The sequence below is a fragment of the Marinobacter xiaoshiensis genome (genome assembly GCF_031631795.1).
GTDB classification, from domain to species: domain Bacteria; phylum Pseudomonadota; class Gammaproteobacteria; order Pseudomonadales; family Oleiphilaceae; genus Marinobacter; species Marinobacter xiaoshiensis.
Window position 1 is genome coordinate 57,672 of the sequence record NZ_JAVMBO010000013.1, and the last position, 50,734, is coordinate 108,405.

47 protein-coding genes (1 of these 47 running past the window's edge) are annotated in these 50,734 nt (G+C 52.9%); 18 read left to right on the forward strand and 29 right to left on the reverse strand.

Annotation, left to right across the window (positions count from 1 at the left end; translation table 11 throughout):
* The 13 genes from RKA07_RS09660 to pedF all read right to left on the reverse strand — a co-directional run.
* Window positions 1–512 carry the 5' portion of a hypothetical protein gene (locus RKA07_RS09660; RefSeq protein WP_200371376.1) on the reverse strand. Its footprint begins 118 nt before the window's first position, so 512 of the gene's 630 nt are visible here — the first part of the coding sequence; the start codon lies at window positions 510–512; its stop codon lies beyond the left edge, outside the window.
* 333 nt (window positions 513–845) lie between these two features.
* The gene (locus RKA07_RS09665; protein WP_310966205.1) at window positions 846–2,603 is read right to left on the reverse strand and encodes a PAS domain-containing hybrid sensor histidine kinase/response regulator; all 1,758 of its coding nucleotides are present in this window, start codon (window positions 2,601–2,603) and stop codon (window positions 846–848) included.
* Window positions 2,587–3,750: an alcohol dehydrogenase-like regulatory protein ErcA gene (gene ercA / locus RKA07_RS09670; RefSeq protein ID WP_310966206.1), complete on the reverse strand. Its 1,164-nt coding sequence runs from the start codon at window positions 3,748–3,750 to the stop codon at window positions 2,587–2,589. Before ercA ends, RKA07_RS09665 begins: the two co-directional genes overlap by 17 nt.
* Window positions 3,751–3,808: 58 nt before the next feature.
* Entirely contained in the window at window positions 3,809–5,683 is a 1,875-nt protein-coding gene (locus RKA07_RS09675; RefSeq protein ID WP_310966207.1) for an alpha/beta hydrolase family protein, read from the reverse strand.
* A 6-nt stretch (window positions 5,684–5,689) separates the two neighbouring features.
* Window positions 5,690–6,844, reverse strand: coding sequence for a pyrroloquinoline quinone biosynthesis protein PqqE (pqqE, locus tag RKA07_RS09680; RefSeq protein WP_310966233.1), 1,155 nt, complete (start codon window positions 6,842–6,844; stop codon window positions 5,690–5,692).
* Window positions 6,844–7,119, reverse strand: a complete 276-nt coding sequence (gene pqqD / locus RKA07_RS09685; RefSeq protein WP_310966208.1) for a pyrroloquinoline quinone biosynthesis peptide chaperone PqqD — start codon at window positions 7,117–7,119, stop codon at window positions 6,844–6,846. The genes pqqE and pqqD overlap by 1 nt, the downstream gene beginning before the upstream one ends.
* Window positions 7,119–7,850, reverse strand: coding sequence for a pyrroloquinoline-quinone synthase PqqC (gene pqqC / locus RKA07_RS09690; RefSeq protein WP_435404616.1), 732 nt, complete (start codon window positions 7,848–7,850; stop codon window positions 7,119–7,121). The genes pqqD and pqqC overlap by 1 nt, the downstream gene beginning before the upstream one ends.
* Window positions 7,847–8,776 carry a pyrroloquinoline quinone biosynthesis protein PqqB gene (pqqB, locus tag RKA07_RS09695; RefSeq protein WP_310966210.1) on the reverse strand — a complete coding sequence of 310 codons (930 nt, stop codon included), beginning with the start codon at window positions 8,774–8,776 and terminating at the stop codon, window positions 7,847–7,849. Before pqqB ends, pqqC begins: the two co-directional genes overlap by 4 nt.
* Before the next feature lie 56 nt (window positions 8,777–8,832).
* Window positions 8,833–8,904 carry a pyrroloquinoline quinone precursor peptide PqqA gene (gene pqqA, locus RKA07_RS09700; RefSeq protein ID WP_007153157.1) on the reverse strand — a complete coding sequence of 24 codons (72 nt, stop codon included), beginning with the start codon at window positions 8,902–8,904 and terminating at the stop codon, window positions 8,833–8,835.
* Between the two features lie 323 nt (window positions 8,905–9,227).
* Entirely contained in the window at window positions 9,228–10,748 is a 1,521-nt protein-coding gene (gene exaC, locus RKA07_RS09705) for an acetaldehyde dehydrogenase ExaC (RefSeq protein WP_310966211.1), read from the reverse strand.
* A gap of 122 nt (window positions 10,749–10,870) precedes the next feature.
* A complete protein-coding gene (locus RKA07_RS09710) occupies window positions 10,871–11,803 on the reverse strand; it encodes a quinoprotein relay system zinc metallohydrolase 1 (RefSeq protein ID WP_435404617.1) in 933 nt (310 codons plus the stop codon).
* Between the two features lie 26 nt (window positions 11,804–11,829).
* Entirely contained in the window at window positions 11,830–12,600 is a 771-nt protein-coding gene (locus RKA07_RS09715) for a quinoprotein dehydrogenase-associated SoxYZ-like carrier (protein ID WP_310966213.1), read from the reverse strand.
* A 44-nt stretch (window positions 12,601–12,644) separates the two neighbouring features.
* A complete protein-coding gene (gene pedF / locus RKA07_RS09720) occupies window positions 12,645–13,070 on the reverse strand; it encodes a cytochrome c-550 PedF (protein ID WP_310966214.1) in 426 nt (141 codons plus the stop codon).
* Window positions 13,071–13,439: 369 nt separating this feature from the next.
* Between pedF and RKA07_RS09725 the strand changes: the two genes are divergently transcribed.
* Window positions 13,440–15,290 carry a methanol/ethanol family PQQ-dependent dehydrogenase gene (locus RKA07_RS09725; protein ID WP_310966215.1) on the forward strand — a complete coding sequence of 617 codons (1,851 nt, stop codon included), beginning with the start codon at window positions 13,440–13,442 and terminating at the stop codon, window positions 15,288–15,290.
* A gap of 72 nt (window positions 15,291–15,362) precedes the next feature.
* Window positions 15,363–16,013 (forward strand): pentapeptide repeat-containing protein, encoded by a 651-nt coding sequence (locus RKA07_RS09730; RefSeq protein ID WP_200364340.1) that lies wholly within the window; start codon window positions 15,363–15,365, stop codon window positions 16,011–16,013.
* 45 nt (window positions 16,014–16,058) lie between these two features.
* Here the strand turns inward: RKA07_RS09730 and RKA07_RS09735 are convergent, their stop codons facing one another.
* A complete protein-coding gene (locus RKA07_RS09735; protein ID WP_310966216.1) occupies window positions 16,059–16,742 on the reverse strand; it encodes a response regulator in 684 nt (227 codons plus the stop codon).
* A 204-nt stretch (window positions 16,743–16,946) separates the two neighbouring features.
* Here RKA07_RS09735 and RKA07_RS09740 point away from each other — a divergent pair, with 204 nt between their 5' ends.
* Complete coding sequence (locus tag RKA07_RS09740; RefSeq protein ID WP_310966217.1) at window positions 16,947–17,477, forward strand: rhodanese-like domain-containing protein; 531 nt, start codon at window positions 16,947–16,949, stop codon at window positions 17,475–17,477.
* Window positions 17,478–17,700: 223 nt separating this feature from the next.
* Entirely contained in the window at window positions 17,701–18,381 is a 681-nt protein-coding gene (locus RKA07_RS09745) for a response regulator (RefSeq protein WP_310966234.1), read from the forward strand.
* A 16-nt stretch (window positions 18,382–18,397) separates the two neighbouring features.
* On the opposite strand, the gene RKA07_RS09750 is transcribed toward RKA07_RS09745, so the two are convergent.
* The 3 genes from RKA07_RS09750 to RKA07_RS09760 form a co-directional block, all read right to left on the reverse strand.
* Window positions 18,398–20,593, reverse strand: a complete 2,196-nt coding sequence (locus RKA07_RS09750; RefSeq protein ID WP_310966235.1) for a PAS domain-containing hybrid sensor histidine kinase/response regulator — start codon at window positions 20,591–20,593, stop codon at window positions 18,398–18,400.
* 43 nt (window positions 20,594–20,636) lie between these two features.
* Window positions 20,637–21,791 (reverse strand): nitric oxide-sensing protein NosP, encoded by a 1,155-nt coding sequence (nosP, locus tag RKA07_RS09755; protein WP_310966218.1) that lies wholly within the window; start codon window positions 21,789–21,791, stop codon window positions 20,637–20,639.
* Window positions 21,792–22,045: 254 nt separating this feature from the next.
* Window positions 22,046–23,146, reverse strand: coding sequence for a porin (locus tag RKA07_RS09760; protein ID WP_310966219.1), 1,101 nt, complete (start codon window positions 23,144–23,146; stop codon window positions 22,046–22,048).
* Window positions 23,147–23,447: 301 nt separating this feature from the next.
* Here RKA07_RS09760 and RKA07_RS09765 point away from each other — a divergent pair, with 301 nt between their 5' ends.
* Window positions 23,448–25,490, forward strand: a complete 2,043-nt coding sequence (locus RKA07_RS09765; protein ID WP_310966220.1) for a TonB-dependent receptor family protein — start codon at window positions 23,448–23,450, stop codon at window positions 25,488–25,490.
* Window positions 25,491–25,518: 28 nt separating this feature from the next.
* On the opposite strand, the gene RKA07_RS09770 is transcribed toward RKA07_RS09765, so the two are convergent.
* Together RKA07_RS09770 and sstT are read right to left on the reverse strand one after the other, a co-directional pair.
* Entirely contained in the window at window positions 25,519–26,451 is a 933-nt protein-coding gene (locus RKA07_RS09770) for an ROK family protein (RefSeq protein WP_310966221.1), read from the reverse strand.
* Window positions 26,452–26,505: 54 nt separating this feature from the next.
* Window positions 26,506–27,729, reverse strand: a complete 1,224-nt coding sequence (gene sstT / locus RKA07_RS09775) for a serine/threonine transporter SstT (RefSeq protein WP_200204685.1) — start codon at window positions 27,727–27,729, stop codon at window positions 26,506–26,508.
* A 193-nt stretch (window positions 27,730–27,922) separates the two neighbouring features.
* Between sstT and RKA07_RS09780 the strand changes: the two genes are divergently transcribed.
* The 8 genes from RKA07_RS09780 to RKA07_RS09815 all read left to right on the forward strand — a co-directional run bounded on the left by RKA07_RS09780 (window position 27,923) and on the right by RKA07_RS09815 (window position 35,244).
* A complete protein-coding gene (locus RKA07_RS09780) occupies window positions 27,923–28,810 on the forward strand; it encodes a LysR family transcriptional regulator (RefSeq protein WP_310966222.1) in 888 nt (295 codons plus the stop codon).
* Between the two features lie 121 nt (window positions 28,811–28,931).
* A complete protein-coding gene (locus RKA07_RS09785) occupies window positions 28,932–30,161 on the forward strand; it encodes a CaiB/BaiF CoA transferase family protein (protein WP_310966223.1) in 1,230 nt (409 codons plus the stop codon).
* A gap of 11 nt (window positions 30,162–30,172) precedes the next feature.
* Window positions 30,173–31,120, forward strand: a complete 948-nt coding sequence (locus RKA07_RS09790) for a hydroxymethylglutaryl-CoA lyase (RefSeq protein ID WP_310966236.1) — start codon at window positions 30,173–30,175, stop codon at window positions 31,118–31,120.
* A gap of 47 nt (window positions 31,121–31,167) precedes the next feature.
* Window positions 31,168–32,157, forward strand: coding sequence for a TRAP transporter substrate-binding protein (locus tag RKA07_RS09795; RefSeq protein WP_200204689.1), 990 nt, complete (start codon window positions 31,168–31,170; stop codon window positions 32,155–32,157).
* Between the two features lie 80 nt (window positions 32,158–32,237).
* On the forward strand, window positions 32,238–32,801 hold the full coding sequence (locus RKA07_RS09800) for a TRAP transporter small permease (protein WP_200204690.1): 564 nt from the start codon (window positions 32,238–32,240) through the stop codon (window positions 32,799–32,801).
* Window positions 32,801–34,072, forward strand: coding sequence for a TRAP transporter large permease (locus RKA07_RS09805; protein ID WP_200204691.1), 1,272 nt, complete (start codon window positions 32,801–32,803; stop codon window positions 34,070–34,072). Before RKA07_RS09800 ends, RKA07_RS09805 begins: the two co-directional genes overlap by 1 nt.
* A 99-nt stretch (window positions 34,073–34,171) precedes the next feature.
* Complete coding sequence (locus tag RKA07_RS09810; protein WP_310966224.1) at window positions 34,172–34,624, forward strand: DUF302 domain-containing protein; 453 nt, start codon at window positions 34,172–34,174, stop codon at window positions 34,622–34,624.
* 371 nt (window positions 34,625–34,995) lie between these two features.
* Window positions 34,996–35,244 carry a PcfJ domain-containing protein gene (locus RKA07_RS09815; protein ID WP_310966237.1) on the forward strand — a complete coding sequence of 83 codons (249 nt, stop codon included), beginning with the start codon at window positions 34,996–34,998 and terminating at the stop codon, window positions 35,242–35,244.
* Window positions 35,245–35,336: 92 nt separating this feature from the next.
* Here RKA07_RS09815 and RKA07_RS09820 read toward each other — a convergent pair whose 3' ends face one another.
* The 5 genes from RKA07_RS09820 to RKA07_RS09840 all read right to left on the reverse strand — a co-directional run bounded on the left by RKA07_RS09820 (window position 35,337) and on the right by RKA07_RS09840 (window position 42,767).
* Complete coding sequence (locus tag RKA07_RS09820) at window positions 35,337–36,134, reverse strand: alpha/beta hydrolase (RefSeq protein ID WP_200204694.1); 798 nt, start codon at window positions 36,132–36,134, stop codon at window positions 35,337–35,339.
* A 30-nt stretch (window positions 36,135–36,164) separates the two neighbouring features.
* On the reverse strand, window positions 36,165–37,670 hold the full coding sequence (locus RKA07_RS09825) for a flavin-containing monooxygenase (protein WP_200204695.1): 1,506 nt from the start codon (window positions 37,668–37,670) through the stop codon (window positions 36,165–36,167).
* Between the two features lie 149 nt (window positions 37,671–37,819).
* Window positions 37,820–39,517: a GMC family oxidoreductase gene (locus tag RKA07_RS09830; protein ID WP_200204696.1), complete on the reverse strand. Its 1,698-nt coding sequence runs from the start codon at window positions 39,515–39,517 to the stop codon at window positions 37,820–37,822.
* Window positions 39,445–41,100 (reverse strand): acetolactate synthase large subunit, encoded by a 1,656-nt coding sequence (locus RKA07_RS09835; RefSeq protein WP_200204697.1) that lies wholly within the window; start codon window positions 41,098–41,100, stop codon window positions 39,445–39,447. Before RKA07_RS09835 ends, RKA07_RS09830 begins: the two co-directional genes overlap by 73 nt.
* Window positions 41,101–41,153: 53 nt before the next feature.
* Window positions 41,154–42,767 carry an FAD-dependent oxidoreductase gene (locus RKA07_RS09840; RefSeq protein ID WP_200204698.1) on the reverse strand — a complete coding sequence of 538 codons (1,614 nt, stop codon included), beginning with the start codon at window positions 42,765–42,767 and terminating at the stop codon, window positions 41,154–41,156.
* A 146-nt stretch (window positions 42,768–42,913) separates the two neighbouring features.
* Between RKA07_RS09840 and RKA07_RS09845 the strand changes: the two genes are divergently transcribed.
* Window positions 42,914–43,963, forward strand: a complete 1,050-nt coding sequence (locus tag RKA07_RS09845) for a helix-turn-helix domain-containing protein (RefSeq protein ID WP_200204699.1) — start codon at window positions 42,914–42,916, stop codon at window positions 43,961–43,963.
* Here the strand turns inward: RKA07_RS09845 and RKA07_RS09850 are convergent.
* The gene (locus RKA07_RS09850) at window positions 43,947–45,686 is read right to left on the reverse strand and encodes an N-acyl-D-amino-acid deacylase family protein (protein WP_310966225.1); all 1,740 of its coding nucleotides are present in this window, start codon (window positions 45,684–45,686) and stop codon (window positions 43,947–43,949) included. The genes RKA07_RS09845 and RKA07_RS09850 overlap by 17 nt on opposite strands.
* Window positions 45,687–45,771: 85 nt before the next feature.
* The gene (locus RKA07_RS09855) at window positions 45,772–46,536 is read right to left on the reverse strand and encodes a helix-turn-helix domain-containing protein (protein WP_310966226.1); all 765 of its coding nucleotides are present in this window, start codon (window positions 46,534–46,536) and stop codon (window positions 45,772–45,774) included.
* 154 nt (window positions 46,537–46,690) lie between these two features.
* Here RKA07_RS09855 and RKA07_RS09860 point away from each other — a divergent pair, with 154 nt between their 5' ends.
* Both RKA07_RS09860 and RKA07_RS09865 read left to right on the forward strand, forming a co-directional pair.
* Window positions 46,691–46,960: a YiaA/YiaB family inner membrane protein gene (locus RKA07_RS09860; RefSeq protein WP_200204705.1), complete on the forward strand. Its 270-nt coding sequence runs from the start codon at window positions 46,691–46,693 to the stop codon at window positions 46,958–46,960.
* Between the two features lie 4 nt (window positions 46,961–46,964).
* Window positions 46,965–47,690: a PspA/IM30 family protein gene (locus RKA07_RS09865; RefSeq protein ID WP_310966227.1), complete on the forward strand. Its 726-nt coding sequence runs from the start codon at window positions 46,965–46,967 to the stop codon at window positions 47,688–47,690.
* A 58-nt stretch (window positions 47,691–47,748) separates the two neighbouring features.
* On the opposite strand, the gene RKA07_RS09870 is transcribed toward RKA07_RS09865, so the two are convergent.
* From RKA07_RS09870 to RKA07_RS09880, 3 genes are read right to left on the reverse strand one after another with little or no spacing between them, the layout of a single operon-like run.
* Window positions 47,749–48,714: a type II toxin-antitoxin system HipA family toxin gene (locus tag RKA07_RS09870; protein ID WP_310966228.1), complete on the reverse strand. Its 966-nt coding sequence runs from the start codon at window positions 48,712–48,714 to the stop codon at window positions 47,749–47,751.
* Entirely contained in the window at window positions 48,692–48,991 is a 300-nt protein-coding gene (locus tag RKA07_RS09875; protein WP_310966229.1) for a HipA N-terminal domain-containing protein, read from the reverse strand. Before RKA07_RS09875 ends, RKA07_RS09870 begins: the two co-directional genes overlap by 23 nt.
* 14 nt (window positions 48,992–49,005) lie before the next feature.
* The gene (locus RKA07_RS09880; protein ID WP_310966230.1) at window positions 49,006–49,305 is read right to left on the reverse strand and encodes a helix-turn-helix transcriptional regulator; all 300 of its coding nucleotides are present in this window, start codon (window positions 49,303–49,305) and stop codon (window positions 49,006–49,008) included.
* Window positions 49,306–49,570: 265 nt separating this feature from the next.
* On the opposite strand from RKA07_RS09880, the gene RKA07_RS09885 reads away from it, so the two are divergent.
* On the forward strand, window positions 49,571–50,371 hold the full coding sequence (locus RKA07_RS09885; RefSeq protein ID WP_310966231.1) for a hypothetical protein: 801 nt from the start codon (window positions 49,571–49,573) through the stop codon (window positions 50,369–50,371).
* The coding region (locus RKA07_RS09890; RefSeq protein WP_310966232.1) for an S-type pyocin domain-containing protein at window positions 50,329–50,734 on the forward strand (406 nt) is incomplete at its 3' end. The genes RKA07_RS09885 and RKA07_RS09890, both read left to right, overlap by 43 nt.

A 50,734-nucleotide genomic window follows, 5' to 3' on the forward strand; every position in this document is an offset into this window, starting at 1 on the left:
ATAACCACCGAATTAAATATCTGCGCACACAGCGGCTTAACCCGTGCGAACCTACCTTCGACTAATTCATGGTCACTCTCAAGTGCGCCGACCGAGCACTGAACAGAAACTGCCCTGTCCTTAGTCGGGCTATAGATATCACCCCTTGCCCTGTTGCGCACTTCTTCCAGAAAGTTCTCGGCGAGAATCCGTCTAGTCTCCTCACCCTGGGCCATATCCATTAGCTGGTTTTCGAGTTTGGCCCTGAATGCTTTAAACACTTCCTCGCCTAAAAACTCGACCAGTTTCGGCTCCAGATTTGCGTGGATGTCACCAAATGTTCTCTGAAACTCAAGTTTGGCCAGCAAAGCCTCGCGTGCAAGGTCGGGATAGTCATCTGCAATTCGTTGCAATGTGAGATTTTGTCCGAGCACAAACCCATACGCCTCGCCAAGGCCCGAGGCATTCCTTGGGCTTGGCTCAATAGCCTTGATTGGGGACACACAAATCATCAGCCCAATCAGCAGGAACAAACCTCTCAAAGGAAAACCCTCTACAAATGCACGGAAACTCACACATTGGAGAATTGTGTGCAGCAACGCCGCTGACTTTCCCTAAAGCGCCAAACCAACAAACTGATAAGCTCTAACGGGATCCCTAAAACCTTTAGTGGTGGAGCGCTCCAGCCCCGTTATTAATGTAGCTTTAATTGACGCCCTCAACCATCGGACCTCCGCGAAATCACGATGAATGGCCTATGTTGCCAACCAACCGCACAAAGACCGGGTGACAGTGTCAACCAGACAAGCGTTCGGGTTTCCGGAAATCAATCCAAGGGGGGCAGACTGCCACCTGCCTAATAAGACTCAAACCGATGCTATTAAGCTCGTGAGCAATGCTCGTAATCGATTAGGCTTCACAGGCTTATTCAGAATAGGCAGGTTTTGGGATCGCATTTGCTGGCGTGTTTCAACGCTGTGATCGGCTGTTATCAAAGCTGCAGGAATGTCTTGCCCTAGCATCTTGCGGATGGCATGGATTGCCTCTGAACCTACCTGGTCATAGTCCAGATGATAATCAGCCAGAATAGCGACGGGGTGTTCATCTGTCTGCTCAAGATAAGCAATTGCGGCCTCACCGCCAGGTGCAGTGATAACGGAACAACCCCAGCGCTCCAGCAGAAGCTTCATGCTTTCCAGCACCGAAAGGTCGTTATCGATTACCAGAATTTTTGCTCCCGCAAACCCTTTGGCAAAAATTTGCGCGGTATTGATACTCGGTTTCGACAATTGCGGCTCGTACATCTTTTCCATCGGAAGCGTCAACGCAAATCGAGAACCTCGCCCTGGGCGGGAAACAACATCCATTTTGCATTCGAGTACTCGAACCATTCGATCCACTATGGCCAGCCCAAGCCCTGCTCCCTGTCGGCCACCGGTGCCCTGTGGCAAAAGCTGATGAAATTCAGTAAAAATTTCTTCCAGCTTACTTTCTTCAATGCCCACTCCGGTATCCCACACCTCAATCCGAAGGGCGTTAGGCCTTGATCTCAGCGCAAGCAAAATCCGACCTTTCGGAGTATATCGAAAGGCGTTGCTGAGCAGATTTCTTAATACTCTGGTCAGCATTCTCTGATCAGTTTTAACCATGGCTGGTATTTTACGAATGCGAAAATCTAACCCGGCATTGGATGCAATCGCTTCGAATTCCTCCCCTAATCCTTCAACCAGAGCCGCAACATCGGTCACAACCCAATCTGGCACCATGGCTTGCTGATCAAGCTTCGATATATCCAGCAGGTCTGCCAGCAAATCCTCTGCGCCTTCGAGGGCCCGGTGTACCTGCTGGACCATTCGGCTTTCTTCAGATGGCAACTGGCTTTCCTGTAGCGCTGAGATCATAAGGCGGGCAGCATTCAGCGGTTGCAGTAAATCATGGCTTGCTGCAGCCAGATACTTGTCTTTGCTGCGGTTCGCATCCTGGGCAGCCTTTACCGCAACCACCAATCCGCGCTCTGCTTTCTCTCGCTCTTCAATTTGATAGTGCAAGCCCGCGTTGGCCTGTTGCAGGGCTGCTGTGCGCTCATCCACTCTGCGCTCAAGGTCTGCATTCAACTGCACCAGTTTTTCGCGGGACTGTACTCGCTCACTGATATCGGCAACAAAGGCTTCAACCACTTCCGGCCCCAAGTCAGGCCGCCGAAGTAAGGTAATTGCCACATGCACCGGGGTTGAATCTGCTCGCCGTAACCGGGTTTCCCGCGCACTCAGGCTGCCGTGGTCGAGCAACTCCTGCCGGAGGGTGTCGAACTCACTGGCGCTGCAGAAAAGCTGTTCCCTGAGGCGTATTACTCGCTGCTGCAGATCCTCCGGGTTTTCGTAACCACAAATCTTTGCCATCGCCGGATTACAGGCCAGGAAGCCTGCCCGCAAGTTGCCTTGAAACACACCGTGCAAGGCGTTTTCAAATAACCACTTATACCGGTTTCGCTCCTGTTCAAGTTCTTCAATGCGATCCTGAAGCGCGGGGTAATAGTTCTTTCTGACGGATTGGCTGCCAAACCCCAGCAACTCCCCAATACCGTATCCGCCAGCTTGCGGTTGCTCGTCAGAGGGCTTCTTCATAAACAACCTGAACATCTCTCAACGATGACTTGCGGGGGTTGGTTAGTATGCAAGGGTCCTGTAGAGCAAATCCGGAAAGCTGTGGTATGTCAGATACGCTGACACCGAAATCAGCCAGGCTTTCATGCAGGCCAACTTTGCGTTTGAGCTGGATAATGCGATTCATCAGCTGTTTCTGGATTTCCGGTTTGCCCATTCCTCGGGTATCAATATCCATGGCCTCGGCGACACGTTTGAATCTGTCTTCCGCAGATCGATAGTTGTAGGCCACCACGTGTTCAAGCAGCAACGCATTGCAAAGGCCGTGGGGCAAATCGAGAAAGCCGCCCAGGCTGTGAGACATCGCATGAACGGCGCCGAGTATCGCGTTGGAAAAAGCTAACCCTGCCTGCATGGATGCCAGCATAATCTGCTCCCGGAGGAACGGATCTGCTGTGTTCTCAACCAAGGGCTCAAGGTTGCGGTTAATCAACCGGATAGCTTCCAGTGCATGGGAGTCTGTAAGAGGGCCGCTACCCGTTGAGACAAATGCTTCAATCGCATGAACCAGTGCATCCACACCTGTACAGGCTGTCAGGTAGCCGTTCATGGTCTCAGTGACTTCCGGGTCAATCAATGACACGTCCGGCACCACGGCTTTGCTGATTATCGAAAATTTGAAGCGGCGGTCAGGGTCAGAAATGATGGCAAACTGAGATACATCAGCAGATGTGCCGGCAGTCGTCGGAATAAGGATTAGCGGCGGAGGCGGGTTAGAAATGGTGTCTACGCCCTCAAAATCGAGAATATGCCCACCGTTGCTGGCAATAATCCCGATTCCCTTGGCGCAATCCATAGGACTGCCGCCGCCGATGGCAACGATGACATCACAGTCTGAAGATTTATAAAGCTCGGCACCGGCCATCACCTCGTCTACTCGAGGGTTGGCAGACACTCCGGTAAACACCGTTGTTCGCAAGCCGGCATCGGTTAGTAAAGTGACGATTTCACCCACCCAGCCTGCACCAGCAACACCGGGATCTGAAACAAGAAATACGTGTTTTGCCCCAAGATTGCTCGCAAAGTTCGCAACAGACTTGCGTGCCCCTGCGCCGAACACAATTTCAGGCGAAACGAATTTTCTCAGAACAGATATGTCGTGACTCATAGGGTTCGCTCAACATTATGTTTTTTCTTATTGAAGTGAACGAGAGTCTAACTCAAGTTTACCAAGGGTTCACCGGATCCTGGCTATGCTTGAGGTAAAACGTATGCAGAGCCTCAAGCATTCTTACCTGGCTCTTTTCCTGAATAAATCCGTGGTCTTCTGTCTCAAACCAGTGCAACTCTGGTGGCTGCCCATTTCGTCTCATGGCTTCAACCATGTCTCTGGTCTGCTCGGGGACAACCACTTTGTCCAAGCCTCCCTGAAAAAAGATAACCGGTGTGTTTATTGCTGTCGCCCGTAATCTTGGCGTTCGGTCTTTCCAGCGCTGCCCATGCCGGTCAGGATCGCCCAATAACCAATCCAGGTAGCCCGACTCGAATCGATGGGTCGCTTGCCGAAGCTGTAGCGGGTCGGTAACGCCATAAAGGCTAGCCCCTGCGGCGTAATGGTCGCTTTCTGAAAGGGCCATGAGCGCCGTATAGCCTCCTGAACTGCGCCCCTGGATAAACACTTTGTCTTTGTCGGCCATGCCAGCGGCAACGAGACTGTCAGCCGCGCGGGACATATCATCGACATCGGCTTCTCCCCAGCAACCCGCCAACGAAAGCCTGAAATGTCGACCGAACCCCGTGCTACCCCGATAATTCACTTCCGCAACTGCAAAGCCGCGATGGCACCAAAACTGAATCTGCGGGTTAAAAACCGGGTAAGCCGCCGATGTTGGGCCCCCATGGGCTATCAGAATAAGAGGCGGCGCTTTGGCTGTATCACTTACTGGAGAGTAATAGAAACCCTGACGACACTGAGCGTTCCCATCAAGACCTGAAACCCCGAAATTGCGTGGCAGGGAAATCTCATAGCCAGGAAGCGCCTTCTCGCCTCCGGCCAGAACCGAAACACACCCGGTAACCGGATCTATTCTCAGTACTGCATCAAGATGCGAGGCAGATTTTGCAATGGCATACAAATAACCTTGTGCGGTGCACAATGAGCGGAAATCGCTGTAGGCCTCCGCTACCCTGATACACCCATGGTTACTACCTGAGAGCCAGAGCTCGCCTGTACCATTTCGATAGCACACACGAGCCCAGTGTGCGCCCGGCAGTACGCAGTGGTGAGACTCACCCAACTGCCATGGCGCGTTTGCATGATCCAGTTGCGGTGTTTCGCCCGCGGATGACCAACCTCCCCCACCCTGAGAGTAATCAACCTGCCAGGGTTGCCACCAGCCCTCGTGGTCAGATATCACCCAAAGGGACTGCCCCATAAAAACAGGCTGCTGGATAGAAGCCTCATGGGGGGCATAGTGGACCTGGCAATTGTTCAGGCGCCCGTCGCTTCCGATATCCGCAGTCCACAGTCTGGTTCTTACCCAAGGCATATCAGGTAACTGCCAACTGACCCAGGCAATGTTGCGGCCATCATCCGAGAGCGCTGGCGCACTGTAAAAATCTTCGCCACAGTGCAGAATCTCAAGCTCACCGGTTAGTGTTACTGCAACCAGCGCTTGTTGGCTGGTGCTCACCCCAGAGTCAATATCTTTCCATTCCCGGACAGCAAGAACCCGGTTTCCTTTCCGATCAACGGTAAGCCCTCCATAAGCCGCCCTATCATCGGTCAGTGTGTAACACTGTCCGTCGCTGGTACGGATAAAATGGAGGGTCTGGTCTTCACTCACCACAAAAACGCCTGCAGATGACGCCGCAATGGCACCTCCACCATAGCCGTTCACCCGGCTGCGGATGCCGAGGTCTCCATTATAAAGTTGAGCCGTGGCATTGCTCTGATGGCTCATATGCCATAACCGGTTAATGCCTGTGTGAGCCTCATTCTGCAGCCAGAAGATCCCGATTTCACAAGCCACCAGATTGGTGCGGTGCGTGAGGCTTCTGCATACCTCACTGGCGGCTGGAGGGAGCACATTGTTAGCCACTTTTTGTCAGCTCTTGAAAAACAGTCTGGAGTTGTCTGAGTTGCGGTAAACCAAATCCGCTATACCAACCGTTGAATGGTCGGCGGCTTTGCGCGCTGCCAGAATACGGTCATGGTAAGAAGACTTACTGCAAACCGGGTCGGCGTTATCTGCGTTACCCGTTAGCAGGTAGGCCTGACAGCGACATCCGCCAAAATCTTTTTCCTTTTCATCGCAGGATCGGCAAGGCTCCGGCATCCATGCATCACCACGGTAGTGATTGAAACCGGGGCTGTCATACCAGACGGATTTCAGGGCTGTGTCCTTTACGTTCGGAAAATCAATCGGTAATAGCCGCGCACTGTGGCAGGGTAACGCCGTGCCATCCGGGGCCACTGTCAGAAAAAGGCTTCCCCAGCCATTCATGCAGGCCTTCGGGCGTTCCTCGTAGTAATCCGGCGTTACGAAAATCAACTTCATGGCAGAACCCGATGCTTCAAGCTCTGCACGGTAATCGTTTACTTCATGCTCGGCTTTTACCAGCTGGGCTTTGGACGGCATTAGCCCTTCACGGTTTTCAAGCGCCCAACCGTAATACTGACATGTCGCCAACTCTACAAAATCTGCATCCAGGCTCTGGCACAGCGCCATGATGTCTTTCATTTGATGAATGTTGTGGCGATGAATGACAAAGTTCAGCACCATGGGGTATCCCGCCTGCTTGATCGCAGTCGCCATTTTCAACTTCTGGTCAAAGGCTTTGCGTGAGCCCGCTATGGCGTTGTTCAGTTCCGGGTCTGATGCCTGAAAGCTCACCTGTATATGATCCAGACCTGCCTGGGCAAACGCGTTCACTTTAGCTTCTGTGAGGCCAAGGCCAGAGGTGATGAGGTTGGTGTAATAGCCCAACGATCGAGCCTCTCCAATCAACTCTTCCAGATCTGTGCGCACCAAAGGTTCACCACCAGAAAAGCCCAACTGCGCTGCGCCCATTTCACGCCCCTGCCGCAATACCTGAACCCATTCCTCAGTGGTAAGTTCCTTTTCTGTCTGTGCGAAATCAAGTGGGTTCGAGCAGTATGGGCATTGCAGGGGGCAGCGATACGTCAGTTCAGCCAGCAACCACAGGGGCGGGCCAACATTCAAATTAGAGTTGCTCGCCTGAGCAGGATTCGACGGCATCATGAGACCTCCAACCAATGCTGATTACAGGCATGCTCCAGAAACTGGCAGACATCGTTTGCCAGCGCACCAGCTTCCGGGAACGTTTGTTCCAGTGCCGCAACGATATCTGTCACGCTGCGCTTACCGTCTACCTCTCCAAGGATGGCACCGGCGCTTTCGTTCAGTTTTACCATGCCTTCAGGATAAAGAAGTACGTGGCACTGTTGCGCAGGCTCCCACTGGAACCTGAATCCGCGCCGAAGGCGAAGTACGTTATTTGTGGAAATATCCATTACAGCCCCCTGTGCCAGATTTGCTTATCAGTTACGGTATGAAATGGTGGCGTGTTATGGCTATAGGCCATGGTGAGAGCGTCGAGCATGCTCCAGAGGATATCCAGTTTGAACTGAAGAATATCCAGTGCCCTTGCCTGCTGGTCTGGCGATGTGAAGTGGTCCAGGGTAATGCACAGCCCGTGTTCAACATCACGCCGCGCCTCAGACAGGCGCTTGCGGAAGTAGCTGTAGCCACCCTCATCTATCCAGGGGTAGTGCTGCGGCCAGCTATCAAGCCGGGACTGGTGGATTTCCGGCGCAAACAGTTCGGTCAGGGAGGAGCACGCCGCCTCCTGCCAAGTCGCCCGCCTGGCAAAGTTAAGATAGGCATCTACTGAAAACCTGACTCCCGGTAACACGTGCCGCTGGTCAATCACCTCTTTCCGGCTCAGTCCTACGGCCTCCGCCAGGCACAACCAGGCTTCAATACCACCACAATCTCCGTCGTGGCCATCGTGATCGAGAATCCGCTGCATCCATTGCTGGCGAACGCCGGCATCCGGGCAGTTGGCCATAATGGCCGCATCTTTTCGCGGAATCATTATCTGGTAGTAGTATCGGTTGGCGACCCAACCCCGAATCTGTTCAGGTGTGCACTGCCCGCTATACATGGCCTTATGATAGGGGTGGTGAATATGATAAAACTGGCCTTTATCCCGCAGCGACAGTTCGAAATCTGATCTGTTCATGGCGCACCCTTCCACTCAATCTCCATACCATCCCACGCCACTTCGATGCCGTGACTTGTTAGCTCTGCACGCTCTGTGGAATCTTCATCGAGGATAGGATTGGTATTATTTATGTGGATCAGAATCTTGCGTTTGGCTGGCATGGTATCCAGGACCTCTATCATGCCACCGGGGCCACTCTGTGCCAGGTGCCCCATATCCTGACCTGTTTTAGTGCCCACTGCCTGGCGAATCATTTCATCGTCATGCCACACAGTTCCGTCAACCATCAGCAAATCAGCTTTTCGCATCCACGACAGAATGCGGGAATCCATACGCCCCAAACCCGGCGCGTACAACATGCGCTGACCGGTGCGAGTGTCCTCAATAAAAATACCGAGATTGTCACCGGGATGAGGGTTACCCCGGCGCGGGGAATAGGGTGGTGCGTTGCTTAACAAAGGAATGGCGGTCAGGTTTAATGAAGGCGCACAGGGGATGGTAAACACAGAAGATTCGTTAGCGGGCACTTCACGCCAGTTCATTCCACCGTTCCAGTGTTCCAGCATCGGGAACAACGGGAACCCGGTGCTCAAATCCCCTCTAACCTGAGCCGTGCACCATACGTCTAACGGAAGACCTTCTCTCAAGGTCAACAGCCCCGTAGTGTGATCAACCTGGCTATCAATCAGCACAATGGCGTTGATGCCGGTATCCCGGAGTGTTCGAGCCGGCTGTGAGGCATCCCAAGAGCCCAATTGCGCACGAATATCAGGTGATGCATTGAACAGAATCCATCGTTCACCGTCTTCGCTGACTGCAATGGATGACTGGGTTCTTGCAGTGGCATTAAGGGTGCCTTTGCGGAACCCGTGGCAGTTAGCGCAGTTGCAATTCCACTGCGGGAATCCCCCACCAGCGGCTGATCCAAGAACGTGAATATACATAAGCAGACGCTCCGTACGTAAAACGGCCAGAGGTAATGCTCTGGCCGTTTTATACCTCAGCGGTTGGCGAAGTACATGGTCACTTCGAAACCGATACGCAGATCTTCATAGGCAGGTTTGGTCCACATAATGCTCACCTCTTTTGTCATGATTGTTTGTGCATTAAGGGTGGATCAGCAGTATTGCCAACACCCTGAGACCAATCCTAAAGAGAGATTCAGAGCGCCTATATGGTACTTTCGAACTGTTTTGGTAAGGCCATAAGTTGTATGAAAGGTATGTCTGAAATCAGGTTTCCGGAAACGGTGGACTACTTTGGGAAATGGCGCAAAAAAAGGGCCCTATAAAGGGCCAAAAGAGCAGGACACAACAGTGAGTATCTTCAGCGAAAACATTGGAGCAACTACTGCCGCCCCTCGCAGCAGCAAGGGACGACTCATTCACTTACATGTTAAAAAAAGCCCAACGGGTTAGCGTCGTAGCTGGTCAGCATGCACTTGGTTTGCTGGTAGTGATCCAGAGCCAACTTGTGGGTTTCACGGCCAATACCGGATTTCTTGTAGCCACCAAAAGCAGCATGGGCAGGGTAAGCGTGGTAGCAGTTCATCCACACCCGACCGGCTTGAATCCTGCGGCCCATGCGGTAGGCCCGGTTAGTATCCCGTGTCCAAACGCCGGCACCCAGGCCAAACTCTGTATCGTTGGCAATCGCCAGGGCTTCTTCTTCGGTTTTGAAGGTTGTAACACCCACAACCGGGCCAAAGATTTCTTCCTGGAACACCCGCATGCTGTTATCACCCTTGAAAAGAGTGGGCTGAATATAGAATCCGTTATTGAACTCGCCTTCCATGTTTTCACGATCACCGCCTGTGAGAACAACAGCGCCTTCCTGCCTACCTATCTCAAGATAAGACATGATTTTGTCGAACTGCTCCTTACTGGCTTGCGCACCTACCTGAACGTCGGTGTCCAATGGATTGCCGCGCTTGATCGCCTTGGTGCGCTCCACAACTTTTTGCATGAACTCTTCATACATATCTTCCTGAACCAAAGCACGCGATGGACAGGTGCAGATTTCACCCTGGTTGAAGAAAGCCAGAACCAGACCTTCAACACACTTGTCGACAAACTCAGGCTCCGCATTCATTACATCCGAGAAGTAGATGTTGGGAGACTTACCGCCAAGCTCAACCGTTGAGGGAATGATGTTCTCGGCAGCACACTTCAGAATGTGGGAGCCAACCGGAGTTGATCCGGTAAAGGCTATCTTGGCAATGCGCGTGCTGGTAGCCAGAGCCTGCCCGGCCTCAATACCGTAGCCATTAACGATGTTCAGCACACCCGGTGGCAACAGATCGCCGATAATTTCCATCAGCACCAGGATGCTCGCTGGCGTTTGCTCTGCTGGCTTGAGCACGGTGCAGTTGCCTGCCGCAAGACAAGGCCCTAACTTCCAGGCTGCCATCAAAATCGGGAAGTTCCAGGGAATGATCTGGCCCACAACACCCAGAGGCTCATGAAAATGATAGGCCACGGTATTCTGGTCGATTTCGCCCATGTGTCCTTCTTGAGCCCGGATGCAGCCGGCAAAATAACGGAAGTGGTCAGCCGCCAGCGGAATATCTGCATTCAGGGTTTCGCGAACGGCTTTGCCGTTATCCCAGGTTTCTGCAACTGCCAGTTTTTCGAGATTGGCTTCAATGCGATCTGCAATTTTCAAAAGAATATTAGAGCGCTCTGCTGCAGAGGTTTTACCCCAAGCCGGTGCAGCCTTATGGGCTGCATCAAGCGCCAGATCAATATCTTCGGCAGTTGAGCGCGGAACTTCGCAAATCACATCGCCAGTAACCGGCGTAGTGTTCTCAAAATACTGCCCTTTAACCGGGGCAACCCACTCACCGCCAATATAATTTCCGTAGCGTGATTTAAAAGAAACAACGGAGCCTTCTTGTCCTGGTTGTGCGTAGATCATGGTTTGAACCTCTTGTTGTGTTTTTGCTGAACAGCGCTGTTTTTGCGCTTACGTATCTAATCTAAGTTCCCAGAAGGGCTAACAAAATGAGTCGTTCGGGGCGAATAACTACTCCCTTAGTACTAATGCCTGTTCAGAGCACGCTTTTCGTAATCTGCATACAGGTGGCTTACGGTACGAACCAGCTCGTATCTCGCTCCTTCCACCTCTGAAAAGCGCTCAGGAATCGCGGTATCAATCACCTCTGAAGCGCTTAAACCCCGCGCAGCAGATCCAGCCAGAACATCATCCAGCCAGGTCAAATAATCAATCATTTGGAGAAACGCCCGGTCATCTCGAATCACCGCCCCGTGACCTGGCACCACAAGGGAGAACGGCAGCTGCGCAAGCTCGCGTATTTCCGAACGCCAAACGGCTAGTCCCGGTGTTTGAGGTGTGGTTAATGCCCTGTTAAAAAACACCATATCTGAAGCAAACAGCACCCCGGAGGTTTCATCCAGCACAACCAGATCTGCTCCGGTATGCCCCTGCATCGCAATCAAACGTAGCTGCCGATTCCCCAGACTGAGCAAGCCTGGTTGCACTCTGTTCATAGGCACAGTTACCTCGGTGCCACGCATCCAGTCGCCGATCATGCGATACATGTTGTCTGAAAAAGCTTCACCGTCCTGCTCAAGCAGGCTGGCCGATTCATCAAGCATGTAAAGTGTGTTCGGCTCAAAGGCCTGGCTGCCAAAGGCGTGATCCGGGTGATGATGGGTGATCAGCACTTTCACGATTGGCTCACTGGTGTGACTCTCAATCAATGCACGGAACTCTTCCCCATACCTGCGGGAAGGCCCCGTATCGATAACAACAACGCCCTCACTTGTTTCAATAAAGCCGGTATTTAGAATGTTGCCGCCATTGGCTTTCGAGAAGTTGTCTGTACTTCCGACAACTACCCAAACGCCGTCCGCAATCAGAGTCGCTTCCAGGTTATAGGACTTGGTACTCGCACCGGCGCCCGATGAATAGGCCAAGAGCCCAAACATAGCGGCAACCAGCCAGGCGATATTTCTATGATGGGATCGGAGGCGGCTCATGGCGATGCCTCCCCAATGGCACCTTCAAATTGGTAGCCGTTGTTATCCTTCATGTGGATAGACAGGTGAGGAATGCCGCCTTCGAATTCAAAAACAAACATCGGGTTTTCAGCGGCAGACTCGGCCAAGGTCATTGTCAGCAGCAGGTTATCCGAGGCCTCATTCCGAACTTCAACATCGCCTACAAAAAAGGCCGGTACATTCCCGACCATTCCGGAGTCCATGGGATGCAACAAACTGGCCTTGATGCGCGTATTCCCGCAATCAGAGAACAAGCCGGTTTTCAGGGTGCCGAACTCACTCTCCCAGTCTGAATTGCTTAATACTTCCCGGGGTGCCGTACAGCCGCCGCCAGCTGCATCCACATAGCCGCTGTCAATGTGCCAAACACCCTGTTCATCCAGCACAGCTGCTCGAACACTGCTGGCCTGCTGCACCCGAAAGTTAAGGGACACCAGCTTGAGCTGCCCGTCAGTACTATTAGCCGTGAATAGGTGGGGAACAGGATTCATATCCACCCATGTCACCACCTTCATCACCTTGTGTGGGAATTCACGCAAGTTAACGGCCAATGGAACCTGAGTACTGTCCTCAGCGAAGTCAGGAACCGACAAACCTACTCGTTCGTCCACTACTAACGTTATGTCTTGCCCGAGGTATCGCTCAATGTTGTAGACCCATAAAGGCGAACCCAACGGGTCAGACGGTAGATCGGCCCAGGAAGCGCTCGCAAACAGAGTAAAAGCACATAGCCAATATCGCCTCATACCTCACCTCCTAGTCAGGATATCGAGTACTTATGCGAAAGCTGTTACTGCCCGGATACCGATTCCACATAGGTCCGTATGGACCAAATGGCCGTTTGCCCGAGATTGTTTTTAAAGGAAGGCATACCCCGGTCGGTTCCGTTCATTACCCGCCCGATAAAGTACTCATCGTCCCATTCTGTGAGCTCACGCAAATCCGGGGTTAAACCACCGGATTGGGCCTCAATGCCGTGGCAGCCGGCGCAATTTCCGGCGTAAGCACTCATACCAACTTCAACGGCTTCTGCATTCAATTTGCTTAGCTCATTTCCGTCGCGAAACGGGTTTTCGTTCAGAGCTTCACGACCCAGATCCGGCAGGTCACCCGTATCAACTGGCTGTGGCGTCACGTTACCGTGCCCGGTGGCGGCTGCAGCCCATACCAAGGCTCCAGCGCAAAGGATCTTTTGAATCAACTTGGAGTACGACATAGCCTCATACCTCTTTTTGTTTTGTCTGCCATTGTTTTCCCAAGTAGCCATGCGGCGTATCGGGCTGTCTCCAAGTCTATGAAATGCCTTACTTGCCGGTGTACTCCACTTTGGCTGCTGCGCCTTAGATCTTTGGTAGTAGACCTATCGACCAGAGGCCAAAGCACGAGCCACCTGCCCCGGGAAACGGAAAAACCGAACAATCAGCCTGTTGCACATCTGCCAGGAACATTTCCCGGACTGCACTATCCCGAATCCCGATCACCTCATGGTTTTCTCCGTCGCCTGATTGAGCACTCCATGCCAATACTCATGGCGTCAACGCAACCAATGAATGCGTTTGTCACAACAACAATTAAGGGGAAAGTCATGAAAACACTGTTTACCAAACGCCCCCTGATGCGCGGTATCAGCCTGGCGCTATCGATAGGCGCGGCTGGATTGGCGACTCAGGCACATGCTGCGGGCGTTACATGGAATGACATCGTTAACGATGCAGAAACCACTCAGGACGTTCTCGGGTACGGGATTGGTCCAAAAGCCCAACGCTACAGCCCAATGACCATGATCAACAAAGACAACGTTGAACGAATGGTTCCGGCATGGTCGTTCTCGTTTGGAGATGAGAAGCAGCGAGGCCAGGAGTCCCAAGCACTGGTTCACGACGGAATTATCTACGTAACCGGTTCCTACTCACGCCTGTACGCCCTGGATGCAAAAAGTGGTAAGCGGCTTTGGGAATATAGCCATCGTTTGCCGGAAGGCATTCGCCCCTGTTGTGATGTGGTAAATCGGGGCGCAGCGATTTTCGGCGACAAGGTTTTCTTTGGCACCCTCGATGCGGGCATTGTTGCTCTCAACAAAAAAACCGGAAAAGTCGCTTGGCGCGTGAAGTTTGGTGATCACGAAGCGGGCTACACCATGACCGGCGCCCCAACACTGATCAAGGATCAGAAAACCGGAAAGGTTATGCTTATTCACGGCTCATCGGGTGATGAGTTCGGCGTTGTCGGCAAACTCTACGCCCGGGATCCCGAGACAGGTAAAGAGATCTGGATGCGCCCATTTGTTGAAGGACACTATGGTCGTTTGAATGGCGAGAAGAGCACACCCTCTGGCGACCCACGGGCTCCCAGTTGGCCAGATGACCCTAATACCGAGACTGGGAAAGTGGAAGCCTGGAGCCAAGGTGGCGGAGCGCCCTGGCAAAGCGCGAGCTTTGATGTCGAAACCAACACCATCATTGTTGGCGCAGGCAACCCTGCCCCCTGGAATACCTGGAAGCGCACAGCTCCCGGTGGTGACCCGGCAGACTACGACAACTTGTATACCTCTGGACAGGTGGCGGTGGACCCCACCACCGGTGAGGTGAAATGGTTCTATCAGCACACGCCAAACGATGCCTGGGATTTCTCCGGCAACAATGAACTGGTGCTTTTTGAATACACCAAAGACGGCAAAAATGTAAAAGCGACCGCACACGCAGACAGAAATGGCTATTTCTATCTGGTTGATCGCACCAATGGTGAGTTCCAGAATGCCTTCCCATTCGTGGATAACATCACCTGGGCCACCAGTATTGGTGCCGATGGCCGCCCCGTGGAAGGCAAAGGCCAGCGTCCACCACCGGTTCCCGAGGGAAAAACCCGGGGCGAATCCATAGAAGTCTCACCACCTTTCCTTGGTGGTAAAAACTGGAACCCCATGGCTTACAGTCAGGACACCGGGTTGTTCTACATCCCAGCCAACCACTGGAAAGAAGACTACTGGACCGAAGAAGTCACCTACAAAAAAGGTGCGGCTTACCTTGGCCAGGGCTTCCGTATCAAGCGCATGTACGACGACCACGTTGGCATACTGCGGGCGATGGACCCACTAAGTGGCGAGGTTAAATGGGAGCATAAAGAGCCCATGCCTCTATGGGCCGGCGTGCTGGCCACCAAGGGCGGCCTGGTATTCACCGGTACAGGCGATGGCTACTTCAAGGCATTTGACGCAGATACTGGCGAAGAGCTTTGGAGGTTCCAGACCGGCTCGGGAATCATCTCCCCACCCATTACCTGGGAAATGGACGGCGAACAGTACGTAGGTGTTACCTCAGGCTATGGCGGAGCAGTGCCTCTCTGGGGTGGCGATATGGCTGAACTGACCAAGCCTATTTCACAAGGTGGGTCTTTCTGGGTGTTCAAAATCCCCTCTTGGGCAACAGCGGCCAAGTGATCCATTAGCTTTGTCCATCAACAAAGGGAGCCGCCAATACACGGCGGCTCCTGATTTGTTCCGGAGTACACCATGAAGACAATAATAAAGCTGGCTTTACTCGCCTTCATCACGCCTGCTTTAGCAGAGGACTATCTGGCGGATGTGCGCCCACCGGAGTTTAATGGCTGCATACTGGAGCAACACTCTGTGTGCTCTGGTGCTGACCTTAAGGGTGCAGACATGTCAAACCTGGACTTGAAGTCTGTGGACTTCAGCGGCGCCGATCTGACCGGAGCTATTCTGAATCACACCAGTTTGAGGGGCGCCAATCTCAAAGGGGCCAAGTTGGACAAGGTAACCGCCTATCGCGTCAACTTGTATAGAGCCGATGTGCGCGGAGCAAGCATTCGCGAGGCGGAACTTCAGGGCGCTACCGGGCAGTACCTGTTCGCTCAGGGCGCGGATTTTACTGGCTCCAACATGGCTGGAGCGAACTTCGATTTTGCAAGGTTCTCTGGTGCTACGCTTATAGAAACCGACCTGACCTTCGCAAGCCTTGAGATAGCCTGGTTACCAAAAGTCGACCTAGCTGATGCCAACCTGTTTGGAGCCAACCTACAGGAAGCAAAATTTGGAAGTGCCAACCTTGCAGGCGCCGATCTACGAAACACCCGCATCCACTACGCTACGTTTGTAGGCACCTTTATGGACGAGTGCACAGGCTGCCCGGTAGATTGGTAAATTTGATTGAGCTTCATGCGCAAGGGAAAGGATGCCCTGCAGGAATCAGTTAAAGCAGGCAGGGCTTTCGCTGCCCGCAGTTCCAAACTGGACCAGCCCGGAATCCACGGCAAAGTGTAACAGGCCAAGCGAGGATGAAATTTCCAGCTTGTTTTTGAGTACAGACAGGTGGTTGGCAACGGTCTTCACACTGATATTCAAGCGCTCGGCAATGGTTTTATTGGGCACCCCGCGCGCAGTAAGAATCAGTACCTCCAGTTCGCGTTGTGTCATCTCAGTTAATCTATTACCAACAGTGTTTTTAAGACAGTTACGTCCCGACTGCACCATGGCCATCTGGGTGGCCAAATCATGTTCAAGGTACACTTCCCCACCCGCAGCTTTTTCAATGGCTTTTGTCAGTTCCGTAGAGCTGCAGTTTTTCGATATGTAGCCTTGGGCCCCGAGCCCAAGCGCTTGCTTAACAAGGCCTGCGTCGTCCATGGAGGATAAAAACAGAACGTTGGCTCTGCGCCATCTCTGGCGGATGCGCCTGCAGAGCTCCAGCCCGGAATAGTCGGGAAGCAATGTCTCCGTAATAAGAACATCCGGAGCATGACCAGCGTACTCATTGACTGCTTGCGCGCCACTATCCGCAGTCATAACGATAATACCTGGCATGGTACTCCTGAGCAGGCAGGCTGTTGCGTCCCTTACCAACCGTTGACCATCTGCAAGTACGACCTTCATGGCGCATTACCTCAGAACGCCCGGCCTGGTTAAGGCCCGACTAAAGAAAAGATGCTTTTATCCTACCCCGCTCCCATTCTGGCTAAATGGTTCTTTAGTACTGTCTACTTAGTACTGTTCATTTACGACTTTTCGAATATTTACCCACTTTTGAGGCTCACGTAGTTTGGTTCTTACACTTCATGAAGCTACTGGAACACCAAGATGAAAGCTCTGTGTTTACTCATGCTTGTTTTTGCCCTCCCTGTGCTGGCATCCACCTCTCTTTTTTCTTCGGATGGCTATCGGATCGACCGTTACCGAAGCCCCACGCCTGACACTGTTCCAGGCGCCGAAACAGTCACTACGAGAGAGCTTCAGGAACTACTGCAAACAAGCCCTCGCCCCGTGGTGATTGACGTAATCAACTCTGAATACAGAGCCTCGCTATTCGTTGAGACAAGACCTCATACATCAGTACCTGGCGCTTTCTGGCTGCCCAATACCGGGCGCGGCGAGCTAAGCCAGCTCTGGCAGGACTATCTTGTAAAAAATGCACTAAAACTTACAACCAACAACCAGGACCACCCTGTTGTGGTGATGTGCAAATCCGACTGCTGGCTCTCCTGGAACGCAACCCGTCGCCTACACCAGGCTGGATTCACCAACCTGTACTGGTATAAAGACGGTATAGATTCCTGGGAGAATTCTGATCTTCCAGTACAGGTAATTACCCCTGTACCGCCGGAATTTTGAAGATTCAGCCCTGACAAAAGTCAAAAATAGTACTTTAGTCTCTAATTTTTGATGCAATAGTCGCATTCAACTCCTGGCGACAGTGGCGTGTAATGGCACAACTACAACAAAAATCAGAGGCCTAGCCATGCTTAACCAAGCCAGCACCGTATTTGCAGACGAAACCAGTTATCATAATCCGGAAACCACTTCCGCCACTGACGACCAACGGGCAGGCACGTTAATGGAGCCGACTTATAAAATCCTTATCGCTGACGACCACCCTCTTTTTCGCGAGGCTATAAGCAGCGTTATTGTGTCTGGCGTTGAAGGTAGCGAGGTTCTGCAAACCGATGATCTGGACAGCGCCCTTTCAGTAACTCGCGAGAACGATGATCTCGACCTGATTCTTCTGGATTTGAACATGCCAGGCATGAACGGGCTGAACGGTTTAATGACTTTGCGAAACGAAGCTCCAACCATTCCCGTGGTTATTGTCTCAGCAGAGGAAGATAAGCAAGTGGTTTTGCAGGCGATCACCTACGGCGCGGTCGGCTTTATTACCAAGTCGTCGCCCCGGCAGGAGATGACCAAAGCGATTCAGCAGATTCTCAACGGTAATGTGTATTTACCATCAGATATCATTCGTACTGGCAAAGAAAACAACAGCAACCGGCGCACCCGCAATGACGACAATCCGGTCTCTGCAGAAATGCTGAACTCCCTCACCCGGCGCCAACTTCTTGTACTGGAGCGTATGGCGAAAGGCGAATCCAACAAGCAAATTGCCTACAACCTCAATATCGCCGAAACCACTGTTAAAGCCCATGTGTCTGCAATACTGAGAAAGCTCGGCGTACACAACCGAGTGCAAGCCATTCTTTCGGCAGGCGATGTCGATTTCAGCCACTATCTGAAACGCTAGTGGCTGTCCTCACAACTCAGCCGTTTCGGAGTATGTGATTCAAAGCACTGCGAAGCTTTAGTGGCTTGACGGGCTTATTCATCAACACATAACCTAACTCGCGGATATGCTGTTTCAGCTCATTGGTGTAGTTAGCGGTGATCATCACAACCGGCACCGGCGTGCGCCGGCTCCCGTTGATAGCGGCTACTGTATCAACACCATTCTCATCGTTATCCAAATGATAGTCTGCCAGTATTACATCCACTGGCTCTTCTGATGGGTCCAGTTGGCGCTTCAGATCTGCCATCGATACTGCCGTAATCACCTCGCAGCCCCAGGTTTCCAGCACCACCTTCATGCCGTGGCAAATGGCAGAATCATTATCGACAACCCATAACCTGCATCCATCCAACTCCTGACCAATATGGGTTATGCCATCCCGCTTCACGAGCGCTGGATTGGGCTTGTGTGTGGCTAGAGGTACACGAACACTGAACACGGAGCCCTTACCTTCCTCCGAAGACACACTGACCTCATGGTTCAGTATTCGAGAAATCTTATCGACTATCGCCAAGCCCAACCCAAGCCCTTTATCCGTCTGGGAATTCGTTGGATGCACACGTTTAAATTCCTGGAAGATCTCAACCAGCTTATTCTGAGGAATGCCCGGGCCTGTATCCCAAACCTGCAACACCACGGAACCGGCTTCCCTGCGACAGCCGAGCAACACACGGCCTTCGCTCGTGTAGCGGATTGCATTAGTAAGGAAATTGCGAAGAATCCGTGCCAGTAACTGGGAGTCCGAATCTACTATCGCGGAGCTTCCCAAAAAATCGAACTGCAGCCCCTCTGCATTCGCCAATTGCCTGAATTCCCGCGCGATATTAATGAGAAGATCCCGCAGATCAAATGCAGTGACATCTGGCTTGATAACCCCCGCATCCAGCTTGGATATGTCGACCAAGGTGCCTAGCAGGCCCTCGACATCATCCAGAGATGCACTAACCGAATGAACCAGATCTTCGGCTCTTGGGCCAAAGGAATGTGCCTGCAAAGCGCTGGTGAATAACCTTGCAGCATTCAGCGGTTGCAAAAGATCGTGGCTCACGGCAGCCAGGAATTTTGTCTTGGAAAGGTTGGCACGTTCAGCCTCCAGTTTCGCATCCCGCAAACGCGCTTCTGCTGCATTGCGCTCTGCGATCTCTTGCCGCAATTGGGTGTTTGCGTCTGTCAGCGCCAGGGTGCGTTCTGTTACTCTGGCTTCCAGTTCGTCATAGGCTCGCTCAAGGGCCTCCGCAGCTTTGCGCCGATCGCTGATATCCCTGATGAGAACAAAAAAACCGGCAATCTCACCCTGCTCGCCAAAATTAGGCACGTATGAGCGAAGCATATAGCGTTCCTGGCCTTGCTCGCCGAACTCTTCAAATTCAAAAGTGACGCTGTTTCCAGACATCACACTTTCTATGTACGGTTTCAGCCGCTCATACAACTGCGGATGATGGATATCGCTCAAGCATTTGCCCAAAGGCGATTCGCCACCGCGTCCGTACCAAGCGGCATAAACCTGATTACAAAACTGAATGCTCTTGTCTGCCCCTACATAGGCGATCAGCGCCGGCACATGGTCGGTCACAACGCGAATCCAGCGCTCGCTTTCCTCCAGCGCACTCAAGCGGCGCGCCATTTCGCTGTTTTTTACGTCGGTAATATCCGAGTAAAGCACAACCAGACCGCCCTCACGGGTGGGGCTCTCAGTCATTTGCACCCAGCGCTCATTGCTGAGCAAAAACACCTCACCCTCAGAGCCTGGTTCGCTGTGTTCCTCGAGGATCATTCCGGAGTTCATGGCAAGCGCGCGAACATCATTGATATGAGTGCCCGGCGAAGGCATGGCCACACCGGCCTGACGCCAATAGCTGCGAAAACGGCTATTGCTTTGGATCAAACGGTGGTCATGATCAAAAAGCACAAAGCCATCAGCAATACTCTCGATAGCATCACTTAGGCGTTGGCGAGTAGTCTCCGCCTCCTCGCGGGCATGGGTCAGGGCTTCGGTGCGTTCACGCACCTGTTCCGCCAGCACAACAGAGTGCTCAAACGCCGCGTATGGCTCAGGCTTGTATACAGATCCCGATTCAACCCGAACGATCAGGGCGTCCCTGATTTTTCGCAAACGTTCATTGTCGGCCTCTAAATGTGCAACTTTTTGCTGCAGGGCCTCTGTCGCCAGACAGGCTTCCTTGCTTGAAGCTACAAACAAGTGTTCGTTGGCACTAGCGATCGGGTTGACCAATGACCACCCCCGTAAATGTCTGGTTGATGTGCATTCCGTTGTACTGCTCGCCGTAGGTGTTAAATCCAACCACGTTATGGCGGCGTAAAAAGCCTGAAACTGCCTCTGACTCACCAGTCAGCTCTGCTTCCAATCTGCGCAAAAAACAATCACACCCTATAGTTACCAAGGGTTTACCGACAACACGCTCGGAATCTTCTAGCTGATCCCGCACGGCTCCGAGCAGCGAGCCTTGCCCCATAGCTGTCATCACAATTCCCGTTTCCACCGCGCAGTAGAAAGTCAGGCTTTTATCTGGGTTAACCCGCTGGATTGATCGAACAAAGTAATTGCTGCCAATCTTTACGCCCAAAGGCTGCAGTGCAAAAACCTCCCGGCTCAGTGCCTCAACTGAAGTCCCAACTGCTCGGGCGTAGGCCTCTGCTGCGGGCTCGGCGTTGAGCTCGTGTACGGTGCGGGTATCTGCACAGGCATGGGTTACAACAAGCTTTTCTCTACCTTCAATCAAATGATGGGTAGTAAACACCCGGAAATCCAAAGGCGTATTAATCAACAATACGGTTGCTGCTCCGGCATGAAAGCGCCCCTGGTGAAATACATAGGTGTCTGCCAGGTGTTCATCATCACCCGCGGAACCGCCAAATTGAGGAATGCTGCCAAGCACCGAGTTCAAGGCTGCCAGCACCAACTCCTCACGGCTTGAGAGCCCATCCAGAAGCGTTAGCGCAAAGGTGTTTCCCTTTATCGGGGCAAGCTTCGCGTCCCGGCAGCCAGAAAGCAGGTCATCAACGACACTCTGGGCATCCCTCAAGGTAAATCGATCCATTTCACCGATCAGTGCACTCTCAATCGCAAAATATCGGCGATCAAAGCCGATGGCTGTGATGCAGCCCCGGTCATATCCCTGAGGGGTGATCTCACCTGCTGACGTACATCCTGAAAGCTCAACGCCTGCAAACTCTCGCTCAAGAGCCAGGCCCAGCTGAGCAAGGTCGTACTCCGCAGAGCAGAAGAACAGCACGTGTCCCAAGTGTTTGTGCAGCAGTTGGTTGGCCAGATCCTCGGCAGCTGAGCCCGGGTCTCGAATACCAGAGCTTGCAACTTGCACCGCAGGCGGGGTTGATACTGGCGTCATAGAGGTTGGTTCCACTAGAAATAGCAATACCTTGATTTTACGGCATCCAGTTAATGCGCCAATGCGACTTCAGTGCTTTTGATCTGCTTGAGAATGTCACAGCAACCTCTTGTTTAATAATGAATTTCACTAAAAACCAAACAATCCGTAGGCGGGCGCGGGAAAAAGCCAGTACTTTCGTATTAGCAGTCTTGATACTCGGGCGGCGCACGCGCTGTTGTGCCACCCGATTAATCAGCCGAATTGGCAACAAATCAGAAATTAACAATAGCGCCAATAGCAATTGTGTCTGCGTCAGTGCTGATCACGCCGGAGGTCCGGCTTTTATCCTCGTACATGTTGTACTCAGCCACTAACTTGAAATTACTGTTCACATCGTGGAAGAAACCAAACGTGTTGCTTTCAGTTTTCAAATCCAGAATTTCTGCGTCAGTTTTTCCATGAGACAACACGATCTTATTCGGGCCGAACGCATAGGACGCCTGAACTAAATAGCCGTCGGCGCTTTCTTCCGTTAATGCTTCATTCACCACCAGTACCGGGCTATTACCTTTCGAATCGAAACCCGATGCAGAAAATGTAAATCCGGCGACAGAGCCTTTAATGCCATATCCCACGCCGGAACTATCAATGGTGGTGGTTCCGTTGGTTGAGGACTGATAGCGGCCATTGAGCCACCCGGTTAGTATTAAACCATCGAGATCAACCTTATAGGTAATCTCTGATTCCATCCGGGGCGCGGAGTTCTCATCACCTGCTCCAGTTACCGTGTCAGCTGGGTCCAGAGCACCTACGGCAATCTGCAATCCACTAAAGTCTGGCGAACGATACGTTATCTGGGCGGAAGGCGTTGGGTATGGGTAACCTGCACGAATATTGCCAAAGGACACGCCACCTGCGGCGCCCGGAGAGCCAAAGCCCATCAGGATTTCATCAAGAAAGATATTCGAGCGAGCGAAAAGGCCGAAATCTTTACCAATCAGCACCTGGCCAAATGCGCCATCCACGGTCGCGAAAAACTGGCGAACATCGATTGCCGTATCGGTTGGGGAATCAAGACTATCGTTTATAGTTGTCCAGAATGACGATCGCCCCCCCAACACCAGGTCGCCCACGTCTTTGCTGAAGTTAAAACCAATAGTATTTGGCAGGAAGCCCATTTTGATTCGGGTATCCCGTGTGTCTGGAACTTCATCCTCACGGGTTACGTAAAACGCGTTGAAGTAGCCGTCTACAGAAAAGGACGTACCATCTTCGTTATACAGATCGACGGAAGCGCTGGCTCCCATGCTTGTGCCCAGAGCAGACGTAACTGCCAAAACCATGACTGACTTTTTCAAGTTGTTATTGTTCATAAATCCCCCAGTCCATTTGAATTTCCTGCACGATTGGTTAGCAGGTGAAACCTCATGCTGCGGGATCGGAGATATATGAGAAATCAGCCAAGGGGGCTGATTTAGTGCTTATTTAGAAGGCAAGGCAAACAGAACTTTGGGACTAAGACCTACTTTGGCAGTACTTCTTTGGTTGCTCTATTTCAGAGGATTACAAGCACAAAGGCTCATTGAGACCGAAGGGCAGTCACTGAAAGACTGTGACTCAGCGCGATTAGATAATAATTTTTTTACGAATCAGGAATTCCATGAGACCAGCACCATGAAAAACAACAAAACTGCTTTCGCCTGCTTGATTGGTTTTGCTGCAATACCCTTCACGGCTAATGCTCAAAACGGTGCAGTCATCACGGTTACGGCACCGGTTATAGAGCGTGAGCTTTACGAAACGCCCGTGTCCATGTCGGTTATAAGGTCTGAATCCATTAAAAACGGCCAACCCATGTTAAAACTTGATGAAACTTTGAGCCAGGTGCCAGGGGTTTATCTGCAGAATCAGGAAAACTATGCTCAGGGAGAACGGGTAGCAATACGGGGCTTTGGTTCCCGGGCGCCTTTTGGCGTTCGGGGTGTAATGATTGTAGTAGATGGAATTCCCTACACCTTGCCTGACGGGCAGGCACAGTTAGACGCTATCGACCTGGACAGCGCTGAGCGCATAGAAGTCATCCGCGGCCCTGCTTCGGTTTTGTACGGAAATGCTGCAGGTGGTGTTATCAGTGTGACCACGGCGGACAGGCAAAGTAACCCGGATCAGACCTCGGTTCGAGCTACGGGTGGAAGCAACCGCTTCGGCAAGCTTTCCCTCAGCAACAGCGGCAGCAATGGCAACTGGTCACACAATGTGAACCTCTCGGCGTTGAACTACGAAGGCTACCGCGATCAGGCAGAAGTTGAAAAATACCTGTTCAATTCAAAGCTACGTTGGCAAATGGACAGCGAGCGTTCCATCACGACCATCATCAACTTGCTTGATAACCCACGCTCACAAGATCCGGGAGCCCTCACCGCAGAACAGGTCGCTGAAGACAGAACCCAAGCCGGGCGTTTCACCGAGGAATATGACACCGGGCAAGCCGTAGACCAGCAGGTAATTGGCCTGCAATACCAGGATCTTTCAGCCGGCGCAGGGGAACTGCGTGGGAAGGTTTACTACCTGCGGCGCAACTTCGAACAGCAGCTTCCTTTTCCTGGCCCCAGTCGTATTGACTACAACAGAGACTACTTTGGGGCGAGCACAGACTATCGCCAGTCATTCTCGGTTGCAGGATTGCCGTTTCAATATGTAGCTGGAGTGGAAGCCCGGGAACAACGGGACGACCGCAGTCGAACTCAAATGAGCTTCACTGGTAATTTGCAGGGGCTAACCGCTGATGAGCTTCAAACTGCCACATCCTTAAGCACCTTTGCTCAGGGCGACTTGAACTTAACGGACCAGCTGATTTTATCCATTGGCGGTCGATTCGACCGAATCCAGATGGACGTTTCCGATGAATTTCTTGCGGATGGAGACCAAAGTGGGGATCGTACATTCAGGGAATGGAGCGGTTCTGCAGGGTTGAGCTATCGCTACCTTCCTAACCACCAATTTTTCACCAATATCAGTACCGCCTTTGAGACCCCAACCTTCTCGGAATTTGCCAATCCATCCGGCGTAGGCGGGCTAAACCCTGATACTCAACCACAAAAATCCCTCAACCATGAACTGGGACTTCGTGGTGCCTTTGATTACGGAATGGATTACGACCTCACACTGTTTTGGGTGGATGTTCGCGATGAGCTAATTCCCTACCAGCTACCCGGGCCTGATGACAGAACCTTCTACCGCAATGCCGGAGACACAACGAGAAAAGGCATCGAAGCCACGGCGGGCTGGCTGCTTAACCAAAGCTGGCGGTTTGAAACTGCCCTCACCCTGGCCGACTACACATTTGATGAGTACAGCTCGGGTGGCAATAATTACGATGGTAACCGGCTGCCTGGTTTGCCCGAACAACTCTGGTCCAACCGGCTACAGTGGCAGGGTTTAGGTGGCACCTTTGCTACGCTGGAAACCCGCTATGTCGGAAGCTTGTTTGCGGATGATGCGAACAGCGTGAAAGTAGACGACTATTGGTTGGTCAACCTGCGTGGCGGAGATACGTTTTACGTAGGACGGAACCTTCTCCTTAAAGGTTTCGCGGGGGTTCGCAACCTGACTGACAGGAACCATTTCGCCAATGTTCGTATAAACGCCAGCAACGATCGCTATTATGAACCTGCCTCAGGACGCACATGGTATGCGGGGCTGGAGTTGAATTTCTAGGATGGAATCATCTCTGGGCGGCAATACTTCAGGCCTTTGACAACCAAGCTGCCCCCCTAACCCCACTGGAATCTCCATGGGCAGCTCGAACTATCGGTGTTCCGCACTCCCCACCAAACACGTGCTCTGGCAATCGCCGGGGCAGTTCCTGGTAGATCTGTTCGACGTTACTCATGCCACCACCCAGTACGATAATGTCTGGGTCCAGCAGGTTAATAACTGCTCCAAAACCACGGGCCAGATGCTCCATGTACTGGTTCAGGGATTCAGCTGCAGCTCTGTCACCCTGGCGGGCATTTTCAGCAATTTCCTTGGCTGGCAGAGCCTTGTAAGTGGTGAGCTTGTGGGTCATTGATAGCCCGGTGCCCGAGAGGAATGTTTCATTGCATCCATTGAGGCCACAGAAGCATGGGCGCAGCTTAAGCTCATGCTGCGCAGTCCAGGGTAACGGGTTGTGCCCCCATTCACCTGCAACGCCGTTTGGACCGCTAAGAACCCGACCATTTACACTTATGCCTGAACCGCAGCCTGTGCCGAGTATGGCAGCAAACACTACGCCATAGCCTTTACCCGCACCATCTGTGGCCTCAGACAACGCCAGACAGTTCGCATCGTTGGAGAGAGTTACAGGCCTTTGCAGCAGGGCACGCAAGTCATCCTGCATAGGCTGCCCGTTAAGCCAGGTGGAGTTGCCGTTCTTGATTCTACCGGTGATGGCAGAAACACTACCGGGAATACCAATGCCCACGGGCAAACCGCTGGCCCCTGCCTGTGATTCAGCCTCCAACACCAATGAATGTATGGTCTGAAGCGTGGCGTGATAATCCCCCTGGGGGGTGGGCACACGCTTTCTGAAATGCTCACTGTAATCGAGCCGGAATCCGCCAACCTGTTGGCTCATGAGGATTACTTCAGTCTTGGTGCCACCAAGATCAATTCCAATGAGCCAATCACTGCTCATGATCGACGGCCAGATTTCGGTTGATTGCCACAGTTAAAATTATCCATAGGAAAGCTAATCCGGCTTCGACTCCGCCCGGCGGCAGGCCGCAGCCGTGAACAAGACATCGGTAGACGAGTTCAATGCAGTCTCGGCTGAATCCTGAACAACGCTGATCACAAAGCCAATCGCCACCGCTTGCATGGCCACTTCTGCAGGAATACCAAACAGACTGGTCGCCAGGGGAATCAACAGAAGCGACCCGCCAGCAACGCCCGAAACGCCACAAGCCGCCAATGCCGACACTACGCAGAGCAACAGCGCCGTTCCGAAATCCACAGGGATTCCTAACGTGTGTGCCGTAGCAAGAGTAATCACAGAAATAGTGATAGCCGCGCCCGCCATATTTACCGTAGCGCCGAGAGGGATAGAAATTGTGTAGGTATCGGGATCCAGCTTCAGGCGCTCCGAAAGCTCCAGATTAACGGGGATGTTAGCAGCGGAACTGCGCGTAAAAAATGCCGTAATCGCACTACCGCGCAGGCACTCAAATACTAAAGGATAGGGATTGCTGCGAATCTGCCAGAACACGATAAGCGGGTTAGTAACCAATACCACAAACAACATACAGCCAACAATAACAGCCAGGAGCTGACCATAACCCAGCAAAGCACTGATGCCAGACTCTGCAAGTGTATTGGCAACCAACCCAAAAATACCCAGGGGCGCAAGGCGGATCACGCCACGAACAATCCCGGAGACTGCCTCGGACAAGTCCTCAAGGCCTTGGCGGGTGGTATCACTGGCGGTGCGCATCATAAAGCCTAGCCCAACCGCCCAGACCAGTATGGCAATGAAATTGGATTCCATTAGTGCTCTGACCGGGTTGTTTACCGCGCTGAGCACAAGGTTTTTCAGGATTTCCCCAATATTCGAGGGAGGATTGCCGCTAACTCCACTCAAATCCAGCGATAGCTGGGTGGGAATCAGAAAACTGGCGACCACAGCGACTACTGCTGCCGCAAGTGTTCCGATTACATAAAGAAGCAACACTCCGCGTATGTGGGTGGGTTGCCCCTGTTTGTGGCCGGCTATGGCAGCAGCTACCAAAACAAAAACCAACACCGGGGCTACGGCTTTCAAGGCTTTCACAAACAGCTGGCCAAGCAACGCGACTGAACCCGCAGCCTCAGGCGATATCATCACCAACAGCACACCTGCGACAATCCCCAAGGCAATTTGGGCAACAAGCCCCAATCGCATTAATGGGCGGAAAACCGCACTCAGTGCTGAAAACATGAAAACCTCGCGTTGCTTTTGCAATGGATGAATATATTGGCGGCCTATAGTAACGCATTGAAAGCCTGCCCGGTAAATGGAAGCTTTCCTGGGCAGAATGATTGCGGAACCAGGAGCATAACTGAAAGCCACTTCCTTTTTCAGACCAACCCCCTAGAATCAATGGAGTCATTTGCTCCGGAGCGTTTGTTGTATGCATTTGGACCCCACATCATTGCGGCTGTTTGTGCGAGTTCTGGAAACGGGCACGATAGCCGCTGTGGCAGAACAGGAATTCATCGCTGCCTCAGCAATCAGTAAACGCATCAGTGAACTCGAAACCAGCCTGAACACTCAATTGCTGGTGCGCACAAACCGGGGCGTTGGCGGCACCCAAGCTGGAAAAGCACTGGCTCAGCTATCAAGAGGTGTACTGCATCAGCTTGAAGAGGTTCATGCGCGAATGCATGAATACTCCCAGGGTGTGCGGGGCGAAGTCAGAATCGTCGCCAATATTTCAGCCATCACTCAGTTCTTGCCCAGCCAGTTGAAAGCGTTTCTGGACCAGCACCCCTTTATCCAGATTCAACTGGAAGAACGTATCAGTTCAGAAATTATTGAAACCGTGGCGCAAAACCAGGCAGACATCGGCATTTTTACCGAGGTGCTTGGCAACACGGAAAACCTGACCATTTACCCATATCAATCCGACCGGCTGGCCCTGATTACCGCCAACCAGCATCCCCTCAGCCAGGCCCAAAACCTGAGCTTTATCGATACGCTGCAATACGACTACGTTGGTCTACATACAGGCAGTGCTATTAATAACAAGCTATTGCAGGCCGCAGCCGCAGCCGAAAAAACCTTTCGTATGCGTATACAGGTCACCAGCTATGAAGCACTGCTGCGCATGGTCGAACAGGATCTCGGCATTGGCATCATGCCCCAGGATATTGCACAGCCTTATGTGACCACCCACCGCGTTAAGGCCATCCCCCTTAATGACAGCTGGGCAAGCCGCAACCTGAAGCTATGCACCAGCAACCAACACCCCTTGTCGCAAGCCACGCTGCGCTTGCTCGAACACCTCACACCCAGCTGAGGATTTCTGCCATCGTATTTCGCGATGGCAGCCTCACATATAACCATTTTGTTATTTCTCCCTTCCGGCTCATTATTTTGTAAAACAACACGATAACAATGCCATTCAAGGTGAGATGAACATGACCAAGGAATCTTCCTGCCCAGGGGATCAGGAGAAAACACCGCAGCCCCTGGAAGGCGTTCGCGTGCTTGAACTGGGGTCACTGATTGCCGGTCCCTATGCCGCCAGCATCCTTGCCCAGTTCGGTGCCGATGTCATCAAGGTGGAACCACCGGGTACAGGCGACCCACTAAGGCGTTGGCGCAAAATGCACAACGACACGTCGCTGTGGTGGTACTCCCAGAGCCGTAACAAAAAGTCGCTTACGCTCAACCTCAAAGATCCCGAAGCCCAGGCCGTCATTCACAAGCTTGTGGAAGAGTGCGACATCGTTATCGAGAACTTTCGTCCTGGCACACTGGAAAAGTGGAATCTGGGCTGGGAGCAGTTGTCGGCTATTAATCCTGCACTGATCATGATTCGGGTATCTGGCTATGGCCAGGACGGCCCCTATGCAGCACGCCCGGGCTTTGCAGCGATTGCCGAATCAATTGGTGGTATGCGTCATCTTGCGGGCTATCCGGACCGCCCACCTGTTCGTGCCGGCATCAGCATTGGCGACACTCTGGCCTCTCTGTATGGCGTGATCGGCGCAATGATGGCAATGCATCACCTGAAAGTTAACGGTGGTAAGGGGCAGTTCGTTGACGTGGCTCTGTATGAGGCGGTTTTCGGCGTTATGGAAAGCCTGATCCCGGAATACGGTATGTTTGGTTTTGTTCGGGAGCGCACCGGTGCCAGCATGCCAGGCATTGCCCCCTCCAGTACGTATCGCAGCCGGGACAACCGATACATCGTCATTGCCGCAAATAGCGACAGCATTTTCAAACGACTGATGAACGCTATTGATCGGCCCGACCTGGCGGATGATCCCGAGCTGACCCATAACGATGGCCGAGCGAAGCGCAGTGATGAGCTGGATGAAGCCATAGAAGCCTGGACCTCCCAGCATAACCTTGCAGACGCCCTGGCCGTTCTTGAAAACGCTGCTGTTCCCTCCAGCGGAATCAACACCGCCGCCGAGATTTTTGAAGACCCTCATTTCCGCGCCAGAGAAATGATTATCGAGCGCCCCCTACCCGGTGGCGGCGAGATTTCGTTGCCGGGCATAGTGCCAAAACTGAGCGGCACACCCGGAGCAACCCGCTGGGTAGGCCCAAGTCTTGGCGAACATAACAGCGAAATTCTCGCTAGCCTGGGCTACTCCGATCACGATATTCAGGCGCTGAAAGCCAAGGAAGTAATCTGATGTTTACTGATATCCCAAAACGGGTACTCATCAATGAGGTGGTGACGCGCGACGGTTTTCAAAGCGAGCCGGATTTCGTGCCAACCGAAACCAAGGTTGAGCTGATCAATGCCCTTGCGGGCCTTGGCTTGAACAAAATCGAGGTTACCTCGTTTGTTTCACCGCGCGCCGTCCCCAATCTGAGCGATGCCGCCGAGGTCATCCAAGCCATCCGAAAGGACACCCCGACCCGCTACGTTGCCCTCGTGCCCAACCAGAAAGGCTGTGCCCGTGCGCTAGAGTTGGGTGTGGATGAAATCAACCTTGTTATGTCGGTCAGCGAAAGCCATAACCTGGCGAATATGCGCATGACCTGCGATCAGTCGTTGCAGCAATTCAAAGATATTGCGGAGATGGTATCGGGCACACCCATGCGCCTGAACGGCTCATTGGCCACCACCTTTGGCTGTCCCTTTGAAGGCCAACAGTCACAGGAACGCATACTGCGATTTGTGGATGCGTACCTGGAACGCGGCCTTCATAGCCTGACCCTCGCCGACACAACCGGCATGGCAGTACCCAATCAGGTGCAATCACTGTGCGAGGAAGTTCGCAAGCGCTGGCCAGAACTGGAGCTGACACTGCACTTTCATAACACCCGCGGCCTTGGGCTTGCGAACGTGTATGCAGCGCTCGCTGCCGGGGTTAACCAGTTCGATGCGTCGCTCGGCGGGCTCGGCGGCTGCCCATTCGCTCCGGGTGCGACGGGCAACATTTGCACCGAAGATCTGGTACACATGCTCAGTGAAATGGGGCTGGATACCGGCGTAGATCTCGATGGTTTGTTGCTACAATCGCAACGCCTGGAAGAAATCGTTAACCATGATCTTCCCGGTCAGGTTCGCAAAGCCGGAAAACGTAGCGACACTCGACCGCTCCCACAGTCTGTAAAAGAATTGATGCAAAACGGCCGCAGCTGATCAGGCCACCTTAAAAAACCAAAAACAGCCAATAATAAGGATATAACATGAAATTAAAACACCTTCTCTGCTCAGGCGTGTTGGCCTGCTCCCTTGGCGCAGCCATGCCTGCACTTGCAGCAACCACTCTGAAAGTAACACTGCAACTGCCCCTGAAACATCACTTGGGCCAGAACCTGGTCGACTTCAAAAACGAAGTTGAAAGCAGCAGTAATGGTGATATAAAGATCCAGATTTTCCCGGCTGCACAGCTCTATAAGGATAAAGAAGTTCACAACGCCGTGAGCTCTGGCGCCATTGAAATGGGCGTTATCAGCGTTACCCAAATGGCGGGCACCATTCCTGCAGTGGATGTGTTCTACGTACCGTTCATGTTCCCTACAAACGAGAAGGTTGTTAAAGCCACTGAGCCTGGCAGCCCTGTACGTACCCTGCTGGACGATGAAATCATCAAAACCGGCGCTCGCCCTCTGTGGTGGCAGGCTTATGGTGGCGTTGCGCTACTCTCCAAGAAAAAGCCCATTCAGCAGCCAGACGACATGAAAGGCATGAAGGTGCGTGTATTTGGTAAAACCCTTGGTGAATTCGCCAAATCGGTCGGCGCTGCACCGACTGTGATGGCAGGCTCTGAGCAGTTCCTGGCGTACCAGCGCGGAACCGTTGATGCAGGCATGACCGGCGTAACCGCTGTTGGCCCACGCAAGCTGTATCAGGTTATGGATCACCTCACCCTGACCAACCACGCCAACATCGAATTCATGACGCTCATTAACGAGAAAACCTGGCAGGGTTTGACTGACACTGAGCGGACCATTCTGCAAAACGCAGCGCTAAAGGTCGAAAAGCAACTGCGCGACAAGATTCAGTCCCTTGAAGCCGATGCCATTGCAGAAGCCAGAAACGAAATGAACGTGATTGATCTCACCCCGGAAGACATCGCCAAGTGGCAGGAGGCAACCCGCCCTGTGCTGAAGAGCTTCATCGAAAACGCCGGCCCTTTGGGTGAGCAAGTGATCGAAGCCGCAAACGCGCTCTGATCTGAATACTTTCTCCCGTATACGGACGCTTGCTTTGCAGGCGTCCGTTATTGTTTGTTTTTCTGTTGTCGGGATTATCCATGTCAACTAACAACGCCACATCAAAAGACCCGCAGGCCTGGCGCGCGAGCCATCCCTCCGCCTGGGTGCGTATAAATCATGCAGTCGTTACCCTTTGCGGGCGACTCGCTGCAGCCTTGTTTGTAGTGATTGCGGCCATGATCACCTATGAAGTCATTGCCCGTTACGTCTTCCTGTCCCCCACTATCTGGGTAGAAGACCTGTCACTGCTATGTCAGATCTGGGCTTCCTGCCTGGGCGCAAGCTGGCTACTTCAGCACCAGGCGCTGATCCGCATCGACATGTTGATCGGCCGCTTTGGCCCTCGTATGCGAGCTGTTGCAGAACTGTGGTCGTTGCTTATCGTTGCGTTGTTTTCGGGCTGGGTAACCTGGTACGGCGTGTACATCGTGAAGGATGCTATCGCCATTAATGCCGCCTCAGCCTCCATGTTAGGTATGCCGATGTGGATCACAAAAAGTGCCATTCCAGTGGGTTTTGGCCTTCTTTTTATTCAATGTCTCACAGAGGCTGCGCTTGTACTAACAGGGCATATTCAGCCTGCTGAAGAGGTTCACGTCTGATGACTGTTGCTCTGATTATATTCGCCCTGTTGATGTTGCTGCTTTCCGGAGTACCGGTTGGATTTGTACTGGGTGGGCTTGGGCTTGGCATGCTGCTACTGGCCGACATGTCACCTTTAATGGTGCCCATGGCCATGTATTCCTCATTCGACAGCTTTATTTTGCTGTCTGTACCGCTCTTCCTCTTGATGTCTAACATCCTGCTGCAAGGTGGCGTTGGTAAAGACTTGTTCAACGCCGTTCAAACCTGGGTTGGGCATTGGCCCGGCGGTTTGGGAATCGCCACCATCGCCTCGTGCACTATTTTTTCGGCAATTTCCGGGTCGTCTGTTGCCACTGCCGCAACCATTGGCAGTGTTGCCATCAAAGAGATGACCGATCGCGGATACCACCGCCCCTTTGTGTTGGGCTTGATTGCCGCGGGCGGCACGCTCGGCATACTTATTCCGCCGTCGATCCCGATGATCGTGTACGGCGTTATTACCGAGGAATCCATTGTTGACCTGTTCCTGGCCGGTATTATTCCGGGCCTGATTATGGCCGGCAGTTTTATCATTTTCAGCTTCCTGTACGCGACGCTTGGCAAGGCCTGCACACCAGTGCCCAAGGCCACTAAAAGTGAACGTCTTGCAGCCACCTGGCGGGCTCTGCCCATCATCATTCTGGCCGTCATTATTATTGGTGGAATCTATGCAGGCGTGTTCACGCCGACAGAATCCGCAGCCATCGGCGTGGCTCTCTCGTTGATCATTGTTCTCGCATTGAAAACAATGAACTGGGAGCGCTTTAAGAAAGCCTGCATCGACACCATGAAAACCACGATCACCATATTCATCATCATGGCGGGTGCCAAAGTGTTTGGTAAGGCCATTACCCTCTACCAAATCCCGCAAGACATCTCGATGTTCGTCACCATGCACATTGGCAGTGCTGGCCTGTTCATCCTGGCGGTGTGCCTGGTATTACTGGTGATGGGATTCTTCCTGGAATCCATCTCTATGCTGTTGATCATGATGCCGGTGCTCTACCCTTCATTGGCACCACTTGGCATAGACCCTATCTGGTTCGGCATCATTTTCGTGATCATGATCGAATGCGCTTTGATAACCCCACCCGTAGGGCTAAACCTGTTCGTAATACAGGCTGTCGCCGGGGGCAGAGTGATGGATGTGGTGCGAGGCGTGTGGCCATTTATCATCATGATGTTCGGCTGCCTGCTGATCGTTTACTTCTTCCCTATAGTGGCGCTTTACTTGCCATTTTACCTATAACGATGGCATGCCAGGTGATAGGCTGAATTGGAAACCGCGTGAGACAGAGCATCGTACTAAAGGCGCGCAAATGAACGAACATCGTCATCGAGGTAGACCATGAAAACAATCAAGTACGTTGTTGCACTATTTCTGGTTATGGCTTTCTCCCAAGCCCAAGCCGTGGATGGCCTGATTTCGGTTAAGAGCTCCTACAGCGCTCAAGAAACCATGAACAAGTTCGAAGGCGTTGTTAAAAGCAAAGGCTTGAACGTTTTCGCGCGCATAAATCATGCAGCTGGGGCTGAAAAAGCAGGTATGGCGCTCAGGCCTACTGAGCTGCTGATTTTTGGCAATGCACAGGGCGGAACCCCATTCATGAAATGCGCGCAGACTGTCGCGATCGATCTGCCTCTCAAGGCGCTGGTTTGGGAGGACGAATCAGGACAGGTATGGTTGGGCTACAACGATCCAACCTATTTGGCCAAGCGCCATGACGTTTCTGAATGCGCGGTAGCTGAAAAGCTTCGCGGGGCATTGGCTGGTTTTGTGAAGATGACATTAACGCCTTAGCATGGCTGAGCCAACCCTTGACGATCCTGTCAATTCTGAACATCAGGTAGTGTTCGACCTCAGCACCATCCTGAAATACCCCATTCAGTTAATTGTTCAGAGTTGGCACTCTGCCATGCCGCTCCGTTGGTTCAGCCGGAATTCCCTGGGAACTAGAGGATGTCATAAAGGCACTGAGACACCCTGAACACGGCCGCCGGAATTGTACAAAGGCTGGAACAGCTGCGTTCCAGACCGGCACTGCAAGAGCTGCACGACCGTTTGGTCCAGCGCTTTAACAGCATGGGGTCTGAGCAAAAACGGGCGGCCCGTGCTGCGGCACTTGAGCAGGAACATGGGGATTACCCAACGCTCCCTTACCCGCCGAAGGCATTGAACCACTCACATCGCGGTTAGAGCTGTTGGATGAAGGTTCCACAATGCATCATTGCATGGGCAGCTACGATACGTTTATTGCACAGGGAGAGGTGTTTATCTACCGCATGACAGCGCCGCAGCGGCTGACTATTTCTCTCGAGCAGCGAAATAACACCTGGGTTGTTGGTGAAGTACGCGGGAGCCGAAATGCTAACCCTTCGCAAGCCGCTATGGATATCGTGAGGCGCTGGGTTGAGCTTTAGGGCGCAAATAAACCAGCCGATCCTTCAATCACCGATAGAATTGAGCCTTCCGGGAATCACACATTTAAAGGCATAAAATTCACCGGGAAAAGCTACCCCTGCTGGACCTTCAGCCATTTGAATATCTCAGTACGAATCATTGGGAAGTAGGCCCCTCCCACGGTCCAGTGGCAGCAACTCTCTATTTCCACTAGTGACGCCTGTGCACCGAAACGTTTGGCGATGCTACGCTGGATATTGATGGGGGTGATTCGATCCGCAGTGCCACCCACAATGAGAACCGGGCATTTGATATTCTGTGTGTTCACATGTGTTGCAGACCTGCTTCTCAACAAAGACCCGACGCTGATCTGAAATGTAGCCATGCCAGATTCGTATGTACAGCTTTCGTAGATTTCCTTCTGCACAGAGCGGCTTTGGGCATTGGCGATACCATACTCCACGTTGGCAAGCCCGACTTCCGTAACACTATTCCACAAAGGAAAACGAAACAGATTGCGGCCCAAAGTGCGAATTGCTGACCAACTCAGGCCATTTATACCTGCCGGGGGCGCGGAGGATAAAAGAACCAGTCGTTGGCAGGGTACCTGGGCGGCCACCAACTGGGCCAAGAGTGCGCCCATTGAATGTCCCACCAGAATTGGCGGGGAGTCGAGACGCTTTACCTGCTCTACAATATATGCGACGTACTCCTGCACGCGTGTTTTAGCCAGTTTCGAACGACTGGCCGCTGTATGCTCTTTTTTGGGAAAATGGTATGGCAGGCGCAGAGAATCCACAGTGTATCCCTGATACACAAATGCTTCGTTCACATCTCGCAATGTCTCTTCATTGCTCCACATTCCATGAATCAGCATTACCGGCGGTTTGCCACTGCGTCCCCTGTTCATAACCCTTCCCTTTTCTATCGCAGTTTGGCTTTAAGCTGTTCTGGCCTGCTGAAGAACATCTGACTCCCGGGCTGAAGCGGAAGCCGCAGTTTCAAACTGCATATTCCCATCATCCACAGGGTCGTTAACCAGCATTTTTTTATCCTTGCCGTAGTGCATGGTTATCCTCCAGGGATCTGCCTTACCCTGCCGAGGCATTTTATCGATTGCCCGCACGATATACCCGGGTGCAAACCCATCCAGCACACTGGCATCGGTCGCGTTATTTCCTGTGTCTACTGCGGTTGCAACAGACACTCCTGTTTTATCCATGTGAGCAAGCAATCGGCACAAGTAGCGCCCGCCAATATCGCACTTTAGGGTCCAGGGCGCGTTGGTATACCCGAAAATCCACCCGTAGTTTGGTACATCCTGAATAAGGATACCTTTGTAAGCCATTTTTCTGGGCAGATTCACCTCCTCGTTGTCGATGCTGAGTGTCGATCCCCCCATCAACTGAACCTCCAGGCCAGTCGCAGCAACAACAATATCTGCGTCGATATGCTGGCCGGATTTCAACACGATACCTGTTTCATCAAAATGATCTATATGGTCGGTTACGATGTCCGCCTTGCCCGAACGCAAACTTTCAAAAAAGTCGCCATCGGGCGCAGCGCACAAGCGTTGATCCCAAGGCATGTACTCAGGTGTAAGGTGGCGTTTATCAACGTTTGGGGCATGTTTGTACATATGCGACAAAAACATCTTGCGCATCGGTTTAGGCCAGCGCTGGCAGGCGAGATATAGAGCACGCTGGAATAGAATGTTGCGCCGGCGGGCGAGCTTGAATACCCAGGCTTTTGGCAAAAACCTGTTCAACACCATGGATATTTTATCGGTGTTCGGCAGGGACATAATGTAGCTGGGTGAGCGTTGCACCATGGTGACTTTTGCAGCTTTATCCGCCATGGCGGGCACCAGTGTTATGGCTGTAGCGCCACTGCCGATAACCACCACTTTTTTGCCACTATAGTCGAAACCTTCCGGCAAACTCTGAGGGTGAACGATATCCCCTTTAAAGACTTCTTCCTTTGGAAAATCCGGACGGTAGCCCTGATCGAAGTTGTAATACCCGGCACAGTTAACCAGGAAGTTACAGCTCACCACCTTCTCTTCGCCCGTTGCTTCCTTCACGGAAGAAAGAACCCACTTTTGGTCTTTGGTCGACCAGTTAGAGTTTTTGAGTTTCAGGCCAAATTTGATCTTGTCGTACAACCCGAACTCTTCTGCCGTTTCACGTACGTACTCGCGAATATCGCCGCCTTGGGCCAATACGTTATCGGAATGCCAAGGCTTGAAGTTAAATCCGAAGCTGGCCATGTCAGAATCGGAGCGTATACCTGGGTAACGGAACAAATCCCAGGTGCCTCCCACATTTTCCCGGCGCTCCAGTATCGCCAGGGACTTTCCGGGGTGTTCCCGCGCAATGTGGCATGCCGTGCCAATGCCGGAGAGCCCGGCACCGATAATAATAATGTCGTAGTGTTCAATGGCCACCTGAGTTTCCTTTTTGTTATTCGTCAACCAATGGTAACTCTGATTCTCTCAAAGGCAGTTGCGACAATATCGACAAAACAAGACAGATTTTTGATATAACACGACAGTCTGTCGCCATAGTGGCAAATCACAGATTAACCGGGAGTCGCTCACAGCCCAATTGCCGACGGATTAAGAATGCTGTGCGCGCCCTTCTCGGCAATCATCACCGTAGGTGCATGAATATTGCTGCCGGTGATAGTGGGCATCACAGATGAATCGATAACCCTCAGCCGTTCCACTCCATGTACCCGCAGCTCAGCATCCACTACAGCCATGACACCCTTACCCATGTTACAGGTGCCAGCAGTGTGGTAGACCGTCTCCACATGGTCCCTCACCCACTGGGTCAATTCCTCATCGCTCTGGATCTCCGGCCCCGGGCTTTCCTCACCGCCATGGAAAGGTTTCATGGCGGGCTGGGACAGAATGCTTCGGCCCAAGCGAATGCCCCGCACCAACGCATCAAGCTCCTTTTTCTGATCAAAGTAGTTGGCCTGAATAACCGGAGCTGCAAAAGGATCGGAACTGCGCAACAAAACACGCCCACGGCTTTCCGGACGCAGGTGGCAGATGTGCAGCACGAAGCCCGCAAGCATGGATGTAAACAGGCCACGCCCATGGGGCTGCATGCGTATGGCGGCAAACTGCAACTGCAGATCCGGGATTGGCTCGCTGGGCTGCGAGCGCACGAAGCCACCGCAGTCCGTGGGGGTAAACACGAAATTTTTCTGCCTGAGCATCCGCATGAAAAACGCCATGCTGTTGCGAGTTGGAGCCACCGCCAGCGAGGTGCCGGTTTTGTCCCGGCAGCGAATGATGACATCGGGATGATCCTGCAAATTCTCACCAACACCTTGCAGATCATGGACCAAGGGGATGCCGTGGGCTTCCAGTTCCCCGGCCGGGCCAACACCGGAGAGTTTTAGCAGCTGCGGTGAGTTGATAACGCCCGCGCTGAGAATAACCTCTTTGGCCGCGTTCAGGATTTCGCGAGGCCCCTTGGGCCCGTTGCGGCCAATTTCAACGCCAGTCGCAACCCTGCCCTCAAAGCAGATCCGGGTAACATGCACGCCCGTCAAAACCGTGAGGTTGGGCCGGCCCGCGGCTTCATCCAGAAACGAGTAAGCGCTGTTGGCCCGCTGCCCCGAAGGGGTCTGTGTTACCTGGAAAAAACCACAGCCTTCCTGCTCTGCATCATTGAAATCCTTTTTGACGGCCTGGCCAGCTTCACCACAGGCCTTCACAAAAGCCTCGCTAACAGGAAAATGGTAGTTGGTATCCACAACATCCATGGTCCCCTGATCGCCATGCCAGTCGTTCGCTCCACGCCCTTGCCGCTCCGAATGGCAGAACCAGGGTAATACACTCTGGTAATCCCAGCCGCGATTACCCAATGATGCCCAGTGGTTGTAATCCTCCGGATGGCCCCGGGTGTAAATCATGGCATTGATTGAACTGGACCCGCCCAGTGCGCGCCCCCGTGGCCAGAAAAACGGGCGGTTGCCGGTGCGTGCTTCAGGCTCGGTGTGATAACGCCAGTTGTAGGTGCGGCTATTCATCAACATCAGCATGTTCAGGGGGTTACAGTTGCGTATCCAGTGTGTGCGGTCGCTGGGGCCAGCCTCCAGAAGGCAAACCCGGTTTCCCGGATCTGCCGACAGTCTGTTGGCCAATACACAGCCGGCAGATCCGGCGCCGATGATGATGTAGTCGTACATGGCGGCTCCCGGTATCAGGGTGCGATCTTGTTTTTCAGGGTACGGGTTACCGACACAGGCAAGCTCGGTAACGAACGCAACACCCAAGGTAGGATTTTTCTTTTCAAGCCACTCAGGGATTCCGGCACCATGGCCTCGATCAAGTGGGGGCCCGGCTGTGACAGGGCGTAGTCAAGGGCATGATTGAAGGCCTCGGCGGTGTCAACCCGCACGCCGTGAACTCCCATACCTTGGGCCAATTGGGCGAAGTTCAGCACAGGGCCATTCAGATCCAACTGGGATTTGGCCTTGTCGCCCACCTCTTCAGCGCCTACACGCTCCAGCTCTATATTCAGCACCGAGTAAGACGCATTGTTGAAAATAATGGTGGTGACATTCAACTGCTCACGGGCCATGGTCCACAGGGCTTGAATGGTATACATAGCCGTGCCGTCGCCGATCAATGCAATCACCGGGCGTTCCGGACAGGCAATCGCGGCGCCGACAGCGTTGGGCAGGCCCTGGCCAATGGCCCCTCCGGTAAGGGCAATCATGTCATGACGAGGCGAACCTGCGGTCATGGCATTCAACATTAACCCGGAGGTGATGGCCTCATCGATAATAATGGCGTTCTCTGGGAGGTAGTGGCCAACTGCTTTACAGACTTTCGGCGCGGAAAGGCGACCACGGGGTGCCGATGGGCGCTGTAGCTGCTGCAATTCGGGCTGAGCTTTGTCAGCTCCCAGTGCCGCGGCTAGCTTTTCAAGGCTGCCCCGGGCGTCCTGTTCGGGGCTGGACAAGGTGTGAACGGTGCAACTATCCGGTACGAGATAACTCTTTTTCCCGGGATAGGCAAAGAAGGAAACGGGCGCTTTGCTGTCCACCAGTATCAGGTGATCAATGTCGGCCAGTTGCACGCCTGCCAGTTCCGCCAGATAGGCAACTCTTTCAACCGGAGGCAGGCCTTCGCCGCGCTCTATGCGTGTCGGAAAGGTTTCTGCCAAAAGCTTCACACCTTTAGCGGCGGCGATTTTAGCGGCTGCCATGAGAGCCGGTTCCCGCAGAGCTCGGCCACCCAGCAGCAGCGCTGTCTTTTTTCCGGAGCGAACGGCATCAACCGCAGCTTGAATGGCGCTATCGCCGGCAGTTGGAGACTCAACTTGTTTGGGCACAACCGAGGGGCTACCACCCTCTCCCCACGAAACATCTGCGGGCAGGATCAGCGTAGCCACCTGGCCGGGCAGTCCGCGGGCTGTCGTTATGGCATCGACGGCATCTTTGCACAATTCGGCCGTGGTTTGAGATGTGCGGACAAAACCCGGTGACACATTACGGGCAACGGTTTCGATATCCGACTGGAGCTGCGCATCGTATTTCACATGGTCGATCGCGTGATCACCAACAATGTTTACCACCGGCACCTTGCCTTTGCGCGCATTGTGCAAGTTGGCCAAGCCGTTGCCTAATCCGCAGCCCAAGTGCAGAAGTGTCACTGCTGGCTTGTCAGCCATCCGGGCGTAACCATCAGCCGCACCAGTTGCCACGCCTTCAAACAGTGCCAGCACGGCGCGCATTTTTGGTTCATCATCCAGCGCTGCCACAAAGTGCATTTCGCTGGTACCAGGGTTGCTAAAACAGACTTCGATACCCGCGTCCACCAGGGTTTTCATCAGGGCTTGCGCACCGTTCATCGTTATTCTCCTTGTTATTTTCTATCAGTATTCGGCTAGCTTCTTTACCTGGATTAGGTGCTCGAAACGATCGACCGCGCTGCTGCTCTGGCAGTCAAAATACAACCAGGCAAAAAAGTGCCTTCCAGAGACCGCTTGCCGTTACAGCCGCCGCCACCGAAACCGGCGGCTTCACCCACACAGTAGAGCCCTGATATCGGTTGGTTGTCTGGGCCAAGGGCGCGGGATTGCAGGTCAGTACGCAAGCCACCAAGGCTTTTGCGGGTAATCAATTGCATGCGCACGGCGATAAACGGCCCGGCACCTTTCTTTTGCAGTGGCGCAGGCTTGCAGGTACGCAATTTATCCGGCCCCCACTGGCGGGCATGAAGAATACGGCGAATCTGATCGTCATTTTCCAGCTTGCTGCCCGCGGCAAAATTCGCATCGAAAGCATCAGCCGTAGCCTGCAGTGTGGCCGGATCGACATCGTGGGAGCGGGTCAGCGCATTCATTTTTCCTGTCAGCTCTTCGAGTGTGTCAGCAACCAGGAAATCATCACTTTCACGGGCCATTTGTTTGACCAGGTTATGGTTGCCGGTCAGGGTCTCGAACACAAAACGAATCAACTGCTTGTCGCGTATTCTGTGATTGTGTTCGGCTCCGGAGATGGCGAATTCCTTGGCGGCAATACGCCAGTTCAACAGGTGCCAGGTCCAGGGTTTTTCCTGCTCGGCAACACGTTGGCAAAGCCAATGGGTGTCAAAGCCGGTCACCAGCGGCTCCGGGCCGATTCGCTTGCCTTTGTGATCAAGCCACAAGGCAGATTTGCAAGGAATGGTCGATAAGCCGTGGCCTTTAAAATGCGGATACGGATGGGGAAAGCCGGCGGCGTAGTTCCACATTTCACCCGCATTAACGATATTTCCACCCAGTTTGTTGGCCACTTCGTGGTGCAGCTTGCCATCAGCGTATGGGTGGGCACCGTTCAGCATGGTTTTTGGCATGGGCCGATCTTTCGGCCAGTTAGCACGGGTTTGCTGGTGGTTGCCGTTGATTCCGCCAGTAGCCACCACTACCGTCTGCGCCGTTAAATGGATCGGCTCACCGGTTTTATCATTGCTGCCAATGGCTCCGGTAACGCGACCATCACTGCTCTCCAACGAACTGATACTGTGCTGATGCAATACCGTGAGGCGATTTCCCTCGGCGGCATCCTCCATAGCCGAAATCAGAGTTCGGGTGAGCTCTCGGGAAGTTCCAAACACTATGTGATAGCGCGGCACACTATTCCCTTCGCCTAGTCGACCCCGCTCAACCCAGTTCACTGCAGGCAAAAACTTGATGCCTTCGGCTTTCAGCCAGTCGTAGACCTCGCTGCAGGAATTCTCCACATAGTAACGAGCCCAGGCCAGGGAGTGCTCGTCGCTGGTGTCCAGCTCACCAAAGCTGATCCAGTCTTTGAGGGCACGCTCGGGATTATCCGGAATACCCATTTTTCGTTGCAATGGTGTGCCGACCAGAGCCATGCCGCCAAACGCCCACAACGCCAGCCCGCCCAAACGCTCTGGTGTATCCCTGTCTACCAGCGTGACGGTTTTGCCCGCCCGAAGGAGCTCCAGCGCGGTGACGATACCGGCTATACCTCCGCCAATAACAAGCGTGTCTGCAGTAACATGGCTGGCCATAAAGAATCTCCTTGGGGCAAGTAGAACATCAACCTTGGTTGGCCGTTAGGATAACCAGATTAGAACAGATCAACCTTATTTACTTGACCAAAGGCGAATCACAATTTGACAATACACGAACATAAGTCATTTTCAGGACAGGCGTCATGCAATATTTTGCACGCAGCGGTGCGTTAGTGGGCTTTCCCGAACTGGTGCGTAGTTATGGCGAGCACCCCTACCGCTTGATGCGGGAGGTCGGCCTGAGCCCAGCGGTCCTGAAAGATACCGATCTGTATATTCCTTACACGAGCCTGGCAGCGCTGTTGGCCCTGGCTGCAGAACGATGCTGTGCACCGGAATTTGGCGCCCGGCTTGGGTATCGTCAGGGCTTGGAAGCAGTGGGCGCACTGGGATCATTGATGTGCATGCAGTCCACTATTGCAGATGCAGTGCGCATTCTGCTGAGAAATCTCGCCTTTCACGCTCACGGCGTCCAGATTGATGTGGATATCAGTGGGCCGGTGTTGGAAATGCGGATGGCATTCGCGTTTGAAGCCCGTACGGACTGCCACCAACTGATGGCACTCAGTTTGGCGCTGCTGGTCAGTGGCACAAAGCAACTGAATGCGGGAGCCCCGCGGCCGGAAGAAGTGGAATTGACCGCACGCGATAACGGAAATTTCGAGGCATACCGGGCCTTCTTCGGCCCGAACCTGCAATTTGGTGGGCTCGAAAACCGCGTTCAATTTCCTGCATCAATCCTGCATCTGCCCGTTCTGGCCACAAACGATGTGCGCCAGCGTATCAGTCAGCAGTGGCAAAAGAGCCAGCCCCAACTCAAGGTAACTGGCCTGCGCTCACAAGTAGACAGAACCATCACAGCCCTGCTCCCCACTGCCGAATGCAGCCTGGATACCGTTGCCCGTGTATTGGGCAGCCATCCACGAAGTTTGCAGAACCGCTTGAAATCCGAGAACACCAGTTTTGGCGAGCGCCTGAGGGTTAACCGCCAGCGCCTGGCTTGCCAGTACCTGAAAAACACAGACATTGATCTGTCCCAGCTCGCAATGAGCCTGGGCTATACGGACCTGGCGCCATTTAGCCGGGCTTTTAAAACATGGAAAGGATGCTCGCCGCGGGCTTGGCGCAAACAAGCCCGATCTGGCTCTGTGGATTTCGAAGTGCCTGCAGACCCGGTTAACGGGCGGGAATAAACGTACCGTAGCCCATCTCGCGACCAAACTCCGGCAAGAACTGCTCATCATCCACCGCCAGTTTTCCATTGATCATAACGGTTTTCACAATACCCGGGTTACGGTTAACCAGTCTTTGAAGATCGAAGTTTTCCATTTCGCCCCAGGACACGTCTTCCAGATTCTGGTCAAAGCCTGAGGGATCCAGCACCACCAGATCGGCTCGGTCACCTACCCGGATCTTACCGGCTTCTATACCAAACCAATCGGCTTGATCGCCTGTCAAACGGTGAACAGCCTGCTCCATGGTCATTACCGGATCGCCCTCGTCGATGGACTCCTGGACCAGCTTCAACATGCGCAACGGCAGGTTGTAGAACGCCATATTACGGATATGGGCACCGGCATCGCTGAAGGTAATAAGTGTAGTGGGGTCTTTAACCAGCTGTTTGAGAACCTGTTTTCGGTGGTTTCCGACAGTGGTGTACCAGCGTATTTTCTTACCGAACTCCACCACCAGGTCGAGAAACAAATCCACCACATGAATACCGCGCGCCTTTGCTACTTCTTCAAAGTTCTTACCGATCAGTGATTCATCAGGGCAATCGATGATCATGGCATCACCGAAATCCCTCTGCCAAACCCGAGGGCTCAGTTTTTCACCATAGAACTTCCGGAAATTACGACGGTATTCCTCGCTTTTCAGCAAGTCATTTCGCTCGACCGCATCTTTCAAATCCAGAGCCATTTCCCCGGCTCCAAACTCTTCAAAGAACACAACATCAATACCGTCTGCGTAAACCGTGAAAGGTGTAGGCAGCACCTGCCAGCGGAAGTCTCCCCGCAAGGCATTGGTAAACATGGATGTTAGCTTGGTGAGAGTTGTTAGCGCGGCGCTGCCTTTCAAATCCATCTGGCTGATCAAGGTGGTTTTTAACGGCCGCCGTAACAACCCCACACACTCCCGCACATATTGCAGAATCTGCAAGGGCGTAGCGGCATTCGGCGCGCCTTGATGCACCCGATTATACTGGCGCACCAACTTGTTTAAACGTGCGACCTCACCCCACTTGGCGTAAGTGCTGGGCAAGCTCTTTGACCACTCCCGATCACCATCCACCTTGTCCCACTTAAGGCACATGGTCGACAGGCCGAGAAACCCTTCATCAAGCGCCTCTTTCAGCAAACGCTCCATGGTCCGCATTTCTTCTTCGGTGGGCTGGACGGCCAAATCTGTGGCTCGGCTTAATCCCATCACCCCAACTCGCATGTCGCTGTGGCCCAGCAAGCTGACAACATTCGGGCCAAGGGGCATCTGCTTGATGTGCTCTACCCACTGTTTTGGGGTCGTCCAGGTTTTGTGCTCTTTCAGGATCGGCAGCACCCGTTCCCTCGGCACGGTTTCAACGCGGGTAAAAATGTCTGAGGCATCCTCATAATCACTGCAGATCATGCTTAGCGAGCAACTACCCACCAGCACCGTCGTTACGCCATGACGAACCGATTCAGAAAGGCTCGGGCTCACCAGCAATTCGGCATCGTAATGGGTATGAGTATCCAGAAATCCCGGCGTAACCCATTTGCCATAGGCATCGATTACACGGATTGCCTGATCATGGGGAATAGGGTCTGCAGTCACTTTTGCAATACGGCCGTCTTTGACCGCCAGATTACGAATGGAAGATGGTGCGCCAGTGCCGTCGAAGTACCGGCCGCCTTCGATGATGAAATCGTACGGGGTCATCGCGTTATCTCTTTTTGGATCTTGTTATTGTAGGTATTCGATCTTATCAGGATAACCGAAGCTGATAACAAACCCCACTTTGTCGTCAACGGCTAAACGGTGGGTAGTCCTTATGCGAATCGGGGCGTCGAAAACTGTCAAAAGACTCAATCTCCCATGGGCGCATGGCCATCAACAGGCTCACCCCGAAACGATGCTCCAAGGGCAGCGCAAGATCTTCCTCATGGCAGTGCCTAAACTCCAGAGCCAAGCGTTTGAGCTTCTGCTGAACCACCTCGTTGGACTGAGCGGACAGCATGCCACTCACAAACAGTCGCAATTCACCGGGGTGATTAAACCGGCACTTCAGAAAATCCTGCTGCACTTCAGCCTCGAAAAAGCGCTGTATAGGCCCGCCCGGCTGCCAGGCGAAATCATGACTGAGCAACAACTTGAATCGGTTACCGGGTAGCAACTCCAGTACCCCCATGCGATCCAACCTGGCCAGATAGCCAATCAAATCGGTTTCAGACACATCGTAAACCTGATGGATCTCCTGAAACTGCCACCGGTTCATGGCGCAGACTGCCACCAGTAACAGTCGCACATCCGACACCAGTTCCTGCTCTTGTTCCAGACTCAGTTGCTCGACTTCAAGCTCTGGCGACAGCTTGCGCACAACATCACTGATCTCAATCCCCATCAGCGCACAAATCTGGTCGAGACGCTTGAGGGAAAACTGCTTCTCGGAAAACAAGCGCTTAACACTCGCCTCTGAGAGATCCAGAGCATTAGCTACGTCCTGATAGGTCAGGCCATGAGACCGTAGCTGTCGTTTAAGCTCACCGACAATGGCACTGGTTTGCGCCATGGAATCACCTCTCTTTGAGTTCCAGCCAACAAAAGTATCATCAAACGATACTTTAGATATACACCACTGATACTTTTTGGGGATCACTCGCGGCGTATCCAGCGATAGCGCACAGTTCGGCTGTCCCAACAACAAACCCAAAGAGGAAGAAATCATGGATAGCGAACTGAAGAGCAACTCAAACTCCTGGGTATTTTTTGTAAAGGTTTCGTTTGCGATTGCACTGTTTGCCGCCGCCGCGGGTGTGGTGCTTGCGCCCGTTGATATCGTGATAAAAGGCTACATGGCGATCAGCGCTCTTTTTCTAGTAAGCACCACCATCACCTTGTCGAAAACCCTGCGTGATGAACACGAGCAACACCGAATTGCGAACCGCATTTCCGAGGCTAGAACCCATCAGCTGCTAAAAGAATACGGGGAGTAACACCATGAGCATTTGGCGCAAACTGAACACACTATTCAGAGCATCGGCCCACGAACCGGTCGCAAAGCTGGTGGACGCTAACGACATGCGTATCTTTGAACAGGAGCTGCGGGATGCCGAGCAAGCCATTGCCCGATCAAAGCGAGAGCTGGCTCACCTGATGGCTGAGAAAACGCGACTGGAACGCGACAACGCCGGCCTGCAAGCTGCTATTAACAAACGGGAGCAGCAAGCCAGCCAGGCATTGGAGCAAAACGAAGAAACCTTGGCGCTGGAGCTGGCCAACCTGATTGCAGAGGATGAAGCCCTACTACACCGCCAGCAGCAGCAACACGCAAAGCTACAGCAACAGGAAAGCGAACTGCGCCGCCAATTAAGGGATTCCGGCCGTGCGCTGAAACACTTCTACAGTGAGATGCGTCTGGCGAAAGCCAACCGACACGCCGAACAGGTCACCCGCCAGCTTCGGGGCCACGCAACCGGATTACACAGCCACATGGAAGACTTGAACGTTTCAGCCAATCGAATACGTGCCCGTCAAACCGAGGCGGAAGACGTAGAGGACGCTTTGACTAAGCTGGACCAGGAACAACAGCACGGTGACCTGGATGCCCGCTTGAAAGCCGCCGGCATCGACAACGGAGTGAGCGATGGAGCGAAAGTTCTGGAGCGATTAAGGGCTGCCCAGGATCAGAGTGAACGGACTGATAGCAGCCAACCTCAACCATGAGTGAATCGAGTCAGGCTACCGGGTGGTGGCCTGACTCCAGGATTAGCTCAACGTATTTCTAGGCGGCCATAAATTTGATTCGTTGTTTAACAAGCTCCTCATACTCTGACTTGGCCTCTCCCGGCATAAAAGAATTTTGGATAATCCCGGAGGCGTGTACGCCAACACTTTTGACCAAACGATTTAACCGACTCCTCAAAGCACTGGCTCTTAGCCCTGCCCTGGCACCCATCTCGACAAAGTCGGAACCGGAATAAAAACCATTGCCCATTTCTGCATAGTATTTTGGCTCATCACCGCCCTTAAGCATGGCGAGAGCCATTGGGCTATCTGCCTTCGAGCTATAGAGCGATGATCCAAGAACGTCATAGCAAGGAGCAAGCCGGAAAGAGGGCTCGTATAAAAAGCTTATGTTCTTTAAATGGTGATCGTCGTTCCCAACCAGGTAGCTGAATGCCAAGCGGTCAAATAGTGATGCCGCTACCGCATCACCTCCGTGTTCTTTCACAAGCGTCAGAACTTCTTCATAGCTTGCAGCCGTGTATTTCAAGCCTGAGTCTGAATTCGCTATTCCCAGTGCCTGCATTGCGTCCTCTTGGTGGTACTTGGTTCCATCAAGAAAGTTTCTGTCGTAACGCCGTATAACAAACACCAAATGGCCATCCTCAAGCCTGATAAGTCCACAAGGTGGCACTTCGAACCCAATTCGGGCCATGAGCTTCAGCGTTGCGTGCTCGTTCTCAGCAACGTTAGGGTATTCCTCAGGAGAGGGCTTCATAATGAATTGGCCGCCACTGTCGACCAGCTCCAGCTTTCCCTCTTCAATGGCCAACTGGCACTTCATCTGCACACCACTGATCGAAAAGCCATGGGTTTGCTTTGGCATTTCAGTGACCAGATCTCTTCGGCTCTCAGACAAAGTGACGTCAATCTTATCGGTGCCGAACAGATCCTTCAGGCACTTTGAATGGTATCCCGAAGTGGTTTTGGCATTGATCTCTTTAAGGCATATCAAGCAATTCAAGGGTTACCGCTCCTGGAAGGTCTTTTCCGTTATGAACCAGCAACGAAAACTCATCGTTCGGATCAATTCTTTGTTCTTTAGCTTGTATTCGTTTCAACCAACCTTCACTTACAAGGCCGCTGAAGTACGGCGGCAACCCTTCATATTCATAGGGCTCCAGTCGCAAGGGTAAACTCAAACTTAGAGGCGGTAGTCGCATTTGGAGATAGGCCGCGTCGTAATGAAACGTTACGGTTGTGCCCGTGCGTTCCAGCACGCCGGCCAACCTACCATTCATTCGGACACAGGCTCTCATGAGAGGTCTACCCATATTTTTACGTTCAGAACATCACACACCGTTTGAAGGGTCTGGATCCTGGGGTTACCTGAACCTCGCTCTATTGACCGATAAGTGGTTGGGGATACCCCAGAGAGCTCTGCAACTTCTGCAGGTGTCATGTTTAGTGATTCACGCCTTGTAGCCAGTAGCTCCGGAAGCTCTTTCAGTTCGCGCAGATCAGGGCTTTCTGAGGCTTCTATTGTGTGAGCCAGAGCCTGAAGATGTTTTATTTGATCCTTCACTGCTTTAAGAATACCTTGCTTGGTCTTCATAACTCACCCATATGTTCGCTATTATGACGCAAAACCACACCAATGATGGATGTAATCATTATACTGATTAAAAAGTGCATATAAAACACTAAACTGACTTTTAGTGTCGATTTTCCCGAGGAGCGTTAATTTGTTGACTCAAGGATGATTATCCGGTTGGGGTTGAGAGACTTAATGCAGGCTTGGTCCAATCAAAAATTTCCTGTACATTCGACAACACCCAAGGCATGGATTATGCCGATTAATACTTTGTGGGAACACGGACGTGACCAACATAGCAGACCCGCACTCGCTTGCGCTTTATGAAGCCTTGATGATAGAGGGTGGCTGGGATCAATATTCCGATAAGGAGTTGGCCAGCTATCTCCCGAGCTCCAGTTATACCTCTTCCCGTTTACGAGATCAGCTTGCCAGTGGCGAGTTGGTGTTGCTCAAAGAGATACCAGAGGTTCCCGTATTCAAGTTGGTTTCCGGGAGCATTGTTCCTGCAGAAAGCGCCTCTGTGGCCATTTCTGGAGATGCTATCAGCGCCTTCTCGCAACGGTTTGAAAACCAGCAGCCATTTCGTTCAGGGGCAGCCGGCTATGCCCACAGCGATAACCTGCCACCACCGCCAAAGCTCGATTATACGCCGGAAGGCCCGGTCATTGAGCCAGCCACCGAGCCTCTGCGGCCAGTAGTCATCTCGGAAAACTTTGCCTTGCCGCCACTGGGGCCTAAGGTATTCGCCAAATCCTGCACCCGGCCATCCGGGGACACTGCCAGCAATGAGGGGCAAGAAAAGGCCAGTAACTTTGGCACACTTGCGATGCTTGCCCCTGCCACGGTTATCAGCCCTGGTATGAACGGCTTGCGGCCATTGAGCTTGATCTCCGGCTCGGCCATGAGACTGACCAATGGCTGGGCCATGGCGGCGCGCATCGGGCCAGTGTGCTCAGCACCGCCGCCAGCACAGCGCTTTTGGCACTCTGGCCCTCCAGGCTGGGAGACGGCACGCTATACACCGAGGAAGAACTCCGTGAGATGGTCGAGGCGACAACTCGGGTTCGCTTTCATTTGCATGTAGATGCCACCGGAAACCTCAGGGTAGCTGGCTATCACGTCAACGAAAGCACCGGATACAAAGACCGGGTTCCGGTTGCCCATGCACAGCGTGTGGGCGAGAATTTTGAAGTAGTGGTGGATGACGATTTCACTCTGGTCTGGTACCCGGATGAAAGTGGCCATCGCCTGGTAACAAGCACTGAATACCCGGCCGATTCCGGAATTGATCCTTACAGCATTCTGGTGACACCGATCCAGGAGGATGGCCAGGAACACTCGCCTCCGGGATACCAGCGGCCCTTTGAGGATCAGGTTGAACTGATCGTGAGCTTTCCGGCGGACAGCGGGATTGAGCCGTTGTATCTGGTATTCCGGAAGACAGCTC

Excerpts from the sequence above, each read along its gene's own strand:
- RKA07_RS09665 (WP_310966205.1), bottom strand. The coding sequence starts at position 2,603 with ATGAAGAAGCCCTCTGACGAGCAACCGCAAGCTGGCGGATACGGTATT.
- ercA (WP_310966206.1), bottom strand. The coding sequence starts at position 3,750 with ATGAGTCACGACATATCTGTTCTGAGAAAATTCGTTTCGCCTGAAATT.
- pqqE (WP_310966233.1), bottom strand. The coding sequence starts at position 6,844 with ATGCCGTCGAATCCTGCTCAGGCGAGCAACTCTAATTTGAATGTTGGC.
- pqqD (WP_310966208.1), bottom strand. The coding sequence starts at position 7,119 with ATGGATATTTCCACAAATAACGTACTTCGCCTTCGGCGCGGATTCAGG.
- pqqC (WP_435404616.1), bottom strand. The coding sequence starts at position 7,850 with ATGAACAGATCAGATTTCGAACTGTCGCTGCGGGATAAAGGCCAGTTT.
- pqqB (WP_310966210.1), bottom strand. The coding sequence starts at position 8,776 with ATGTATATTCACGTTCTTGGATCAGCCGCTGGTGGGGGATTCCCGCAG.
- exaC (WP_310966211.1), bottom strand. The coding sequence starts at position 10,748 with ATGATCTACGCACAACCAGGACAAGAAGGCTCCGTTGTTTCTTTTAAA.
- RKA07_RS09715 (WP_310966213.1), bottom strand. The coding sequence starts at position 12,600 with ATGAGGCGATATTGGCTATGTGCTTTTACTCTGTTTGCGAGCGCTTCC.
- pedF (WP_310966214.1), bottom strand. The coding sequence starts at position 13,070 with ATGTCGTACTCCAAGTTGATTCAAAAGATCCTTTGCGCTGGAGCCTTG.
- RKA07_RS09725 (WP_310966215.1), top strand. The coding sequence starts at position 13,440 with ATGAAAACACTGTTTACCAAACGCCCCCTGATGCGCGGTATCAGCCTG.
- RKA07_RS09730 (WP_200364340.1), top strand. The coding sequence starts at position 15,363 with ATGAAGACAATAATAAAGCTGGCTTTACTCGCCTTCATCACGCCTGCT.
- RKA07_RS09735 (WP_310966216.1), bottom strand. The coding sequence starts at position 16,742 with ATGAAGGTCGTACTTGCAGATGGTCAACGGTTGGTAAGGGACGCAACA.
- RKA07_RS09740 (WP_310966217.1), top strand. The coding sequence starts at position 16,947 with ATGAAAGCTCTGTGTTTACTCATGCTTGTTTTTGCCCTCCCTGTGCTG.
- RKA07_RS09745 (WP_310966234.1), top strand. The coding sequence starts at position 17,701 with ATGGAGCCGACTTATAAAATCCTTATCGCTGACGACCACCCTCTTTTT.
- nosP (WP_310966218.1), bottom strand. The coding sequence starts at position 21,791 with ATGACGCCAGTATCAACCCCGCCTGCGGTGCAAGTTGCAAGCTCTGGT.
- RKA07_RS09760 (WP_310966219.1), bottom strand. The coding sequence starts at position 23,146 with ATGAACAATAACAACTTGAAAAAGTCAGTCATGGTTTTGGCAGTTACG.
- RKA07_RS09765 (WP_310966220.1), top strand. The coding sequence starts at position 23,448 with ATGAAAAACAACAAAACTGCTTTCGCCTGCTTGATTGGTTTTGCTGCA.
- RKA07_RS09770 (WP_310966221.1), bottom strand. The coding sequence starts at position 26,451 with ATGAGCAGTGATTGGCTCATTGGAATTGATCTTGGTGGCACCAAGACT.
- sstT (WP_200204685.1), bottom strand. The coding sequence starts at position 27,729 with ATGTTTTCAGCACTGAGTGCGGTTTTCCGCCCATTAATGCGATTGGGG.
- RKA07_RS09780 (WP_310966222.1), top strand. The coding sequence starts at position 27,923 with ATGCATTTGGACCCCACATCATTGCGGCTGTTTGTGCGAGTTCTGGAA.
- RKA07_RS09785 (WP_310966223.1), top strand. The coding sequence starts at position 28,932 with ATGACCAAGGAATCTTCCTGCCCAGGGGATCAGGAGAAAACACCGCAG.
- RKA07_RS09795 (WP_200204689.1), top strand. The coding sequence starts at position 31,168 with ATGAAATTAAAACACCTTCTCTGCTCAGGCGTGTTGGCCTGCTCCCTT.
- RKA07_RS09800 (WP_200204690.1), top strand. The coding sequence starts at position 32,238 with ATGTCAACTAACAACGCCACATCAAAAGACCCGCAGGCCTGGCGCGCG.
- RKA07_RS09805 (WP_200204691.1), top strand. The coding sequence starts at position 32,801 with ATGACTGTTGCTCTGATTATATTCGCCCTGTTGATGTTGCTGCTTTCC.
- RKA07_RS09810 (WP_310966224.1), top strand. The coding sequence starts at position 34,172 with ATGAAAACAATCAAGTACGTTGTTGCACTATTTCTGGTTATGGCTTTC.
- RKA07_RS09820 (WP_200204694.1), bottom strand. The coding sequence starts at position 36,134 with ATGAACAGGGGACGCAGTGGCAAACCGCCGGTAATGCTGATTCATGGA.
- RKA07_RS09835 (WP_200204697.1), bottom strand. The coding sequence starts at position 41,100 with ATGAACGGTGCGCAAGCCCTGATGAAAACCCTGGTGGACGCGGGTATC.
- RKA07_RS09840 (WP_200204698.1), bottom strand. The coding sequence starts at position 42,767 with ATGGCCAGCCATGTTACTGCAGACACGCTTGTTATTGGCGGAGGTATA.
- RKA07_RS09845 (WP_200204699.1), top strand. The coding sequence starts at position 42,914 with ATGCAATATTTTGCACGCAGCGGTGCGTTAGTGGGCTTTCCCGAACTG.
- RKA07_RS09850 (WP_310966225.1), bottom strand. The coding sequence starts at position 45,686 with ATGACCCCGTACGATTTCATCATCGAAGGCGGCCGGTACTTCGACGGC.
- RKA07_RS09855 (WP_310966226.1), bottom strand. The coding sequence starts at position 46,536 with ATGGCGCAAACCAGTGCCATTGTCGGTGAGCTTAAACGACAGCTACGG.
- RKA07_RS09860 (WP_200204705.1), top strand. The coding sequence starts at position 46,691 with ATGGATAGCGAACTGAAGAGCAACTCAAACTCCTGGGTATTTTTTGTA.
- RKA07_RS09865 (WP_310966227.1), top strand. The coding sequence starts at position 46,965 with ATGAGCATTTGGCGCAAACTGAACACACTATTCAGAGCATCGGCCCAC.
- RKA07_RS09875 (WP_310966229.1), bottom strand. The coding sequence starts at position 48,991 with ATGAATGGTAGGTTGGCCGGCGTGCTGGAACGCACGGGCACAACCGTA.
- RKA07_RS09880 (WP_310966230.1), bottom strand. The coding sequence starts at position 49,305 with ATGAAGACCAAGCAAGGTATTCTTAAAGCAGTGAAGGATCAAATAAAA.